Source organism: Neoroseomonas terrae, assembly GCF_018129025.1.
GTDB lineage: Bacteria > Pseudomonadota > Alphaproteobacteria > Acetobacterales > Acetobacteraceae > Neoroseomonas > Neoroseomonas terrae.
The window spans coordinates 1-55,995 of record NZ_JAAEDI010000030.1 but is presented as its reverse complement, the minus strand read 5'-3'; the positions used below and the strand labels follow the sequence as shown (position 1 = coordinate 55,995).

Here is a 55,995-nt window from a genome sequence, read left to right as displayed (position 1 = left end):
GGCGGCGCTCGCCGGTCGTCGCCAGCGCGCGCACGCGGCCGGCCTTGATCTGTTCGGAGAATTCCGACCAGCCGGAGATGCCGGCGGCGACCTGCCCGCCGAGGATCGCGGCCTGCGCGGGTCCGCCGCCGGGGAAGGCGACGAAGGAGGCTTCGCGCGGCTGGCGCCCGAGCTTCTGCAGCATCAGTCCGAGGATGATGTGGTCGGTCCCGCCGGCGCTGCCGCCGGCGACCGCGACGCTGCGGGGGTTGGCCTTCAGCGCGTCGGCGAGTTCCGTGATGGTCCGGTACGGGCTGTTGGCCGGCACGATGATGACGCCGGCTTCCTCCGTCATGCGCGCGACGGGCACGGTGTTCTGCAGAGACACCGGCGTCTTGTTGGTCAGCGCCGCGCCGACCATGACGGAGCCGCCGATCATCAGCGAATCCGCGCGGCCGCGCCGCTGGGAGAGGAAGCGCGGCAGCCCGACCATGCCGCCGGCGCCGCCGACATTCTCGAACTGGAAGGTGCCGACCAGGCTGGATGCGCGCGCGGCCTGCTCGATGGCGCGGCCGAGGCCGTCCCACCCGCCGCCCGGCCCGGCCGGTACGAAGACGTAGAGGCTCGCGAAGCGCTGCTGCGCGGCGGCGAGGCGCGGCAGGGTGCCGAGGGTGAGGGTGGCGGCGAGAAGGCTGCGGCGATGGGTCATGGCGTGCGGTCCGGTCGTTTCCCCTGGCGATGGCAGCATGCGACGGGCCCGCGCCCCGCGCAAACGGGAAGAATTCGGGCTTGCGCAACCTGGGTGAGGTCTGGGATATTGCGACGCATTCGCAAATAATCCCTTGCATGACCTGCCCCGTCACGCCGTCCCGTCTCCATCGTCGCCTCTTGCTGCCGACCGTCTCGACGGCCGGCGCTGCCACCCTCCCCATGGCGGTCAGCGATCTGAAAGGCCACCGCCTGCCCACCGCCCAGGGCATGGACCAGCGGACGGTTCGGCCGACGGAACCGACGGACAGCGACACCTTCGCGCCGCCGCGCCGTCGCTGACGAATTGCCGCCGCCCGGCGGCACCGGCTTCTTCGATCACACCGGCGGTGAACCGCCAGCGGTGCGCTGCCTCACGCCTTTCGCTTTCGTACCGCTTGCCGGGAACGGGGCCTCCGCACGATGATGGCGCAGGGGTTGAGAGGGATGACCATGACCGAGAGGCATGCGCCGCACGGCGCGCCGCCGGCCGAGGGCGAGGAAGCGCGGCCGGAGCCTGCGCGCAGGGCCCTGGGGCGGCGGCTGCTGGTGCTGCGGATCGCAGCGCTCGGTGTTGCCACCACGGCCGCCGGGCGGGCCGCGGAAGCGATCGAGCCGACGCTTGCGCAGTACCGCACCGGCCTCACGGACTCCGACCCGAACGACGGCGTGGGCTATGGCCGCGGGGGCTATCGCGGGCGCCCACGGACCGGCATCACCGATTCGGATCCCAATGACGGGGCCGGCTATGGCCGTGGCGGCTACCGCGGCGGTTCGCGCACCGGCCTGACCGACGGGGATCCGAACGATCCGCCGGGCAACGGCCGCGGCGGCTCTCGCGGGCGACCGCGCACGGGTCTGACCGATGGCGACCCCAACGATCCTCCCGGTGCTGGCCGTGGCGGCTATCGCGGCGGGTCTCGCACCGGGCTGACCGACAACGACCCGAATGACGCGCCAGGCAATGGCCGTGGTGGCTATCGCCAGGCGCCGCGGACGCAGGGCCGGCCCTATACCGGCATCAATGACGGCGATCCTACGGATCCGTCGGGCTACGGCAGCGGATGGCGCCAGCGAGGCGGCACGGGCATCACCGATTCCGACCCGAACGACGGCGCCGGGCAGGGCCGCGGCGGCGGCGGCGCCCCGCGCAAGTAAAGCCGGCCCGGATCGCAACCGGTCCGGCCAGCGACCAATCCCCCGTTTCTTTCCTGAAGGCGACCGGCCGCAAGCTGCCCGGCGCGGATGAGGATCACGATGAGCGTCACCGCGGCCGAGGCAGCCTGGTCACTGGCCTTCGGCACCCTGTCCCTGGAGGACGGCATGGCGATGCGCGAGGGTACGGCCTGGCGCCTGATGCCGGGCAACGACCCGGACCGCTTCGCCGAGTTACTGTCCGTCGCTGATCTCGATGCCTTCCTGCGCACCGATGCGGCACGCACGCCGCGCGTTTCCATGGCCGACGGCGCGCGCAAGGGCAGCGCCGCGCTGCCGGTCGACGACTACATCGAGGAAGGCGGCGACCGCGTCGACCTGCCGGCGCTGTTTGCCTGCCACGACGCCGGGGCGAGCCTCATCGTCTCCCAGTTCCACGACAGCCATCCGCCGCTCGCGCAGTTCTGCCGCGGCCTGGAGAAGGCCTTCCTGCACGGCGTGCAGGCCAACATCTACCTGACACCGCCCGGCGCGCAGGGCTTCCGCGTGCACTACGACACCCACGACGTGCTGGTCATGCAGGTGTCCGGCAGCAAGGCGTGGCGCGTGTGGGACAACATCCCCTTCGCCGCGCCGACGCGCCACACGCCCTGGGCGAACAACGCCGGGACGGAAGGCGAGCCCCATGCGCTGGCGATGGCGCCGGGCGACACGCTCTATCTCCCGCGCGGGGTGATGCATGAGGCGATGGTGCAGGATGGCGGCGAGCCATCGCTGCACATCACCATCGGGCTGATGGAGCCCGGCCTCGGCGAGATGCTGCGCAATCTGTTCGCCGAATTGGAAGCCGAGGAGCCCGCGCTGCGCGCCGCCATGCCGACTTGGCGCCTCGCCGAGCCCGGCGGCACGGCGATGGTGCAGGACCGCCTGGCCTCGGCGCTGGCGGCGCTGGCGCGGCCGGATATCGCCGACCGGCTGACCATGGCGGCGCTGGACCGCATCGCGCGCGACCGTATGTCTTTGCCCGGTCGCACCCTGCACACGCCGCCACCCGGGCCAGACGACCGGCTGCGGCTGTCGGAGACCATGCACCATACGTTGGTGCCATTCCCGAACGGCAAAGGCGCGGTGCTGCGCTGGTACGGCGGAATCGAGAAGGTGACGGCTGAAGAACTCGGCTGGCTGATGGCGCTGGAGGACGGCGCGACGGCGATGGAACTGGGCGGGGAGGCGCTGGAGTTCTGCCGGCGGCTCGCGGGGCTTGGGCTGCTGGAACGGGCATAGCCGGGCGGCGTGCCGATGGGGGAAGGGGTGATGACCTTGCTGCTTCCACCGTTGAAGATCGGAGGGGCGCTGCCCCTCCGAACCACCCCGCCAGGTGCTTGGAGCACCTGGACCGCAATCTGTTGGTGCCGGGCATAGCGGGGCGCGCTGCCCCCTTGAGGTGCCTCGTGCGCAGGGCGGGCGCCGGTTCCGTTTCCTGACCGTGCGGCGCACGGTGCCAGAAGGAGGTTTGCAAAGGCCCTTCGGCCTTTGCTGGGGAGGGGTCCGGGGAGGGGCAAAGCCCTTCCCCGTTCCGACTGTCGGCGAGAATGCCCAGCCGCCAGAACCCGCGCCCTCCCGCCCCGCGCGACGCTGCCTATAGTGGCCGATCATCCAGCAGGGGCAGCAACGCATGGCCGACCGCAACATCCTTGTTACCGGTGCCGCCAGTGGCATCGGCGCGGCGGCCTGCCGGGCCTTGGCCGCCCCTGGGGTGGCGATCGCGGTGCATACCCGTGGCAATCGGGAAGGCGCGGCCCGGACGGCGGAGGCGGTGCGTGCCCGCGGCGCCGTTGCCTATGAGGTCTTCTGCGACCTGGCCGAACCCGGCTCGCCAGAGCGTGCGGTGCAGGAGGCAGCGGAACTGCTCGGCGGGCTGGACGTGGTGGTGTCCAATGCCGGCTTCGCGGATCGCACGCCGGTCGCCGCGCTGACCGATGAGGGCTTCGCGCGAAGCCATGACGCCATCGCACTCGCCTTCCTGCGGCTAGCGCGGGAGGCCGGGCCGATCCTCAGGCAGGGCAGGGACCCGCGGCTCGTCGCCGTTTCCTCCTTCGTCGCGCATCTGTTCCGCAACGACGTGACGGCCTTCCCCGCCTCGGCGGCGGCGAAGGCCGCGGTGGAGGCACTGGTCCGCGCACTGGCGCTGGAATGGGCGCCGTCCGTCACGGTCAATGCCGTGGTGCCGGGGTACACGCGCAAGGACCCCGGCGCGCATGCGGCGATGACGCAGGCGCAGTGGGATGCGATCGCGGCGCGGATTCCAATGGGGCGTCTCGGCACGCCGGACGACGTGGCGGCGGCCATCGCCTTCCTGGCGTCACCGGGCGCAGCCTACGTCACGGGGCAGTTGCTGCATGTCAGCGGCGGGGTGGTGGTCTGACCCTCCGGACGGGCGGCGTCAGGGCAGCAGGCGGTGGATGGTCACGTCGCGCTGCGTGCGGTCCTCGAGTTCCCGGGTCGTCGCCACGGCGTGCCGGACCAGCGGCTGCAGGCCCTCGGCCGGCAGGTAGGCGCGGCCGGGGTCGGCCAGCAGCACATCCGCACCGTCCGCGGCCATGCGGCGCAGCCAGGGCAGGATATGCGCGGTCATGGGCGCCTCGTAGCAGACGTCGCCGGCGAGGATGACGTCCCACCGGCAGGCGGCGCCGACGATGTCGCCCGCCGGCGCGGCGACCGTCACGCCGTTCAGCGCGGCGTTGATCCGCACGGCGGCGAGCGCCAGCGGGTCGATCTCGGCGGCTTCGACCGCCGCCGCGCCGGCCATGGCCGCCGCCACTGCCGCGATGCCGCAGCCGGCTGCGAAATCCAGCACCCGCTTGCCGGCGACGCGCGCGGGTTCGTCGAGCAGCAGCCGGGCCGTCGCGACGCCGCCGGGCCAGGCGAAGGCCCAGAAGGGGGGCTCGATGTTGCGCTCCTTCAGCCAGTCCTCGGTCGCCTGCCAGATCGGCGTGATCTCGGTGGCGAGGTACAGCGCGATCTCCGGCACCATCGGCGCCCGCCCCACGGTGGTGTGGGCGCGCACGAAATCCTCCGGGCTCACAGCCGGCCGATCAGGAAGGCGAGCGCGATGGCGAGGCCGACCTCGCGATTGGCCTTGAACAGCATGAGGCACAGTGCGGGGTCGTGGATGTCGAGCCGCACGACCTGCCGTGCCAGAAGCGCCGCCGGCAGGAGCATGGCCGGAACGAACCACGCTGACAGGCCGCCAAGCCACCCTGCGAGCACGAGCAGCCCGAGCGTGACGCCATAGCAGGCGGCGAGGAAAGGCCGCGTCCGCTCCCCGAAGCGCAGGGCAGTGGAGCCGATGCCGAGCAGCGCATCGTCCTCGCGGTCCTGATGCGCGTAAATCGTGTCGTAGCCCAGGATCCAGAACAGCCCGGCCACCCAAAGCGCGACGGCCGCGGCATCCAGCCCACCGGTCGCCGCCGCATATCCCATCGGCGCGGCCCAGGAGAAGACGACGCCGAGAACCGCCTGTGGGAAGTCCGTGACGCGCTTGGCCAGAGGATAAAGCACCACCGGCACCAGCGACACGACGCCCAGCAGGATCGCCGCCGGCGGCAGCATGAGCAGGATGAGGAGGGACAGCGCCAGGATGCCGGCGAGGAAGGCCAGGGCCTGCTTCGGTCGCACGGCCCCGGATGCCAGCGGCCGCCCGGCCGTGCGTTCCACCTGGCGGTCGATGTCGCGGTCCCAGAGGTCGTTCACGACGCAGCCCGCGCCCCGCATTAGCACGGCGCCAGCGCCGAACAGCGCCGTCAGCCACAGCCCCCGCCCCCAGGACGGCGCCGCCATGGCGAAGGCCCACAGCCCGGGCAGGAACAGCAGCCAGGACCCGATCGGCCGGTCGAGCCGCATGAGCAGCGCGTAAGGCCGCCAGCCCTCGGGCAGGCGGGCCACCCAGCCACCGGCGCGGATGTCGGTGTATCCACTCACGCGGCGTATAGAGGCTGTGGAGACCCTGCATGTCCACCCCGCGACTCTTCCTCGATGCGCCCTTGTCCGAGGGCGCCGAACTTCCCGGCACGCCGGCCCAGGCGCATCACCTCGGCACCGTGCTGCGGCGCGGCCCAGGCGATGCGGTGGCGGTGTTCAACCCGCGCGACGGCGAGTTCGCAGCGCGCATCGCCGCGCTGAGGAAGGACCGCTGTGCCTTCGCCGTGGAAGGCCGCCTGCGTGACGCCGCGCCCGAACCCGACCTCCGCCTGCTGGTGGCCGCGATCAAGCGTGACGCGCTGGACTGGGTGGTCGAGAAGGCGACCGAGCTCGGCGTTTCCGTGATCCAGCCCGTGCTGACCCGGCGCAGCATCGTCGACCGGGTGAACACGGATCGACTCGCGGCGATCGCCCGCGGCGCGGCGGAACAATGCGAGCGCCTGTCGGTGCCGCGCGTCGCCGCCGCGCTGCCGCTTCACGCCGCGCTGGATGCCTGGGACGGGGGATCGCTGTTCGTCGCCGCCGAGCGCAGGGGTGCAATGCCGCTGCGGCATGCCGTAGCCGGAGCAAGGCTTCCTGTTGGCTGGCTGGTCGGGCCGGAGGGTGGCTTCGAGACGCGCGAACTTGACGATGTCGTAAGTCGTCCCTTTGTTACCGCGGCTGCCCTCGGCCCCCGCATCCTGCGGGCCGAGACGGCGGCGGTCGCGGGCCTAGCGGTGCTCCAGGCACTGGCGGGGGACTGGGACGGGATCTGAACGCGCCGCGTCCTGCGGCGACCGCGGAAGGGCTGCATGTCGAATCCTGGCGAGTCGGATCCCACGCCGATCACCTCCGCGCGTCAGCTTGCCGAATGGTTCGCGGCCGGCAGCAAGCCGCGCCACCAATGGCGCATCGGCACCGAGCACGAGAAGTTCGGCTTCCGCCTGACCGACCTGGCCCCGCCGCCGTATGAGCCCGATGGCATCCGCGCCATGCTGGAAGGGCTGACGCGGTTCGGCTGGGAGCCCATCCTCGACCGCGGCAACCCCATCGGTCTGAAGCGCGGCCAGGCATCCGTCTCGCTGGAACCGGGCGGGCAGTTCGAATTGTCCGGCGCGCCGCTGGCGACGATGCATGAGGCCGCCGCAGAACTCGCCGAGCATCTGGAGGAAGTGCGCGCGGTCGCCGCGCCGCTTGGCCTCGGCTTCGCGCCGCTCGGCTTCCACCCGATCGCAACGCGGGAGCAGATGCCGTGGATGCCCAAGGGCCGCTACGCGATCATGCGCGAGTACATGCCGCGGGTCGGCCATATGGGCCTCGACATGATGCTGCGGACCTGCACCGTGCAGGTGAATCTCGACTTCGGCGATGAGGCCGACATGGTCGAGAAGCTGCGCGTCTCGCTCGCGCTGCAGCCGCTTGCCACCGCGCTGTTCGCGAACTCCCCTTTCGCCGAGGGCAAGGTCAACGGCTACCGCACGCTGCGCGGCAAGGTCTGGACCGACACCGACCCGGACCGCACCGGCATCCCCTCCGTGGTGTTCGAGGACGGCTTCGGCTTCGACCGCTTCGCCGCCTGGGTGCTCGACGTGCCGATGTATTTCATCATGCGCGACGGGCAATGGATCGACGCCGCCGGCATGTCCTTCCGCGCCTTCCTCGAAGGGCGTGCGGAGAAGCTGAAGGACTACTCCGCGACGATGGGCGACTGGGCGGACCACGTCACCACCGTCTTCACCGATGTGCGGCTGAAGCGATTTCTCGAGATGCGCGGGGCCGATGCCGGCGCGCCATCCTTCCTGAACGCGCTGCCGGCCTTCTGGGTGGGGCTGATCTACGACGACGCCGCGCAGAAGGCAGCGCGCGCGCTGACGAAGGGCTGGTCGGTGGCCGAGATCCGCGCGCTGCGCGAAGCCGTGCCGAAGGACGGCCTGACCGCGACGATCGGCGGGCGCAGCCTGCTGGATGTGGCGCGCGACGTGCTGGCCATCGCGCGCGGCGGGCTGGTTGCGCGCGGGTTTGACGAGGCAGGTTTCCTCGATCCGCTGGATGCCGTCGTGGCGACCGGGCAGACCCAGGCGGATCGCTGGCTGGATCGCTGCGCGACGGCGTGGGGCGGTGACGTCGGCAAGGTGTTGGGCGAGGCGGCGGTCTGACGCGCTGACCTCGGCCGAGGTCGCTCCCAGGGAATTGGAGAGGGGCGCTGCCCCTCTCCAAACCTCACCCCGCCAAAGGCCGAAGGGCCTTTGGAAACCCTGACTTGGTGCCGGGCGGGGCGGGCCTTTGCCATGCCGGCGCGACCTCCGTGCCCATCATCAGGGAGCAATCCCTGGCGCTGCGCATGACGATGACCCCACCATTCCTGACAGGCCGTGTTGCCCGGCGCCAAGTGGAGGTTTGCAAAGGCCCTTCGGCCTTTGCTGGGGTGAGGTCCGGAGAGGGGCAAAGCCCCTCTCTGGTCGGTCACATCCGCGCATAAAGGGTGGCGCCGCCCTCCAGCCTCACCGTGCCCCCGCCGCATCCGGCCAGAACCGCACGCCTTCCCGCGCCAGGCCGCCGCCGACGCCGATCGCTGTCCCGTCCGCGCGCCAGCAGGCGGCGCCTTCCAAGGTGCCGTCCTCATGGAAGCCGACCGCGCACATCCCGCCGCCGACATGGGGCATGCGCGCGACGTCATGGCCGCGCGCCTTGAGATCGGTGCGCACCGCCTCGCCGAAGGCCGGCTCGACCTCCACGGCGTCGCCCTGGGTCCACAGGCGCGGCGCTTCCACGGCTTCCTGCAGCGACATGCCGTGATCGACCAGGTTCAGCATCCCCTGCATCACGGACCCGAAGATCCGCAGGCCCCCGGGCATGCCGAGCGCGTAGGCCGGCTTGCCCCCGCGCAGCACGATCATCGGCGACATCGAGGTGGTCACGCGCTTGCCCGGCGCGATGGACAGTGCGCGGCCCGGGCGCGGGTCGAAGGTCGCGAGGTAGTTGTTCGGGATCATGCCCGTGCCGTGCACGATGAAGCGGGCGCCGAAGGAGGAATTGATCGTCTGGGTGAAGCAGCAGATGCGCCCCTCGCCATCGGCCACGGTCAGGTGCGTGGTGTTCGGGCTTTCCGGTGCGACGCCCGGCCCCCAGGCCTGGGTGCGCGCCATGTCGATCAGCGCGTGGCGTTCGTCGGCATAGGCGCGTGACGTCAGCTTCTCGACTGGAACCTTGACGAAGGCCGGGTCGCCGGAGGCCGCGGCGCGGTCGGCGAAGGCGATCTTCAGGCATTCGGCGAGCAGATGCAGCGTGTCGGCCGTGCCGAAGCCCATCGCGCGCAGGTCGTAGCCCGACAGGATGCTCAGCATCTGCATCACATGCACGCCGGATGAGGCCGGTGGTGGCGGCAGCACGATCTCCACGTCGCGATAGGGGCCGCGCAGCGGCGCGCGCTCGATGGTGCGGTAGCCGCGGATATCGGCCGCGGTGACGATGCCGCCGGCGCGCGCGATGCCGTCGGCCGCCGCCTGCCCCAGCGCGCCGTCGAGTGCGGCGACGCCGTCCTTCGCGATGGTCTTCAACGTCTCGGCGTAGTCGGACTGCACGACGCGATGGCCGGCCTTGAGCGGCATGCCGTCCGGCACGTACAGCGCAGCGATGGCCGCATCCCTGATCATGTCCGGCGCCGCTTCCTTGGCGCATTCGGCGAGGTAGGGGGTGGCGCGGTAGCCGCGCTCGGCGTGGCGGATCGCCGGCGCCATGACATCGGCCAGCGGGAAGGACCCGAAGCGATCCAGCATCTCGCACCAGGCCTTGAGGTTGCCGGGCGTCGCGACCGACAGCCCGCCGACGACGTTGGCCCGATCCACCGCCTCCAGGAAGCGCGGATTGTCCGGCTGCGCCGGCGTGAACATGTCCGGCCGCGCGGTGGCGGCGCAGCAGGCCATGCCGTCGATGATGGTATGCGTCCCGTCGGCGAGGCGCAGATGCGCGGTGCCGCCGCCGAGCAGCCCGACCATCATCGGCTCCACCACCGTCAGCGCGAACAGCGACGCGATCGCCGCATCGACCGCGTTGCCGCCGGCCGCCAGCATCTCCGCCCCGGCGGCGGAGGCCAGCGGATGGTTCGTCACCACCATCCCCTTCGTACCGGTGGCGGGCCGTTTCTCAGTGGTGAAGCGTGTGCCCGCGCGCGCGGTCCAGTCCTGTGTCATGGCGGGGATCGTCTTCCTTCAGGGTGATGGCGTGCTGACGTTCAGGACGCGGCGCGGCTGGCAGAGATCCTCCCGCGCCCGTTCCTGCGCGCTGCCGTCGGACCAGCGGATGCGCAGGTCGTTCACGCAGGGCGCGCCGGATGGCGGGGTGATGTGCAGCGCATTGCCCGGAGGCAGCTCGACGCGACCGATCAGCGATGGTCCGAAGCGTGACTCCGCAGCAGGGGACAGCTCCACGCCGACGATGATGGCAGGCCCCAGATTCATCAGGGTGAAGGCGCGTGGCCGCTGGGATTGTTGCGCCATGGCCGGCGCCGCGAGCAGCGTCAGCGCGATGATGCCGTGGCGGCGCCCGTGCTTCCGTCGAAACGCAGTTCGGACGCAGCGCAAAGATCAACTCCCGGACGATCCTCGATCCTGCCGCCAACATAGACCGCGCGAAGATCGAAGACGCAACCCTGCCCCTGCGGCGCGCGGATGTGCACCGCATTGCCGGGGGTGAGCTGCGCGTTGCCGAGCCAGTCGTCGCGCCCCGGGCCGTTTCCCGCGCGGCCGACGAGGAGGCGCGAGATCGTCTCCCGCCCGACGTTCATCAGCCGCGCGGGCGGCGCCGGCGTGGCTGCGGGGTCGGGTATCGATGCAGGCGCAAACGGTGCGGGCGCGGGCGTCGATGGCAGGGCGATGCCTCCACCGACGCCGGCGAGCGAGGAGCCCGGTGCGAGTGTGCGCGGGGCCGCCGCGAGATGCGGCAGCGGGGCGCCGCCGTTCAGCCCGGCCAGGGAGCCCGAGGGCGCCATGCTGCGCGGCCGTGTCTCATCATCAGGCAGCGTGCGGGGTGGCGGCGTCGCCGGGACCAGCCGCGCCGCGAGCCGGGGCGGCAGTTCGGGCACCGCCGACGCGGGTGGAGGCATGTCGGCCATGTCGGTTGGCGGTGCGACGCCAGCCAAGGCGGCCGGCACCTCGGTCGCCGCACCGATCAGCCCACGGACCCGTGGATCCAGAAACCAGGCAGCGACGCCGAGCGCCACCAGCAGCGCGGCGGCGCCGAGGCCGAGCGCGATCGCCAGCGCGGTGCGCCGCTGCGGCGCCGCGGCGGGTGCCGCCATGATCGCCTGCGGCCTGGCAGGGGAGGGTGACAGCGGTCGCATTGCCGGCCGCGGCGCCATCGCGGAGACCGGCAGCGGTGCGGGCGGCCGCGCCGCCGCATGGGATGCGCGTGCCGCCGCGACCATGGCCGCAGCCTGAGCGCGCGGGATCTCGATCGTCTCATCCGCGGCCAGCGCCAGTCGCACGCCGGCGGCCAGCGCATCGGCGTGCTGTTCCACCGGCAGCGGATAGACGTTCAGCCAGTGCGATCCGGCCAGATGCAGCCGCAGCGCACCGCCCGGCTGGCAATCCTCCACGCGCACCGGCACGAGCGCGAGGGACTGGGAGACCGCCGTCACCACCTCGTTCCTGACGTGCACGGAATTGGCGGTGGTACGGGACAGCACGAGCACCATGGCATGGGCGCGGCCGATCGCCGTCAGGATCGCCTCGCCCCAATCCGCGCCGGCCGGCACGTCGCGCGGCGCCACCCAGCAGCGGATGCCGCGCGCCTCCAGCGCCGCGCAGATCGCCTCGGCGGCGCCACGGTCGGTCGAAGCATAGCTCAGGAAGACGTCATGCGGCATTTGGCGGCGTCCGGAACGACGCCTTCTGACACAGGCGGCGTCGCTGCGCCATGCGCGCTAGGTCACAGATTGCCCGCACCCCGGCGCGCCTTCTAGGATTGCACGAGCCGCGCGGCAGGAAATTGATGTCCGACTCCCTCGCGGAGGTCCTGGCCCTCGAGGCGGAGGGCCTCCTTCTCTCCGCCCATGACAGGGCGATGGCCGCCTTGGCCGAGGATCCCGACGATGCCGCGCTGCGCTACCGCGCCACGCTGACCATCGCGCGCGCCGGGGCCACGGGCCGCGCGCTAGACCTGTTCCACCAGCTTCGCCTGCATGCGGAATCGGACCCGGAGATCACGGCCCTCGGGGCGCGGCTGATCAAGGACCGCGCCTTCGAGCAGCCGACTGCCGCGCGCGGCCCGCTGCTGGCCGAGGCGGCGCAGCGCTACGAATCGCTGTGGCGGCGCGGGGGTGCCGGCTGGCACGGCGTCAACGCCGCCGCGCTGCACATGATGGGCGGGGACAACGCACGCTCCGTCACCATCGCCGAGACGGTGCTGCGCAACCATCGCGACTCCGGTGACTACTGGTCGGCCGCGACCGAGGCGGAGGCGCTGCTGCTCGCCGGCCGGGACCTCGCGGCGCGCCGCGCGCTCGATGAAGCCGAGGCGCGCGGCGGCAGCGACCTGTCCGCCCGCGCCACCACGCGCCGGCAATTGCGGCGGGAGGCGACGGCCCTCGGCATCTCCCCGGCCATCGTCGATGCGCTGCGCATCCCGTCGGTGCTGCACTACACCGGCCACATGCCGAAGCTCGGGCAGGACGACCCGGCGATCGAGGCGCTGATCGCGGCGTCCCTCGATGCGGCGATTGCCGCGCAGAATGTCGGCATGGCCTTCGGCGGGCTGGCGGCGGGGCTGGACATCCTGGCGGTGGAGGCGCTGCTGCGCGCCGGCGTCACGCCGACTGTCGTGCTGCCCTGCGATGCCGATACCTATGAGGCGGCGTCCGTGGCTCCGGCGGGCGCGCGCTGGGTGCCGCGATACCGTGCCGCCCTGTCGCGCGTGCGGATGATCCAGCTGGATGAGCGGCCCTTCCCGGATGATGACCTGCACCTCGCCATGGCGGCGCGGCGGGCGATGGGCCTCGCCCGGCTGCATGCCCGCCACCGGGACGGTACGGCCTTGCAGGTCGCGGCCTGGGACCGCGTGCCCTCGCGCGGGTCGGCCGGCACTGGGGCGGATGTCGCGGCCTGGACGGCATCCGGGGGGCAGTCGCTGTTCCTCGGCTGGCCCTGGCCGCGCAACGGCAGTGCGGATACGGCGCCGGAGCCGCGCCGCAGCGCCATGGCCGTGCTGTTCGGGGACCTGCCGCGCTTCAGCGCGCTGGACGATGAGGGCCTCGCCCGCTTCTACGAAGGACCGCTGGTGGCGATGGGAAAGGCGCTCGACCGCCACCCCGCGACCTATCGCAATGCCTGGGGCGATGCCGTCCAGATCACCTTCACCGATGTGACGGACGCGGCCGCCTGCGCCTTCGACATGCGCGCGGCGCTGGAGTTGCAGGAACCGCCGATCCACCCGCGCTTCGCGCTGGATTTCGGCCCGATGCTGCCGGTGCACGATGCGGTGCAGCGGGCCGACAAGTATTCGGGCCGGGCGATGACGCGCGCCGCCCGCATCGAGCCCGTCACCCCGCCCGGCCGCATCTTCGCCACCGAGGCCTTCGCCTGCGAGGTTGCGCTGCTGCCGCGTGGGGCCGGGCTCGCCTGCGACTATGCCGGCCGCATCCCGACGGCCAAGGGCTTCGGATCACTGCCGCTCTACGCGCTCCGGCGCGCGGGCTTCGAGGAGGACATGGCATGAGCGACGCTCGCCTCGCCGAGGAACTCGGCCGCATGACGCTGTTCAGCAACCTGCCGCCGGCGGCACATGCGAAGCTCGCCGAGGGCGCGCGTCGTGTTTCGCCCGCCGATGGCGCACCACTATTCGCCCAGGGCGATGCGCCGGATGCGGTCTATGCGGTGCTCGACGGGCGGGGCCGCGTGCGGGTCGGCGCGCCCGACAGCGCGGCGAAGCGCCTGATGGTCGAGGTGTTCCGCACCGGCGACATCTTCGGTGAGATCGGTGTGCTCGACGGTTCCCCCCGCAGCGCCGACGCGCTGGTGCAGGGGGAGGTGAAGCTCGCCCGCATCCCTGCCGCCGTCTTCCTCGAGACCGCGGAGACGGAACCTGCGCTCGGCCTCGCCCTGGCGCGGATGCTCTCGGGCCGGCTGCGCCGCACCTTCGGGCTGCTGCAGGACGCGACCTTCGCGCCGCTGGAGGTCCGGCTGGCGCGCCAGGTGGTCTATCTGCTGAAGACCGACAGCGTGAAGACGGATCGCGGCGTGCGGCTCGCCGCGCGGTTCCGCCAGGGCGACCTCGCGGACCTGCTGGGGGCGACGACGCGCAGCATCATCTCGATCCTGAACGCCTGGCGAAGCTCGAACCTCGTCGCCTACGACACCGAGAAGGCGTTTCTGTTCGTCCTCGATGAACCGGGGCTTGTCGCCGTCGCGGCAGGGCCGCGGGACGGAACGTGAAGGGTTTCGGCGCGAGCGCCGGCGCGGCGTGGCAGGATCACAGGCGATGAAGCGCGTGATCTCCTTCCTGCCCGCCGTGATCCTGCTGATGGCGGCCGGCCCCGCCGAGTTGCCGACCGACAAGCCGCCGCCGCTGGAGCCGAACCGGCAGGTGCTGCAGGTGCCGCTGCCCACCGAGAAGCCGCCGCCGGCCGTGCTGACCGCCGCCGAGATCCCGGGCCCTGTCTGCGCCCCCATCCACCGCGAGCTGATCGACGACGCGCTGGCCGAGGCGCGGACGCGCCTTGCCGAGGCGATCCGGATGGTGCGCGAGGACCCCGACAACGCGCACATCACCCGCTGGTTCGGCAATGCGCCGCGCAAGACCATCCGCATCACGCTGGACCTGACGCTCGCGCGGCTTGAGGCGTTCGAGGCGCTCGACCTGCGCTGCAACGACCCCGCCGGCTGCCCGGGCGGCCGCTTCGCCTATGCGCGGGAGCGGGACCTCGTGTTGGGCCTTTGCGCACCCTATTTCCGCGCCCGCATGGACGGGATGGATGCGCGCTGGGGCATCCTGATCCACGAGGCGTCGCACATCGCGGCCAATACGCGCGACCATGTCTACCGGCCCACCGGCGCGCTGCGCCTGGCCAAAGAGAACCCCGGCCAGGCCGCCGAGAACGCGGACAACTACGAGTATTTCGTCGAATCGCTGCCGCGCTGAGGGCGCGCGGCTTCCTGATCGACGCGCTACGTCCGCCAATGGAGAGCGGAGGGGCTCTGCCCCTCCGGACCACCCCGCCAGGGGGTTGGACCCCCTGGACCGCAATCTGTTGATGCCGGGCACAGTGGACTCGTTGTCCCTCCAAGTCGCTTCGTGCGCGAGAGCGGGTTCCGGCATCGTTCTTGCCCGTGTCGCCGGCGCCAAGAGGAGGTCTGCAAAGGCCTTTCGGCCTTTGCTGGGGAGGCTTGGAGGGGCAAAGCCCCTCCAACGGCGACAACGAAAGTATCGGGGCACCAGGCGAGCTCTTGCGTCCTCAAGGCCGCATCGCGGTCCGCTGGTGGTGCGGCGTCCGCCGGCCTCAGGCGGGCCTCGCCTTCAGCACGAACAGCGCGGCGAGTGCGGCGAGGCCGAGCGCCGCTGTCAGCAGCAACGATCCCGCGCCATAGGCGTCCACCAGCAGGCCGAAGAAATACGGCGCGAAGGCCTGGGTGGCGCGCGCGGGTGCGGTGATCAGCCCCTGCCGCCGTCCGTAGCCGACCGGCCCGAACAGGGCGAGCGGCAGGGTGCCGCGGGTGATCGTCAGCATGCCGTTGCCGGCGCCGTGGATCAGCACGAAGACCGCGGCGACAGGCGCGCCGCCCGCCAGCAGCACCGCCACCGCCAGCGGATGCGCCAGTACCGCGATGCGGGCCGAGACCATCGGGTTGATGTTGCGCAGCAAGCCGAACTCCAGGATCCGCGCGCCGACCTGCGCCGGGCCGAGCAACGCACCGGCTGCCACCGCCGCCGCCGCCGTCGCGCCCGCCGCCTGCAGCAGCCCTGGCAGATGCGCGCCGAGCGCGGAGGCGCTGAAGCCCGCCGCCGCCAGCACGAAGGCGAGCAGCGCCATGTCCGCGAAGCGCGGTTCCGGCCCGCCGGCGGCCTCGGCAGCGGCGGCGGCCTTCGCGGGCGGCGGCACGGGCGGCAACAGCAGCCGGTTCAGCGGCAGGCCGACCAGGACCTGCAACGCCGCCCAGCCGAAGCAGGTGCCGCGCCAGCCCCATTCCGCCTCCATCAGAGCCGAGGCCGGCCACCCGACCGTGCTGGCGAAGCCGGCGATCAGCGTGATGCCGGTGATGCTGTTGCGTGCCTCCTTCCCATACAGTCCGGCCAGGGTCGCGAAGGCGGCGTCATACAGGCCCATCGCCATCGCGACGCCCATCACCGCCCAGGCCAGGCCGAACACCAGAGGGCCGGGCGCGAGGCCCATCATCACCAACCCGGCCGCGAAGACGAGATTCGATACGGCGAGCACGTCCCGCCCGCCACGCTGGTCGATCGCCCGCCCGGCCGCCGGGCCGAGCACCGCCGTCAGCAGCAGCGCCAGCGAGAAGATGCCGAAGATCGTGGCCCGCGACAGGTCGAACTCGGCCGCGATAGGCGTCGCGAGGATGGCCGGCAGATAGTAGGAAGACGCCCAGGACAGGGTCTGCGTCGTCCCGAGCACGGCGACGGTCAGGGCGCGGTTGGCGGCAATGGACATCGGCGCCCATCCTCGGGCGAGGATCGACGCACGCCAAGGCGGATAAGCCTCTCGCCTGTGGTGGGTCGGCCCGGGCGAGGGGCCCCGCCCCCTTCAGCGCCTGTGGTGCAAACCCGCGCCGTCCAGCGGCCGACGCAATGCCCCGCCGTCCGCCTTCAGAGATCCGTCAAGCCGCCCAGCACGCTGCCGACGACCTCGAGCGACACCGTTGCGACCGTCACCGTGCCTTCCACCGCCGCGCTCGCGGCGCCGATGGCGGCCTGGCCAGCGCTGGACGCGACGATCTCGACGGCCGTGATGCCCAGGTCGAGCACCGTCCCGGTGGCGTCGAGGACGTCGCCGACCGTGCCGCCTTGCTGCCGTTCGGCCTCGCGGCGGAGTTCTTCCTCGGGCGCATCCGGGATCTGGGTCATATCCTCACCCTGGCTGACGTCGCCGGACGGCGGCGACGAAGTGCTTCACCCCACCGCCGTGCCGCCCACCGTCAGGCCAGTCATCTTCAGCGTCGGCTGCCCCACCCCGACCGGCACGCCCTGGCCCTGCTTGCCGCAGGTGCCGATGCCGGGGTCGAGCGCCATGTCATTCGCGACCATCGCGACCTTGGTCAGCGCATCCGGCCCGTTGCCGATCAGCGTGGCCCCCTTCACCGGCGCGCCGAGCTTCCCGTCCTCGATGAGGTAAGCCTCCGACGCGCTGAACACGAACTTGCCCGAGGTGATATCCACCTGCCCGCCGCCGAAATTCACCGCGTAGAGTCCGCGCTTCACCGAGGCGATCACCTCGCCCGGCTCGTGGCTGCCGCCCAGCATCACGGTGTTGGTCATGCGCGGCATCGGGATGTGGGCGAAGGATTGCCGGCGGCCGTTGCCGGTCGGCGCGACGCCCATCAGCCGCGCATTCTGCCGGTCCTGCAGGAAGCCGGTCAGGATGCCGTCCTCGATCAGCACGGTGCGATTGGTCGGCGTGCCCTCGTCATCCACGGTCAGGGAGCCGCGGCGGTCGGGGATCGTGCCGTCATCGATCACTGTCACGCCGGGCGAGGCGATGCGCTGCCCTAGCAACCCGGCGAAGGCCGAGGTCTTCTTGCGGTTGAAGTCGCCTTCGAGCCCGTGGCCGATCGCCTCATGCAGCAGGATGCCGGGCCAGCCGGGTCCGAGCACCACCTCCATCTCACCCGCCGGCGCCGGCACGCTGTCGAGGTTCACCAGCGCCTGGCGCAGCGCCTCCTCCACCCCGGCCTTCCAGCCCTCCTCCGTCAGCACGCGCGCATACTCGAAACGCCCGCCGGTGCCGAAGGACCCCGTCTCGCGCCGCCCATCCTGTTCCACGACGACCGAGATGCTAACGCGCACCAGCGGCCGCAGATCGGCCACGCGCTGGCCATCGGGGCGGATGATCTGCACCGCCTGCCATTCCCCGGTGATCGATGCCATCACCTGCTTCACCCGCGGGTCGCGGGCGCGGGCGAAGGCGTCGATTTCCTGCAGCAGCGCGGTCTTCGCCGCGAAATCCATCTGCGTGAGCGGGTTCGCATCGGAATAGAGCCGCGCGTTGGTTGCTCGCGGCCCGGCCTCGATCACGCCCGACCGGCCCTGCCGCACCGCCTTCACTGTCTCCGCCGCGCGTGCCAGCGCCTCATCCGACAACTCGCCCGCATGGGCATAGCCGGCCGCCTCGCCGCTGACGGCACGCAGGCCGAAGCCGCGCGTCGCATCATAGGAGGCCGAGCGGATGCGCCCGTCATCGATCGAGATCGCCTCGCTCTCCCGATACTCCAGGAACAGCTCGCCATCCTCGCAGCCTTCGGTCGCGTCGCGCAGGCGGGCCTCGGCGGCGTCGCGGTCGAGCAGGTCGAAGAACAGGGCGTCGGTGGTGGCAAGGGCGGTCATGTCGCCTCCTCATGCCGGTGGCCGAACTTATGGCCAACGGTCGCTTCGGTGTGCCTCACGCGCCGGCGCCCGCATCCGCGTGCGTGGCGTCCGCGCCATGCGCTGCCGGCCCGATGCGCGGCGATGAGCCGAACTTCAAAGGACGGCGCTGCTGCTATCGGGCGCGGCCTCGTCAGAGATGGTGATGCCGCGCGGCAGGCGAAGGGTCGCGGTGGTCCCGCTGTCCGGCCGGCTGTCGAGCGTCAGGCTCGCCCCCATCGCCTCGGCGAGCAGCCGGGCGAGGTGCAGCCCGAGCCCCGACCCCGGATAGCGGCGGGCATGCGATGACTCGAGCTGGGTGAAGGGTTCGAAAGCGCGGGGGATATCCTCGGTCGCGATGCCGATCCCGCTATCGACGACGCGGAACACCAACCCGGCGTCCTCCGCCCGCGCAGCCTCCAGCCGCACCTGGCCACCGACGGGCGTGAACTTCACCGCATTCCCGGCCAGGACCTGGAGGATGCGGCGCAGCCGCCGCTCGTCGCACAGCGCGCGTGGCAGGCCGGCTTCGGCGCCGAGCTCCACGGTCAGCCCACCGATCGCCGCGGCCTCACGAATCGTGCCGGCAATGCCGGCGAGCAGCGCCGCGGGTTCGACCGGCATCGGCTTCGCATCGGATTCCGCCCGGCCGGCGCGCGCCACGTCCAGGATGTCGTCGATCAGCGACAGCAGGTGCCGCCCGGCCTGGTGCATGGCCCCGGCGTATTCGGCGATGCTGTCCGGCGCCGGGTCGGCGAGCAGCGCCTCTGCATAGCCGATCACGGCGGAGAGCGGCGTGCGCAGCTCGTGGCTCATGGTGGCGAGGAAGCGGGACTTCGCTTCGCTCGCCGCCTCGGCGGCGGCGCGGGCGCGTTCCAACTCGTCCCGCACGTGGCGGTCGTCGGTCACGTCCGTATAGCTTCGGATGTAGCCGCCATCCGGCGTGCGGTCGGTCATCACCTCGATGATCCGCCCGTTCGGGCGGCGGCGCACGTAGCGCTCGGGGGCGGCGAGGGGCCGGCCCCACTGGTGCGGCTCGGCGCGCAGGTCCTCCTGCGGCATCCGGAACTCGCCGAGCTCGGTCTGCCGACGCCGCATCTCGGTGAGGGTGGTGCCAGGCGCCATCAGTTCCGGCGGGAGGCCGCACATCGATGCCGCGAGCCCGTTCGAGGCGATCAGCCGGCTCTCGGCGTCGAACAGCGCGATGCCATGGCGCATGTTCTCGAGCATGACGTGCAGGATCGCGGCGCGCTGCCGTGCCTCGGCTTCTGCCCGCGCGCGCGCGGTGATGTCGAAATGGGTGACGATGAAGCCGCCGTCCGGCGTGGGGTCGGAGGAAATCTCGAGCACCCGCCCGTTCGCGACCTCCCGCACGGTGCGGTAGGGCTTGCTGCGGTCGAGCGACAGCCCCGCCGCGAGCAGCGCGCTCGCGCCCGGCTCGGGCCCGAAGGCACTGGCGGCATGCAGGTCGCGCAAAACATCGTCCAGCAGCCGTCCGGGCTGCATGGAGTCGGGTGGATGGCCGCCGAGCGTGCCGGAAAGCTCGTTCGCCACCACCACGCGCCGATCGGGGCCGTAGATGACCAAGCCATGACGCATCGAGGCCATGGCCGCCTCCAGCACCCCCGCGCGGTGCCGCGCCTCGTCCTCCGCCTGGACCAGGGCGGTGATGTCCGAATGGGTGATGACGAAGCCGCCATCGGGCGTGGGGTCCGAGGCGACGTCGAGCACCCGCCCCTCGGGCGTCGTGCGCTGGTAGACATGGGCCTTGCTGCGGTCGAGCGAGAGGGCCATCCGCACGGCGTCCGTCGCCATCGGCTCGGGACCGTACCTGCCCTGGCGGTGCAGCTGCTCGATCACGTCCTCGACGGTGCGGCCGACCAGTACCTCATCCGGTGCGTGGCCCACGAGGGTGCGGGCAAGCTGGTTGGCCGCGAGGATCCGCTGATCCGGCCCGCAGATGACGATGCCGTGCCGGATGGCGCCCATCGCCGTCTCCAGCAGTTCGGCCCGCCGCCGTGCCTCCTCCTCGGCCCGCCACAGCGCGGTGATGTCTGTGACGACCGAGATGTGTCCGCCGTCCGGCAGCGGCGCCGTGCGGATGGCGAGCGCGGTGCCATCCGGGCGCTGGCGTTGCCGCTGCTGAGGGCGGGAGAGGTCGCGCCCCATCTCGCGCCGGTAGATGGCCTCGGCCTCCCCGGATCCGTATTCGCCGGCCGTCGCCCGGCGGGTGATCACGTCGTGCAGCGTGTCGCCCACCTGCAGCGGCGCGCCATCCATCAGGCGCTGATAGGCATCGTTGAACAGCGCCACGCGGCGTTCCGCGGTCCAGACGCAAATGCCGTGCGGCAGCGCCTCCAGCACGCCGTTCAGCAGGGCGGCGCGGCGCCTCGCCTCATCCTCCGCCCGGCGAAGGTCGGTCACGTCGTCGCTCTCGACCAGGAAGCCGCCATTCACCTCCGGCGTGCTGTGGAAGCGCACGACGGTGCCGTCCCGCTTCTCGCGCTGGCCGCGCCGCGCGCGGGAAGGGTCGCCGTCGAGCAGCGCCCGGACATAGTCGCGGTCGGCGTTGGCGGTGAATTCGCCGGCCTGTGCCAACGCCGTGACGATCTCGTTCAGCGTGGGGTGGCCGGCCAGCATCTCCGGCGTCGCGCCGGAATGTCGGAGATAGGCCGGGTTGTGCAGCACCAGCCGCCCGGCTGTGTCGAACAGCGCGATCCCCCCGCGCTGGCTGCTCAGCACATGTTCGAGCAGCGCTGCGCGGCTGCGCGCGGTGGCCTCCGCCCGATGCAGGGCGGTGATGTCGACCGAGCACAGCACGAAGCCGCCGCCAGGCAGGGGCAGGCTCGCGACCTCCGACAGCCGGGCGCCGTCGGCGCTGCGCAGGTGCCGCAGATGCGGTACGCTCCGGTCCGCTGCGAGGGCTTCCTCGGCCAGCGCCGCCGGGTCCCCCGCGCCGAGCATGCCGCGAAAGGCGAGCAGCCGCAGCATGTCGCGCAGCGGCGTGCCGGGCGGGAAGCGGTCGGGCTGAGCGCCGGCTTCGCTCCAAAACGCCGCGTTGGCGACCACCAGTCGGCTGGCCTCATCGATCACCATGACCGCATGAGGCAGCGCCTCCAGGGCCCGTAACGCGGCGTCGTCGCGGGTCACCCGCCGACGGCCGCCGGGGGAGACAGGCCGGCCGTGCCGGGAGCGGGACGGCGCAGCGCATGAAGGGCCAGCAGCGCGCCCGTCAGCACCAGCACCGCCACGCCCTGATGCAAGGTGCCGAGCCATGGCGGCACGACCAACAGCAGCGTCACGATGCCGACGGCATATTGCAGCGCGATGGCGATCGCGAAGCCTGTCACGGCGCCGCGCACCCGGCCGCGGGGCAGGTGGCGGACCGCGACCACCGCCGCCCAGATCGCGACCGCCAGCGTCACCGTGGCGAGCAGGCGATGATTGAACTGCACCGCCGCGATGTTGGCGGTGAAATTCGCCCAGGCCGGTTCCAGCATCCAGTAGCCGCGTGGCACGAGGCGGCCTTCCATCAGGGGGAAGGTGTTGTAGTCGAGCCCCGCGCGGATGCCCGCGACGAAACCGCCCGCCAGCATCGCCAGCACGGCGAGGCCGGCGGCGGCGTGCACCAGCGGGCGCAGCGCGCGCGGCACGGCCACGGAGTCCGGCTGAGGGCGAAGCAGCGTCATCGCCGTCCAGAGCAGCACGCCGAACAGCAGGAACGCCAGCCCCAGGTGGATCACAAGGCGATACGGGGAGACGGCCGTCCGATCGGCCTCGAAGCCCGAGGCGACCATGAACCAGCCGACCGCGCCCTGCAGCCCGCCGAGGACAAGGAGCAGCAGCAGCCGCCCGCGATACCCTGCCGGCACCTTCCCGCGCAGCCAGAACCAGGCCAGGCCCGCTACGTAGGCGATGCCGATCAGCCGGCCCCAGAAGCGGTGGATCCATTCCAGCCAGAAGATTTCCTTGAATCCCTCCAGCCCGAAGCCCTGGTTGACCAGCTGGTACTGGGGGATGGTGCGGTACAGCTCGTAAAGGCGGGTCCATTCGGCGTCCGACATCGGCGGCAGCATGCCGGTGATGGGCGCCCATTCCATGATGGACAGGCCGGACCCGGTCAGCCGGGTTGCGCCGCCGATCACCACCATCACCCAGACCAGCCCCGCCACAAACAGCAGCCATCGGGCGACGGCACGGCGGTCGCGGGCGGAAGTGTCGGCCGGGTCTCGTGAATCGAAAGGCATGGGGGCGATATAGGCCAGTGGCGGCGCGCCTGCACGGGGCCTGCTTGCGGGGGCGGTGCGGTGCTGCTACCGCCGCGCCATGGTTCCCGAGCACCGCGCCGCATCCGGGCCCGCGCCGACGGGACCGGACGCTGCCGCGCCACCCGTCCTGTCCGTCGTGATCCCCGTCCGCAACGAGGCGCCGAACATCGCCCCGCTGGTGGCCGAGATCGAGGCTGCGCTCGCCGCGGTGCCGCATGAGATCGTCTACGTCGACGACGGATCGACCGATGGCACGCCAGCGGCGCTGCGCGAGGCGCGGGCCGGCGGTGCGCCGCTGCGCGCCATCCGCCACGGCGCGTCCTGCGGGCAGTCGGCGGCTGTCATCACCGGGGTGAAGGCGGCGCGCGGCCGCTGGATCGCGACCCTGGACGGGGATGGGCAGAACGACCCTGCCGACATCCCCCGCCTGCTCGCCCGCGCCGAAGCGGAGGCAGCCGCCGGCCGCCGCACCATGGTCGCGGGGCATCGCGTGAACCGGCGCGACAGCGGGGTGAAGCGGTATTCCAGCCGTATCGCCAACGCGGTGCGGTCCCGCCTGCTGCGGGACAGGACGCCGGATACCGGCTGCGGGCTGAAGGTGTTTCCGCGCGACCTTTTCCTCGACCTCCCGCATTTCGACCACATGCACCGCTTCCTGCCGGCGCTGACGCTGCGCCAGGGCGGCGCCGTGGTGAGCGAGCCGGTGAACCATCGGCCCCGGGTGCGCGGCGTGTCGAACTACGGAACGCTGGACCGGCTGCTGGTCAGCCTGTTCGACCTGGTCGGCATGGCCTGGCTGCAGCGTCGCGGCAGGCGGCCGGTCATCGAGGCCGACGACGCGCCATGACCACGCAGGCGGCGTCGGGGCGGCGTCGCGCGGCGCTGCTGAAGCTGTCGATCCTCGCCGCCGGGCTGGTCCTGGCCGGGCTGCTGCTGCGCGAGGTCGGCCTCGCCCCAGGCACCGGGTGGGTGGATCGCTGGGTGCTGGGGCAGGGGCTGCTCGGTGACCTCGTCTTCGTGGCGGTGGGGGCGGCCGCGACGGCGGCCGGGGCGCCGCGGCAGGGGGTCGCGTTTCTCGGGGGCTACGCGCTCGGCGTGGTCGAAGGCACGGCGCTGGCCCTGGCAGCGCAGGTGCTGGGCTGCGCCGTCTCCTACCTATGGGCGCGGGCGATCGGGCGGGGCTGGGCGGAACGGCGGCTGGCCGGGCGTTTCGGCCATCGGCTACGGCCGCTGCGGGACGTGCTGGCCGGCAGCCCGTTCAACGCGACGCTCGCCCTGCGCCTGCTGCCGGTGGGCAACAACCTGGCGCTGAACCTGCTGGCCGGCATGGCAGGCGTCAGCCTGCTGCCCTTCCTGGCCGGATCGGCCATCGGCTACCTGCCGCAGACCATCGTCTTCGCCCTGCTGGGCAAGGGCATCCGGGTGGACGGAGCCTGGCAACTCGGTCTCGGCATCGGGCTGTTCGCGGTGTCCGCCGTCATCGGCCTGATGTTGCTGCGCCGCCACCAGGCGGGCCGGGCGCTGGACGAGGACGGCTGAGACGCCACATTACCAGGGACGGCGCGGTCGCCGTCCGGAGGGACGACACGGCATGGATACGGATGTCGCCATCATCGGGGCCGGGCCGGCTGGGCTGGCCATGGCGTGCGCGCTCGCGGGCAGCGGGCTGCGCGTCACCCTGCTGGAACGCGCGCCCGAGGCCGCGATCGCCGACCCCGCCTTCGACGGACGGGAGATCGCGCTGACCCACCGCTCGCAGGCCATCCTGCGCGATCTCGGCGCCTGGGACCGCATCCCGGCGGCCGAGACCGCACCGCTGCGGGAGGCCAAGGTGCTGAACGGCGCGAATCCCCTGGCCCTGCGTTTCGCGCCCGGGCGCGACGGCGAGCCATTGGGCAGGCTGGTGCCCAACCACCTGATCCGCCGCGCGCTCTTCGAGACGGCTGCCGGTACCGACGCCGTACTGATGGCCGGTCGCGCCGTCGCCGGCCTGTCGCTCGGCGCCGAGGGGGCGCAGGTGACGCTCGACGGCGGGGAGGTCGTATCGGCGCGCCTCGTCGTCGCCGCAGATTCCCGCTTTTCCGAGGCGCGGCGGCGGGCCGGAATCGGTGCGCGGATGCTCGATTTCGGCCGCACCATGATCGTCGCGCGCGTCGCGCATGACGCGCCGCATGGCGGCGTCGCGACCGAGTGGTTCGGCCACGGCCAGACCATCGCCATGCTGCCGCTGAACGGTGCGATGTCCTCCGTCGTGCTCACCCTGCCGCCGGCGGAGGCCCAGGCCGCCATGGCTCTCTCCCCGGAGGATTTCGCCGCCGAGGTGACGCGGCGCTACCAATCGCGGCTCGGCCCGATGCGGCCGGCCGGGACCCGGCATGCCTACCCGCTGGTGGCCACCTACGCCCATCGCTTCATCGCGCGGCGCTTCGCACTGCTCGGCGACGCCGCCGTTGGCATGCACCCCGTCACGGCGCATGGCTTCAACTTCGGGCTGTCGGGCGCCGAACGCCTCGCGGCCGACATTCGCCACGCCAGCGACCCGGGTACGGCGCTGAATGGCTATGCGGTGGCGCACCGCCGGGCGACGCTGCCGCTGTTCCTCGCGACGAATGCCGTCGCCCGTCTGTATTCCGACGACCGCGCGCCGGCGCGGCTGGCACGGGCGGCGCTGGTCGGGGCGGGGGCTGCGCTCGCCCCGGTGCGCAAGATGATCGTGGCCGGGCTGATGGATGCGCCGTCGGGGCGGCCGTTGAGGGCGATGCCGGGGCGGTGACGGTCGTCCGCGGGCGGATTCGGAAAGGGGCTTTGCCCCTCTCCGGACCTCACCCCAGCAAAGGCCGAAGGGCCTTTGCAAACCTCGACCTGGTGCGGTGCGCCGCTGGCAGAACAGGTGCTGCAACGTGCCCTTGCGCACGAAGCGCGCCGCGCCCGGCGCCAACATGTTGCGGTCCAGGGGGTCCAACCCCCTGGCGGGGAGGATCGGAGGGGCAGCGCCCCTCCGATCACCGCCGGGACTACAGCGCCCCGATCACCACCTTCGCTGCCCGCGCCGCATCCGCCTCGGTCATGTAGGGGTGCATCGGCAGGGACAGCACCTGGTCGCACAGCGCTTCGCTGACCGGCAGGGGCGCCGGCCCGCCGGCGACGCTGCCGGCATGATGCGTTGCGTAGGCCGGCTGATGGTGCAGCGGCTTCGGGTAGTAGATGCCGCTGCCGATCTGTTCGGCCGTCAGGGCCGCCTGGACCCGCGTCCGCACGGCCGCATCCGGAAGGCGGATGGTGTAGAGGCCGTAGGCGTTCTCCGCCCCCGACGGCGCCTTCTGCACGCCGACGCGGCCGGAGAGTGCGGCGTCATAGGCTGCGCCGAGGCGCTTCCGCTGCGCCAGCTCGTCCTCGAGCAGCGACATCTTCGCCAGCAGGATGGTGGCCTGGATCGTGTCGAGACGGCCGTTCATGCCGGTGCGTTCCACGGCGTAGCGTGTCTTCCCCTCGCCGTGCGTCCGCAGCGAGCGATACAGCTCCGCCCGATCGGCATCATTGGTGAGAAGCGCGCCGCCATCGCCATAAGCGCCGAGCGTTTTGGTCGGATAGAAGGACAGGGCGGTGGCATGCGCCCAGCAGCCGAGCCGCCGGTTGCCGAGCGAGGCGCCGAACGCCTGTGCGGCGTCGTCCAGGGCGAACATGCCGTCCCGGGCGCAGATCGCCTCGATGCTGGTCCAGTTCGCCGGCAGTCCGAACAGGTCGACGCCGACGATCGCGCGCGGCGTCAGCCGGCCCTCGCGCTTCACCGCGGCGATGCGGGCTTCGAGGTCGTCGATGTCGATGTTGAAGGTCGATGCCTCGACGTCGACGAAGATCGGCGTCGCACCGAGGACCAGCGGCACCTCGGCCGTCGCGGTGTAGGTGAAGGCCGGCAGGAACACCGCGTCGCCGGGTCCGACGCCCTCGGCCATCATGGCGATCTGCAGCGCGTCGGTCCCGGAGGACACGCCGACCGCATGGGCGCAGCCGGCGAAGGCGGCGAGCTTTTCCTCCAGCTCGGCGACCTCCGGCCCATTGATGAAGCGGCCGGAATCGAGAACGGCGGCGATGCGGCGATCCAGCTCAGGCCGGATCAGCGCCTGCTGGGCCTTCACGTCGAACAGCGCGATGGGAGCGGTCATGATTCCTCGAAAAGCCTCACGCGAAACCTGGCAGGGTCTCAGAAATCGTTTGGAAGTGCGCTTGAAGGCGCATTTCCGTGTCCGGCAACCAGCCCGCACCCCCACCCGGCCACCCAATCCAGCCGCTGACGTGGGTGGTCGGGTGGGGGTGCGGGCCAGTGCCGGACTTTGCAGGCGATCTCTTAGACCGGGGTGCCGCGTCGGGCGAAATCAACGTTGGTGTCCTTGTGCAACGCAGCGCCGCCTGCGCCGTAGTAGGGTGAGGGTGAAGCGCCTATATCTCAATTGAGAATGATTCGCATCGAGACGCGGGAGTGACCATGCCAGACGCGATCCCCACCATGCCGCCCGCCCTGGCGGCGCTCCTTTCCCGCAGTTCCGTCCCGCCACGGCTGATGCGCGACCCGGCACCCGACCAGGCGGCGCTGGACCTCGCGGTCGCGGCCGCGTTGCGGGCGCCGGACCATGGTGGCCTGCGACCGGCCCGCTTCATCTTCGTCTCCGGCACGGCGAGGCAGGCGCTGGGGGAGATGATGGCCGCATCGCTGGCCCGGCGGGAACCCCAGACTCCGCCCGAGCGGCTCGACATCGAGCGTGCCAAGCCGCTGCGCGCTCCACTTGTCGTCGCCGTCGGCGCGGCGATCCGCCACGACCGCCCCGGCGTGCCGCCGTGGGAGCAGGAAGCCTCGGTCGCGGCCTCGACGATGAACTTCCTGAATGCGCTCGACGCGCTCGGCTTCGGGACCGTCTGGCTGTCCTCCGGCGCGCTTCGCGATCCTGCGGTGAAGCAGGCGCTGGGCTTTGCCGAGACGGATACGCTGCTCGGCTGGGTTTATGTCGGGACACCGGCGCCGGAACGCCCGACGCCACGGACCGTGGATGTGCAGGGCGTCGCGCGGCACTGGGTGCCCGGCGCATGACGAAGGATCCGGCGCGCTGCATCCCGATTCTCGCCTCGCTCGACATCGCCGAGACGCTCACCTTCTATCGCGATCAGTTGGGCTTTGCCGGGGAGGCATGGGGCGACTACGCGCTCGTGCGGCGCGACGAGATGGAACTGCATTTCTGGTTGGCGAAGGACCGCATCCATCCGGAGCACACGGCCTGCTACATCCGCGGCGGCCAGGTGCCGGCGCTGTTCGAGGAGTTCTCGGCGCGCAACGTGCCGGGCCTCACGGCCTTCGAGGTGAAGCCTTGGAACATGCTGGAATTCGCCATCCTGGACCCGCACGGCAACCTGCTGCGCTTCGGCTGCGCGCCGCAGGAGGTCGGCAACGGCGCGTGACGCGGCTGCCGCATTCGTCACGAGACCGTCATCCGCCTTTCGCCAGGAACGGCTAGAGCAGCCCCGCCCGGGCGGACCCGCCCGCGGCATAGGAGGGTGCGGGGGATTGCCGTGCGCGAGGGCGCGTGGAATCCGCTCCGTCCCCGGATGCACGACGACGACGGAGCCGCGCATGAACGACGAGTTGAAGGACCCCGCTGAACGGTCCTGGGTGGACATCGAACTCGAGGACGATTTCGACGAGGAGTTCGAGAACGAGATCGACGACGGGCGCATCCCGCCCGAGCTGCGTGCGCTGCTGGCCCGGCGGAAGAAGAGCACGCTCGACCGCAACCTGTATTTCCGCGAGCTGATGCGCCTGCAGGCCGAGCTGGTGAAGCTGCAGGACTGGGTCCAGCACAAGGGCCTGAAGGTCGTCGTGCTGTTCGAGGGCCGCGATTCGGCCGGCAAGGGCGGCGTGATCAAGCGCATCACCCAGCGCGTGAACCCGCGCTATGCCCGCGTCGTTGCGCTGCCGGCGCCGAACGACCGCGAGAAGACGCAGTGGTACTTCCAGCGCTACGTGCCGCACCTGCCGGCGGCGGGCGAAATAGTCCTGTTCGACCGGTCCTGGTACAACCGCGCCGGCGTCGAGCGCGTGATGGGCTTCGCCAACGAGGACCAGGTCGAATCATTCTTCCGCGACGTGCCGGAATTCGAGCGCATGCTCGTGCGGTCCGGCATCATCCTCGTGAAGTACTGGTTCTCGATCACTGATGAGGAGCAGCAGTTCCGCTTCCTCATGCGCATCCACGACCCGATCAAGCAGTGGAAGCTCTCGCCGATGGACCTGCAGTCCCGCGTGCGGTGGGAACAATACACCAAGGCGAAGGAAGCGATGTTCGAACGCACGAACATCCCGGAAGCGCCGTGGACCATCGTCGAAGGCAACGACAAGAAGCGCGCGCGGCTGAACTGCATCGCGCACCTGCTGACGATGGTGCCCTACGGTGAAGCGCCGCACGAGCCGGTGCTGCTGCCGGAGCGCGTGTTCAACCCGAACTACGAACGCGCCGTGCTGCCGCCGGAGCTGTATGTGCCGGAGCGGTACTGAAGGGCCCTGCCTTCCGGTGCGGCGGCGGACAACCGGAACGGCGCTTTGCCCTGCGCCGAACCTCTGCCGAGCAAAGGCCGACGGGCCTTCGTGATTAGCCGGCTATTTCGCCATCGGAGATCGGAGGGGCGCTGCCCCTCCGAACCACCCCGCCAGGGGGTTGGACCCCCTGGACCGCAATCTGTTGGCGTTGGGCTTCGCGGGCTTGCTGCACCCTCCAAGCGCGCTTCGTGCGCAAGGGCGGGTGCCGGCACCCATCCCGCCAACGGCGCCCCGCACCAAGTTGAGGTTTGCAAAGGCCCTTCGGCCTTTGCTGGGGTGGCTTGGAGGGGCAACGCCCCTCCAACTCGACAGCGAAAGTATCGAGCTAATCAGAAAGGCTCTTCGGCCATGGTGCGCAAAGCCCCTTCAATGCCGCCAGCGCGCACATGAGCAGCGCGACGTAAGCTCCTGCTCAGCGCGTCGCCACTGTCCCTTCCGGCGCGTGCTCGAATTCCGGTACCAGCCGCCCGAGCTGCTGCAGCGCCACCCGAGGCGTCCCGCTGCGTGCCGCGGTCGAGATCTCGTCGATCGCGCGACCGACCAGCGCGGCATCCGCCGTGCGCGGCGTCGCGACCAGCAACCCCGGATACTCGGTCGGGCGCGGCGCTTCCTTGCCGTGGAACAGTTCCTCGAACAGCTTCTCGCCAGGGCGCAGGCCAGTGAAGCGGATCTCCACATCCTCGTCGGGTCGCAAGCCGGCGAGGCGGATCATGCGGCGGGCAAGGTCGACGATCTTCACGGGCTCGCCCATGTCGAGCACGAAGATGCCGCCATCGGCGAGTTCCGGCGGCATGTTCTCGGGGTCTGTCGTGCCGACGACGGACGCCTGCAGCACCAGCCCCACGGCCTCCCTCACGGTCATGAAGTACCGGCGCATGTCGGGATGCGTGACCGTCAGCGGGCCGCCGCGTTCAAGCTGCCGGCGGAACAGCGGCACGACGGAGCCGGTGGACCCCAGCACATTGCCGAAGCGCACGGTGATGCAGCGCATGCCATCGCGGCCAAGCCGCGCTTCGTCGCCGCGCGCGGCGCGGGCTTCACGGTCGAAGGCCTGGCAGTACATCTCGGCAAGGCGCTTCGATGCGCCCATCACGGATGTCGGGTTCACCGCCTTGTCGGTCGAGATGAACACCATCGCCGCGGTGCCGACGGCACGCGCCGCATCGGCGACGATGCGCGTACCGAGCGCATTCGTCAGCAACCCCTCCAACGGGTCGTTCTCGACCATCGGGACGTGCTTGAGGGCGGCGGCGTGGAACACCAGCTCGGGCCGGATCTCCTCGAACAGGCGGCGGATGCGCGGCTCGTCCCGCACATCGGCGAGCACGGCGCGGCGCACCACCTCCGGGTGCTTCTCGCGGAGCTCGAGATCGATTTCGTAGAGCACGTACTCGCCGTGGTCGAGCAGCGTCAGGCTGGCCGGGCCGAGAGCGGCCACCTGCCGCGCCAACTCCCCGCCGATGGTCCCACCCGCGCCGGTGACCAGCACGCGCCGCCCCTGTACCAGCCGCGCCATGCCCTCGCGGTCGAGCGGCACTTGCGGACGGTCCAGCAGATCCTCGATCGACACCGGGCGCAGTTCCACCCGACGCCCTTCCCCGCCGCCCGCGGGCGCGAGCGTGGTGGGCGCCGGGGCGCGGCGCACCGGCACGCCGTGGCGGTCCGCCGCGTCCAGCAGGGATTCCAGAGCCGGGCCGGACAGGCCCGAGGCCAGCACGATCGCCGCCGGCAACCGCCCCTCGGCGCGCAGCGTGTCGAGCACGGCGTCGATCTCCTCGACCGTGCCGAGGATGGCATGGCCCTGCATCCGTCGCCCCGCCTGCCGGGCGCGCAGGGAAAGGATGCCGATGACGCGATAGGGCGCCCGCCGGTCGCGCGACAGGGCGCGCAGGAACAGGTCTGTCCCTTCGGCCGCGCCGACGAGCAGGACGTTCTGCGCATCGGGGGACGCATCGCTCGCATGCCGCGCCGCCTGCAGCAGGCTGGCGACGCGCCCGCCGGCCAGCAGCAGGCCGAGCGCGGCGGCATGGATCAGCGGGAAGGCGTCGTTGGGTGGCCGCCAGGCGCTCAGCAGGTACAATCCCAGGCTGAACATGATGGCCGAGCCGAGCGCCGCGCCGCCCACCGCCATCAGGTCGCGCGGCCCGACGAAGCGCCAATATTGCTGCGCCAGCCGCAGCGGTGCACCGGCGACGGCGAGCGCCAGCACCGCGCCGGGCAGGGCACCAGCCCACCAGCCCGCTGGTGGCCATATCCCCGGCGCGGCCGCCCAGATCGCGGCCGGCAGGGCGGCCAGCGCGAGCACGCTGTCGAGCGTGAGGTTCAGCAGGATGCGAAGCGACGGGCCGCGGGCCATGCCGGGGCTATACGGCGGCCCCGGCGGAACGGCCAGCCTTCTGACGAGTCACGCCGCAGGACCCCAGGGAGCGGTACAGCGCCACCAGCCGCGCGGCCTCGGCCTCCCAGGCGAAATCCTCTCGCGCCGCGCGCCAGCCCGCACCGCCGAGGGCCGCGCGGCGGCCCGGATCGGTCAGGGAGGCGACGGCCGCCGCCACCGCTGCCGCATCGCCGCTGTCCACCAGAACCCCGCAGCCGGAGGCCTGTACCACCGCCGCCACCTCCTCGGCGAAGGCGGGCGCGATCACCGGCACCCCGGCGGCCATGGCGTCGAACAACTTGTGCGGCAGGGCTAGGCGGTGATTCTCCTCGCCGGGCTGGAACAGCACGAGCGCCACGTCGCAGTCCCGCAGCCGCCGCAGCGCCTCCGCCTGCGGCAGCCAGCCCGTGACGGTGACGCGGGCGGCGACGCCCAGCGCCGCCGCCCGCGCCTGGAACGCGGCCTCGCTGCCATCCGTGAAGCGGCCGATGAGCATCAGCCGCGTCGCCGCATCACCGCGCGCCAGCGCGTCCAGCATGACAGGCCAGCCGCGCGACCGCGTGATCGCGCCGAGATGCCCGAGCGCCAGCGGACCGGCCCGTTGCTCGCGCGGCGGCGCGACCGGCGCGGGGGCGTAGTTCCGCACCTTCACGATCCGGGCGCCGCCACCGAAGGCATCGTCGAGCCCGTCCTTCGCCACCACCACCGCATCGGCGGCGGCGCCCATGGCGCGGCAGGCGGCTTCGATCGCCCGCCGCATCACCGTGCGCAGCGGCGCCGGCAGCCGGGCGTCGAGCCGCGACGGGTAATGCTCATGCACATCTAGGACGACCCGTGCGCCGCAGCGCCGGGCCGCGATCAGCGCCGCCAGCCATGCATCCGGCTCGGAGGCATGGATCACGGCTGGCCGCAGCTTCGCCGCATCGCCAGCCAACCCCCACAGGCCGCGCAGGCGCCGCCGCCGGTGGGGGATGATGCTGACGCCGTCGATCGATCCTTCGACGTCGCCCGGACAGAGATGCAGAACGCGCCAGCCGGCTGCCGCCAACGCCGCCCCTTCCTTGCGCACCACCCGCGTATCGCCAGCAGGATGCGCCGCGGAGAGCATCAGCACGGTGCTCAAGCAGACAGCACCTCGGCCAGATGCGCCCGCATCCGGACCCCGGCATGGCCGTCCCACAGCGGGATCGGCCGTGCTCGGCCCGGAGGTTCCAGCACGGCCCGTGGAAGTTCCTCCGGTGTGACGAGACGGTTGCCGCCTGCCGCGACGGTTACCGGGCGCTCGGTGGACCGGCGCAGCGTCAGGCAGGGCAGGCCGATCGCCGCCGCTTCCTCCTGGACGCCGCCGCTATCGGTCGCGATCAGCTTCGCCCCTGCCATCAGGGCCAGGAAATCGAGGTAGCGCAGCGGTGGCAGGAGGGTGACGCCGAGCGGTGGCGTGCAGTGGAAATCCCGCATCCGCGCCGCGGTGCGCGGGTGCACGGGCCAGGCCAGCGGCAAATGCCGCGCCGCTGCCGCCAGCCCCGCCAGCATCGCGCCGAGCGCGCGCCGCTCATCCACATTGGCCGGCCGGTGCAGCGTGACGACGCCGTATCCGCCCGCCTTCAGGCCGTTCGGCAGCGGCCGATCGCGCGCCTCCGGCAGATGGCGCAGCAGCGTGTCCACCATGGCGTTGCCGACGGGCCGCACGCGGTCGGCCCCGAAGCCGTCAGCCACCAGGCGCATGGCCGCATCCCGGTCCGGCGCCCAGAGCAGGTCGCTGATCGCATCCAGCGCGCGGCGGTTGACCTCCTCTGGCATGTCGCGGTCGTCGCAGCGCAGCCCTGCCTCCAGATGCGCTACCGGGACGCCAAGCTTGCGCGCCGCCAGCCCCGCCGCCAGCGCGCCGTCCACATCCCCCGCCACTACTACCAGCGCGGGGCGTCGCTGCCGCCACACCGCCTCGGCGGCGATCATGGTCCGGCCGGTGAGCTCGGCGTGGGTGCCGCCGGTGATGCCCAGAGAGATCGTCGGCGCCGGCAGGCGCAGATCCTCGAGCAGGTCGCCGAACATCGCCGCGTCGTGATGCTGGCCGGTGTGCATCAGCAGCGGCCGACAGATCGGTGCGCCCTCCGCCAAGGCGTGCCACAGCGCGGCGAGCTTCGGCAGGTTCGGGCGCGCGGCCGCGACGAGGTGGACCTCCGGCAGGCTCACGGCAGCGCCGCGCCACCCAGCCGTGCCGGCACGCCCGCCGGGCTGCGCGCCGCCGCCTCGACTACGGCGCAGAATCGCGTGGCGAGCAGTCGCCGGTCCCAGCGCGCCTCGGCCTGGCGGCGCGCCGCCTCGCCCATCGCCGCGCGCAGGGCGGCGTTCGTGGCGAGACGACGCAGCGCCGCGGCCAGGGCCGCCGGATCCCCGGGCTGCACGGCAATGCCGGAAGGGCCGCTCTCGACGATGCGGGCCGTGCGGCCCGGCTGGTTCGTCACCACCGGCCGTCCGGCGGCGAGCCCGTCCATCAGCTTGTTGGGAGAGGTCCATTCGGCGAAGGCCGGCACGTTCGCGAGCAGATGCAACGCGATCTGGCTGCCCGCGTGCAGTGCGCCGATGGCTGCCCGCGGCATGGGATCCAGGAAGGTGACGTTGTCCAGACCCTCCTGCCGTGCACGGGCGACGAGCGCGGGCTTCTCCGATCCGTCGCCGACCAGCACGAGGCGCAGCCGCGCCTCGCCCTGGGCCCGCAGGATGGCGGCGGCGTCGAGCAGCACCCCGAGCCCGTTCGCCCGGCCATGCGCCCCGGCATAGAGCGCGACGCATTCCTGCGACCCGGCCTGTTCCGGCCGCCAGGGCGCGATATGCGGCCCGAACAGGTCCAGGTCGCAACCATTCGGGAGGACATGGACGCGCTCGGGTTCGGCGCCGCGGGCCACGGCAGTCGCGGCCATGCCGTCGGACAGCGCCACCACGGCCGCCGCACGCCCGCAGGCCGCCGTGGCCAGGCGATCCATCGCCCCGAGCAGCGGACCCGGAACCCCGCCCATGGCGCGCGGCAGTTCCGGCCACGGGTCCCGGATCTCGAAGACGAAGGGCGTGTCGCGCAGCGCCCGCGCCGCCAGCGCCGGCAACGCCACCGTCAGCGGGGTGGAGGAGGCGACGATCAGATCGAAGCGCCGCGTCAGCGCCAGCCGCGTAGCCGCGGCGGCATAGCGCAGGAAGGCTGCGGCCCGGGCGGGCAGTCCCATTGCATTGCTGCAGGCGATGTCGAACTCCACGACGCGGATGCTGCCGGCGCGCCCTTCGCGCCGGCCGCGGCGGAAGGGGCCATCCAGCCCGCTTTCCGCGCCGTCGTAGCGACCGCAGGCGAGGGTGGCCGCATGGCCGCGCGCGGCCAGCGCCTGGGCCAGCCCGTGGCTACGCGTCGCCGTGCTGCCCGCCGGGGAGGAGTAGTGCTGGTGCAGGTAAAGGATGTGGAGCGTCACGCCAGGCAGGCCCCTCGGATGACGGCGATGACGCGGTCCTGCTCGGCTTCCGCCAAGCCGTTGCCGGAGGGGAGGCAGAGGCCCTGCGCGAACAGCGCCGCCGCAACGGCGCCGCCGGCGCGTGGCGCATCGCGGAACGCCGGCTGGTCCGGCAGCGGCTTCCACACCGGACGGCTTTCGATGCCTGCGGCGTCGAGACGCTGCCGCAGCGCCTCCCGGTCCATGCCGAAGCGGTCGGGCCGCACCAGCATTGCGGTCAGCCAGCGCGTCGCCGTGCCCCACGGCGCCTCCGGCATGAAGCTGATCCCCGGCAGGTCGGACAACGCATCGCGGTATCGGTCGAACAGGGCCCGGCGCGCTGCCACGCGCGGCGCCAGCGCGGCGAGCTGCACCGTTCCGACCGCCGCCAGCAGCGAGGACAGGGCATAGGAATGGCCGGTCACCGAGTGCTGATAGTGCGGCGCCGGGTCCTTGGCATGGTGCGCCAGGTGACGCGCCCGCGCGACCAGCACCGGATCGTCGGCGGCGAATGCCCCGCCGCCGCCCGCCGTGACGATCTTGTTGCCATTGAAGGAGAGGGCCGCGACCCGCGCACCGCGCCCGGCGTGCCGCCCGCGCATGCTCGCGCCCAGCCCTTCCGCACTGTCGCTGACGACCGGCACCCCCCAGCGGTCGCAGGCGGCGAGGATGCCGTCGAGATCGGCGGCCTGGCCGTAGATGTCCACGGCGACGACCGCCCGCGGCAGCCGGCCGCGGCGTGCCGCGGCCGCCAGTTCGGCGCGCAGCAGGTCGGGGTCGAGCGTCCAGGACGCAGGATCGACATCGAGGAAGCGCGGCACCGCGCCCATTTGCACCGCCGGCGCGACGGTCGCGACGAAGGTGAAGCCGGGCGCCCAGACCTCGTCGCCGGGGGCAATGTCCAGCACCCGGAAGGCGAGGTGCAGCGCCGCCGTGCCCGAGGCCGTGGCCAGCACATGGGGAAAGCCGGTGGCGGCTGCGACCGCGGCCTCGAACTCCGCGATGGCGGGACCGGCCGGGGCGACCCAGCCGCTGTCCAGCACCGCCAGCAGCGCCGCGGCCTCACCTCCCGTCAGATGCGGCGGGGAAAGGTGGATGCGCGCCGGGGGCACCTCGGCGGCGAGACCTTCGAGGGCGCAGGTGGCAGCGCGGAGGGGGGCGAGGAACGTCACAAAGGGACGATATTTCGATAGATGGAAATCAACCAGGGGTTATGCTCGATTTTTCTCGAAGGTCGGCATGGTTGCGTGGCCGGGGGCGGCAGCACCGCGGCCGGTGGCAGCGAGCACGGCGCAGCGCAGCAGCAGCCGGAGGTCGCGTGACAGTCGCGGCGGCGCCTCGGCATAGCGGGCATCGAGTTCCAGCCGCGCCTCCCACGGGACGGCGTTGCGTCCCGCCGCCTGGGCCAGCCCCGCAAGGCCCGGCAGCACCGAGACCCGCGATGCCTGCCGGGCCGAGAAGCGCGGCAGGTAGTCGAGGGGCAGAGGCCGGGGGCCGACCAGGCTCATCTCCCCGCGCAGGACATTGACGAGCTGCGGCCATTCGTCGATCGCGATCGCCCGGAGTCCGCGGCCCAGCCGCGTCATCCGCGCGGCGTCGTCGCCGGCGCCTTCCCGCATCGTGCGGAACTTCAGCAGGATAAAGGGCGCGCCGTGGCGCCCGGCGCGGACCTGGCGAAACAGCACCGGACGGCCGAGCGCCAGCCGCACCGCCAGCGCGACCGCCGCCATAGCCGGTGCCAGCGCCGCGATCAGCAGCGCCGCGGCGAGGAGGTCAAACCCCCGCTTGCCGAAGCGCCGGTACATGCCGTGGTTCCGCCGTGACGCCCAACCCGAGGGCGAGCCCGAGCGCCAGCCAGGCCATCCGATTGCCGAGATCGGTCGAGACCATCACCGACAGCGCGACCGGTAGGGTCAGTGCGGCGATGCGTGCCGCCCGTTCGGCCTCGACCCGTGCGCCGAGCAGCACCGCCGCCGCGCCGCCGCCCCCGAAGGCCGCGAGCCACAGGACGAAGCCCGGCAGCCCCCCTTCCGCCAGGGCTTCCAGCAGGTGATTGTGCGGATAGAGCGCCCGGCGTTCGCCGTGCCCCGCGGCGATGGTGAAGCCGCCGGTGCCGAGCCCCCAGGGAAGCGCCGCCCCGCCCTGTTCGGTCGCCGCGCGCCACAGTGGCAGCCGGCCAGAGGCTTCGGCGACCTCCCCCTGCGAGAGGCGCTCCAGCGTGCGCAGCCCGGCCGCCAGCGGCGGATCCGACTGCACCACCAGCAGCACGGCGGCGGCTGCGGCCAGTACCAGGCCCGGCCAGAGCAGCGCGACGCCGCGCCGGCCCGCGCGCCACAGCACGATGGCCGGCGCTGCCGCCAACGCCAGGGCGAGTGCCGCGAGCGCCGCCCGTCCCCCAGGCAGCAGCGCCGAGGCCGACAGCAGCCCGGCCAGCGTGAGCCAGCCGATCCGCGCCGCCCAGCGCCGCGCCTCCGCCGCCCGGACCGCCGCGAGGGCGGCGGCCGAGGCAATGGCCAGCCCGGCGATCTGGTACTGGACGCGGAGCAGCTCCGGGCTCGATCCTGGTTGGCCGCCGAGAACGATGCTCTCGGTTGCGAGACCCCATGCGATGGTCGCGGCGACGAAGGTGCCGATCGCCAGCGCCGCGCCGGCACAGCGCGATAGCGCGCGGGGATGCCCCGCCACCGCCATCCCCGCCAGCAGCATGGCAGGTCCCAGCAGCACTGCATCGGGCAGCTTGGCGGCGAGGATGCCGCGCGAGGGGCTCCACGCGCCAGCCAGCACCATCCACAGCCACAGCGCGCCGCAGGCGGCGAGCGGTGGGCCGATCGTTGCATCCAGCCGCCAATGATGCCCGGCGACCAGCAGCGGCAGCGTCGCCAGCAGGCCGAGCGCGGCCATGGCCGTCAGATCGACGGGCATCGCGGCGCCTGGCGGCGTCGACTTCAGCGCCCCCGCGAAGTGCAGCGCGGCGGCGAGGATGCCGGTGAGCCCCGCGAGCCCCCGCATGCCGGTCAGCATTCGCCGATGCCACGCGGCGGGGGGATCGGCGGCGGCGGCCGGTCGGGCAGGCCAGCCGGCATCATCGCCGGCTCCTGCCGCTGGCGTGCGGGCGGGGGTGCCGCCGCAGCAACGACTGCCCGCACCGGGTTGAAGCGCATCAGCAGCAGCGCCGCCGCCGCCAGCAGCACCGCGACCGGCACCGCCACGGCCAGCAGGGCCATCAGCAGGGGCCGGTTGGGCAGGGATGGACGCGCCTCGACCATCGGCGCCGAGACCACCCGCGCCGCGACGGATTCATCGGCGGCCACAACGAGTCCGGCGCGCTGCTGCTGGGCCAGCAGCTCGTACAGGCTGTTGCGCAGGAAGACGTCGTTTTCCCGTGCGATGCGCCGTTCCAGCGCGGCGACGCGGCGGCCGGCCTGTTCCGCCAGATCCGCGCGTACCTTGGCTTCGGCGAAGCCGTGCAGCCGTCGCAGCATGTCGAGCGCGAGCGCCGGATCCTGCTGCGCGATCTCGATCGTCCAGGTCACCGAGGCCAGCGATTGCGTCACGGCAAGGTTGCGCGTCAGCCAGTCCAGCACGTCATCCGCATCGGCCGGGCGATCGGCGCCGAGCAGGGCGCGCAACGCCCCGCCGAGCCCTGCCATCCGCCGCCGCGTCAGCGCCTCGGCAATGCTCGTGTCGCGCGTCAGCATCGTCGCCGCCTCGGGTGAGCGCAGGGCGCCGAGATAGACGGCGAAATTCCCGCTCGGCCGGGTGTCGAGCAGCCCCGCCGGCGCGAAGGGCGAGGGCGACAGCAGGGTCGAGACGGCGAAGGACGTCGTCTCCGCCGGCGCCACCACCGACTGCGCCACATGCGCGCGTGGGGTCAGCAGGATCAGCGTGGCGCCGCCGATCCAGAGCACGGCCATGATGGAGAGCAGCTGCCAGCGCCGGCACCACAGGCCTGACAGGAGCAACGACAGCGGCATCACCAGGCCTCGACCAGCGTCGTCAGAAGCGAGACGGGCGCCGCCGCCGCGAGTTCCAGCACCGGCGCCGGCTCCACCCTGCCATAGGCCGGGCTGTGCCAGCCTTGCGCGAGGCGAAGGCGGTGGGGCGCGTCGGCGGTCAGCCGCAAACGTGCCCGAGGCCCCGCCGCCCCCTCGTCCGTCAGGCGCCATTCGCCCGGCGCCAGCCGCCAGCGCAGCACCAGTGCCGAGAAGGCGCCGGCCGCGCGATCCGCGACAACGACCCGGCCGCCCGACAGATCCACGCAACGGTCATGCCGCCGGCCGGCGGCGTCGCGCAGGGCAGCGCCGCCGGGCACGGCGCGGCAGCGGGGCCAGCGCGCGAACAGGAAGCGGCCGACGCGCGGCATCTGCTCCTCCCCATCGAACTGGATCGTGTTGTGCCCGGCCGTGCCGGCGAGCGCCGCCGTCCACCAGTCGCGGCCCGGCGGCGGGTTATACGCGCCGGTTCCGCCATCGATCAGCAGCGGCGCGCCATCCAGCGCGAGGTCGAGATGCAGCAGGTCGTTCTGCGCCGGGCGGAAGCGAAGCGGTGCGCCGGTGCGGAGGAGGAGGCGGAAGCGGTCGGTCGATGCGCCGTACCAGCCCTCGGTGCGCCAGGTGCGGGCTGGAGGGGGGGCGTCCGGTGGGGGCGAATAGGGGGCGACCGGAGAGGGGCTTTGCCCCTCTCCGGACCTCACCCCACCAAAGGCCGAAGGGCCTTTGGAAACCTCGATATGGTGCCGGGCCCTGTGGTTCGTTCGAGGTGATGGAACCGTCGTCGTGCGCGGGACACGGGCTTGTCTTGCGGCGATGGGCGGGAACGGGATGCTGAGCGCCAGCGGCGATGGGGCCCCGCCTGGTATCGGAGCCGGTTCAACGGCCCCCGGCGTGCCTTGCGTCACCAATCCCGTCAGCCGGACCCGGAGCCAAGACGAGGTTTCCAAAGGCCCTTCGGCCTTTGGTGGGGTGGTCTGGAGGCGCAAAGCCCCTCCAGCAGAGCCGTCCGCCGCAAACAGAGCCACCGCCCGCCCGACGCTGCCGCGCGCATCGGCCGTCCCGTGCAGTGAGAGGTCGGCGAAGACCGAATCATCCACCGCCCCGCAGCGCGGCAGGACCCCGGTCGTCGGCTCCATCACGCGCCGTAGCCACAGCGTCGCTGCCTTCGCACGATCGGCGAACGGCGCCGCGAAGGGGGGTGCGCCGTGGTGAAGGCGGAACCACTCCGCGACGGCGAGCGTATCGAGCAACAGCCGGTGGTAGCCGGGTGAGGGTTGGGCGAAGGCGCCGTCCGGTGCGACCAGCCGCGCCACAGCGCGCGCCAGGCCGCGCGCACCGCACCGCGCGAGCGTCGGGTCACCGAGCACGAGGCCGATGACGAAGAGCCCGGCCGGCTCGCTGACGGCGTGGTTGTTGTCCTGCGCGGCGGCATAGGCGCGGGTCGCGGCGATGCGCCGGGCGTGCGCCGACAGCAGCACGCGCATGGCCGATGAGGGTGTGCGGTCGGCGTCGAGCAGCGCGAGGGCCAGGCATAGATGCATGGCGCGCAGCGCCGCTTCCTGGCCGCAGGCCCAGGCGGGGCCGCGGAACGGAGGGTTCGCTGCGACCCATTCGTGCAGCAGGGTTTCGGCGCGGACGAGATGGCCGTGTGCCGGGGCGATCCGAGCCGCCAGAGCGAGCAGTGGTACCGCAAGCAACCGGTTCGCTTCCCAGACGGGGCGGATGTCGCCGGGGGAGAACAGGTCCATGCCCAGGGACGGGGCATTGGCCGGAAAGGGTCCGTGCCAGTTCGCCGGGATGGCGGCGTGCGCGGCGGCCGCGAGCGCTGCGGCGTCGCCCTCCATCGCTCCGTCGGGCGCTGCCGCAGGCAGCAGCGGTCCGGCGCGCAGCGCTGCATCGCCGAGCCGGAGCGACGCGATCCCGCTGCGCAGCGCCAGCCGGTGCCATGCAAACAGCAGGCAGGCGCGGGGGCCGAGCCGACGGGCGGCATCCGCGCGCAGCAGCAGCGGCCGCCCCGACCCTCGGCGGGGCGCGGTTGATACAGCCTCGTCAGGAATGGCGCTCTTGCTCAGGGCGAGGCTATCCGGTGGTTAACAATCACCAATAAGTTGTATAATAAATTCTCAAATTGTCGCTAGGCGTTCTGATCCCGTGCCACCGCGCCCGATGCCCGGCTTGCGTTCGATACCCGTCAGCCCCTCGACTGGCCGGGTATGGGAGCTTTGGTTTCGTGGAGGGCCGCCCGGCCACCCGGCGCGGCATGACCGCCGCCGATGACCTGGCCATGGGCGAGGCTCCGCGGGCCTAGGCTTGTCCGCCGGTTCCTGCCGGTGGTGGCGGCAGGGCTGGTGGGCCTGTCGGCCGCGGCCTCGGGCCAGACCGGCCCGGCCGGGTCTGCGTTGCTGGCCCCGCCGTCCCTGCCGCCAGTCATGCCGGGCGGGGCGTCGCTGCCCGGGCTGCCCCCGGGCACTCAGCAGGATGTGCTGCAGCGGCTGCTGGATGGCGGAGCGACGCGCGGCCCGCCGTCGGGCCTGCCGCGCGCCGCACCGGTCTTTCCCGCGCCGGGTTATGCCGCGCAGGCGCTGCCGGCGCCGTCCGTGCCCGAGGAGCCGCTTTCCGCAGCCGAAGCCTTCTTCGCTGCGCGGCTCGACGGGGCGCCCCTGCGGCAGTTCGGCTACGAGACCTTCCGGGGTGGCGGCGGTGCGCCCGCGCAGGGCTTCGGCGCCTTGCCGGAGGACTACGTCCTCGGTCCGGATGACGAGCTGATCGTCGCCTTCCGAGGCCGGGCGCGGCAGACGCTCACGCTTCGGGTCGGGCGCGACGGCAACCTGCTGCTGCCCGACCTCGCGCCCATTCCGGCTGCCGGGCGCAGCCTGAAGGATTTGCGGGCGCATCTGGAGGGGCTCGCGACGCGCGACCTTGGCGGGTCGGAGGTGTTCGTCTCGATCGGTCAGGTCCGGCAGATGAGCATCTTCGTCGCGGGAGAGGTGCTGCGGCCGGGCTTCCAGCCGCCCAACGCGCTGTCCACGCTGCTGGATGCGCTGTCGGCTGCGGGCGGGGTGCGCAAGACCGGATCGCTGCGCGCCATCCGCATCGAGGGGCCGCGCGGGCGGCGCGTGGTGGACCTTTACGCCGTCATCGCCGATGCGCCGGGCGAAGCGAATCTTGGGTTGCGTGAAGGCGACCGCATCATCGTTCCGCCCGTCGGCGGCACCGTGGCGGTGGCCGGCGACGTCGCGCGACCGGGCATCTACGAATTGCCGGCGCGGATGGCGGCGGCGCCGCTCGGCGACCTGCTGGCGCTGGCAGGCGGCACGATCCGCCAGGGTGGCAACCGTCTGTTGGTGCAGCAGGGCGACGGCGCCGGCCGGCGCTCCTTCGCCGAACTGGCGCCCACATCCGCAGTCCGCCGCGGCGATGCGGTGCTGGTGCAGCCCGGCGCCGATGTCGTCGCCAATGCGGTGCGCCTGGCGGGCCATGTCGCCATCCCGGTCACGCGCGCGGCGACGGGCGGGCGGCAGAGCCAGACGCTGCGCGGACTGATCTCCGATCGGCGGCTGCTGCGCAACGATCCCTATGTGCGGCTCGGCGTCATCTGGCGGGCGGATGCGCGCACGGGCCAGCGGGGCTTCCTGGCCTTCGACCTCGGCCGCGTGCTGGAAGGCCGCGCCAACATGCCCCTGCGCGAGGGCGACGAGGTGATCGTCTTCGCGCGGTCCGACATCGTTTTTCTGACCTCGCCGGCGGTCCAGCGAGCCTTGCGGGGGGAGGCGCCGGCGGCCGTGCCGAACGCACCGCCGGCCGTGGATTGCCCGGCGCTGACGGCGCTGGCGCTCGCCTCGCGCGCCTCCCCGCAGCGCTACGCCCATGTGAAGGGCGCGGGGTTTCCCGAGATCGGCAACGCGGCCTGTCCGCAGGTCTACCTCGACTACCCCGACCTGCCGGCCTTCCTGCTGGACCAGTCGGTCGTGCTGACCGGGGAAGTGCGCGCGCCGGGCCTGTTTCCCATCACCGACGATACGGGGCTCGACACGGTGATCGCGGCCGCCGCCGGCCTGTCGGACGCTGCCGATCTGCGCGTGGTGGAATTCGCGCGCGAACCGCCCGACACCGGCGGCGCCATCCCGCTGGCGCGCACGCGGCTCGACCTCGGCAGCCGCAATTTCGCGGCGATCCGCCTTTCCCCGCGCGACACCATCCGCATCCCGCGCGGCTTCGGGGATCGTGACACCGGCCCGGTCATCCTGGTCGGTGAGTTCCTGCGCCCCGGCACCTACGACATCCGACGTGGCGAGCGCCTGTCGGAGGTCATCGCCCGGGCCGGCGGGCTGACGCCGCATGCCTATCCGTATGGGGCCGTCTTCACCCGGATCTCGGTGCGTGAGCGTCAGCAGGAAGGCTTCGCCCGCACCGCGCGCGAGCTGGAGACCAGCCTGATCCAGGTCGCCTCCGGCCAGGCCGTCGCGGGCTCGCGCGCCTCCGGCGTCGATCTCGGCGCCGCCATCAGCGCGGGGCGCGAACTGGCCAACTCGCTGCGCGAGGCCCGGGCCGCCGGGCGCATGGTGGTGGAGGCAAATCCCGTCATCCTCGCCGCCCGTCCCGAACTCGACGTGCTGCTGGAACCCGGCGACATCATCGCCGTGCCGAAGCGGCCGAACGAGGTCACGGTCGTGGGTTCCGTGCTCAATGCCGGGTCGCTGCAGTTCCGCTCCGGTTGGCGCGCCGCCGACTACGTCCGCGCTTCCGGCGGCACGCAGCGCTTCGCCGATCCGTCCCGCGCCTTCATCGTGCTGCCCAACGGGCAGTCGACCAGCGCGGGCCTCGGCGCCTGGCAGCAGGGCGGGCCGCCGGTGCCGCCCGGCAGCCTGGTGGTCGTGCCGCAGGACCCCAGCCCGTATGAGACCTGGGGCTTCGTGCGGGACCTGACGCAGGTGCTGGGGCAGGTGTCCGTGTCCGCGGCCGCGCTGGCCGTGATTGCGCGCGAGGCCGGGCAATAGGTGGTGTTGCGGCGCTGTTGGCGGTGGAGACGGGCGCCGCCCCTCTCCAAACCTCACCCCGCCAAAGGCCGAAAGGCCTTTGGAAACCTTGGATTGGTGCCACGCGCGGCAGTTGGACCAAGGGAGAGCGTGCGTTGGGCCCGACGCCCGGTGTCGGTCCAGGGCGCCGGGCCCGACACGATACCTGAACACTCGGAGCACGGCGCGGCGCGCGGCCGGATAGACGACGGTCGCTGCGCCCGAGGCCCCGAATCGATTCAGGATACCGGGCGCAACGCGACCTCCGCCATGAAGCACCGCAAGCCGTGCCCGGCATCAGACGGAGGTTTCCAAAGGCCTTTCGGCCTTTGGTGGGGTGGGGTCCGGGGAGGGGCAAAGCCCCTCTCCGTCTTCATCATCGCCGTCCTCCTCGCCTTTCCCGCAGGGGCGCAGGTCCCGGGAATGCCGGTGGAGAGAACCGGCTCCGACTGGGGCGGTGTCGGCCTCATCGAGATGCGCAATGCGCGCTTCCGTCCCGATGGCACGCTGGAGGCCGGCTTCGCGCTGCGGCACCAGCGCAATTTCTGGTTCCTGAACTTCCAGGCCCTGCCCTGGCTGGAGACGACCTTCCGGCTCAGTGAACGACTGAACGGCACGACGGGGGAAGGGATGGTCTCGGACCGGTCCTTCGACATCAAGATCCGGCTGTGGGAGGAAAATGACTGGCGGCCGGCACTGGCCCTTGGCATCCAGGACATCGCCGGCACGGGGATCTATGGCGGGGAATACCTCGTCGCGTCCAAGCGGTTCTGGGATTTCGACTTCAGCGCCGGCATCGGCTGGGGGCGGCTCGGGACGTATGCCGATACCGGCAATCCGTTGACCGATCTGTGGGGCGGCTTCGCCGAGCGGCAGCGCAATGTGGGCCAGGGTGGCACGCCGCGCTGGGGGACGTATTTCCACGGGCAGGACATCGCCTTCTTTGGCGGGATCGAATGGTCGGTGCCGCCGATCGACACACCCTGGGGCGTGCTGGACGGGCTGCGGGCCAAGATCGAGTTCAGCGGCGACCGGCTGCGCGACGAGCGCGGCGGCTATCCGGGCAACGCCACAGGGCTGCGCGGCCTGTCGGCATCGCGCGTGAATGCCGGCGTGCAATGGACGAATGAGTGGCTGGATGTCGGCGTGCAATACGTGAACGGCACGGACATCCTGCTGCGCGCGTCGGTGCGGATGAATCCGGACGATCCGCCGCGCATCCCCTTGCCGGGCCCGCCGCCGATGACTGCGCGGCCCGAGGATGCCTCGCCCGAGGCGCGGCTCATTGCCCCCCGGTTGTTCGAGGCGCTGCGCGCGACGGGGCTCAGCCCCCGCGCCGTCGCGATCGAGGGGGAGGAGGCGCGCATCGCCGTCGGCGACGGCCCGTACCGCACGCTGGCGCAGGTGGCGGGGCGCGTGATGCGGGCGGCGCAGCCGCTGCTGCCGCGGCAGGTGGAGCGCGTGGTCGTCGCCTGGTCGCTGGCGGGCGTGGAGATCGCGCGCATCATGGTGCTCCGCTCGGCGATGGAGGCGGCGGCGCGCGGCCAGGGCAGCGCCGAGGAAATCTTCGCGACCGCGACGCTGATGGCCCCCGGCGACGGCTTCGAGGACGCGGTGCGCGCACCGGGCCCGTTCTTCGATTGGCGGGTCGATCCGGGCCTGCGGCTGCTCCTCGGTGATCCGTCCCGCGCCGTGCTGTGGCAGGCGGCAGTGTCGGCGGGGGCGCGGATGGAACTCGGCGCCGGCTTCTCGATCGGCGGGGGCGTGGCGCAGGTGGTGGCGCAGAACCTGTCCAACGCCGCGCCATCGGATTCGCTGCTGCCGCATGTACGTTCGGACTACGCGCTCTATGCGGAGGAGGGGCGGGACCTCGCAGTCACCTCGCTCTATGCAGAGCGCATCTGGTCGCTGGCGCCGGACGTCTTCGCCCGCGCGACGGCGGGGTATCTGGAGCCGATGTTCGCCGGCGTCTCGGGCGAGATCCTGTGGCGGCCGCACGACCAGCCCTATGCCGTCGGCCTCGACGTCAATTACGTGGCGCAGCGGGACTACGACCAGCGCTTCGGGGTGCAGGACTATCGGGTGACGACCGGGCAGGTGTCGCTCTACCTCGACCTGCCATGGTGGAACCTGACGACGACACTGCGCGGCGGGCGGTACCTGGCGGGCGACTGGGGCGGCACCGTCGAGATCGCGCGGCGCTTCGATTCCGGCATCGAGGTCGGCGCCTTCGCGACGCTGACCGATGTGTCGTATGCGCAGTTCGGCGAGGGCTCCTTCGACAAGGGCATCTTCATCCGTGTGCCGCTGGACCTGTTCGGGCTGCGGACGCGGTCGTCGATGGGGGCGGTGATCCGCCCGGTGCAGCGCGACGGCGGGCAGCGGCTCGCGGTGGAGAACCCGCTATGGGAGGTGACGCGGCAAGGCCGCGAGGAGGCGCTGCAACGGGGGGTGGCGTGGTTCACGCGGTGAGGCGGCATTGGACCGACACCGCCTTCGCCATGACCTTCACGCTTCCAGAAGGGCACAGCCCCCCGCTGCCGCTGGACGCCCCGCCGCGACCGGGGCATAGCCCCTGCCACCCATGCTGATCGACGCCATCCTCCAGCATCTTGCTTTCGCGCTGTGTCTGGCCCTGCTTTCAGCAGGGACGGTGCGGCTCATGATTGCCTATCCGATCCTCGACCATCCGAATGCGCGGTCCTCCCATACGCGGCCGACGCCGCGCGGCGGTGGGGTGGGCGTGGTGCTGGCCTTCGTCGTCGGGATGGCGGCCCTGTACTTCGGGGCTGCCTATGCCCGGCTGCCGCCGCCGCAATTCCTGGGCGTCATCGGGGCCGCGGTGGCGATCGCGGCGGTGTCGCTGTGGGATGATGCCGCGGATCTACGCTTTTCCCTGAAGCTCGCGGCGCAGGCGGTGGCGGCGATGGTCGCGGTGGCGTCCGGGCTGGTGATCGATCGCCTCGCGCTGCCCTGGGTCGGGCAGGTGTCGATCGGCTGGGTGGGCCTGCCGCTGACGCTGTTCTGGATCGTCGGCTGCACCAATGCGCTGAACTTCATGGACGGGCTGGACGGGCTGGTCGGCGGGTCGGTGTTCCTCGCCGCGGTCATCCTGTGCGTCGTGGCGGGGGAGGAGGGGGGCTGGTTCGTCTACGCCGCATCCCTACTGCTGGCGGCGGGGCTCGCGGGCTTCCTGCCGTTCAACCTACATCCCGCGCGCATCTTCATGGGCGATGTCGGCAGCCAGTTCCTCGGCTTCATGATGGCGGTGCTCGCGGTGGCGGCGGCGCGCTTCGATGCGGCCGCCGTGTCCTTCCTGATCGTGCCGCTGCTGCTGTTCGGGCTGCTGTTCGATGCCGCCTTCACCCTCGTGCGTCGTGCCCTGATGGGGGAACGCCTGGCCGCGGGCCACCGGACACATCTGTACCAGATGGCGCAGCGGTCGGGCCTCGGCGTGCGGACGGTCGCCGGCGTGCATTGGGGCTTCGTGCTGTTCCATGGCGTGCTGGTCACGCTGTTCCTGCAGATGACGCCGTCCTCGAAGCCCCTGATCGTGCTGCCGGCACTGGCCGCCCAGATCGTCTGGGCGGTGTACGTCGCGCGGCGCGTGCGCCGCGCTGGGCTCACCTGGGCAGCGGGATGATCTCGGTGGGGGTGGCGGGGGCGGTCACGACCTCGACCACCAGGGGCGGCAGGTCGTCCCCCACCCATTGTTCCGAGCGGAACACGGCGTAGCTGCGGGCATCGACCCAGAAGCGGCTGGTGAAGCTGGCGCCGCCACGGCAGGTCTCCGTCACCAGCAGCGTCTCCTCGGCCGGGGCCGGCCCGACGGTCATGCGGCAATCGAGCCGGACACCGAAGCGCATGCGCGTGGGGTCGGTGGCGGAGCGCATCAGATCCACCACCCGCGTGGCGCGCCACTGCCCTTCGCCGAGCTCCGGCAAGCGGGCGAGCAGGTCCGTCCCGTCGAAGCGCGTCGCGGCGAGCGTCTGCCGCAGGCCGGCGGTGGCCACGACACGCGCGCCGTCGGTCGCGACGGCGACGCCGCCCGGGGTGCGCCATAGGCGGCGGTCGCCTTCCTCCTGCAGCAGCGTCGCGATGCCGCGGCGGGAGCCCAGATGCAGCCGCAGGGCCGGTTCGCCATCGGCAGGCTCGGACGGCGTATTCTCCCATTCGCCCACAGGCTCGCCGGTGCCGAACAGGGCCTCCGTGACGGCGGTCGGCACCAATGCGGACGGCACGATGCCGTCATCCGGGGACGACCCGCAGGCGCCGGTCAGCAGCAGGGCCAGCACGGCGAAGCGTCGCATGATGGAAGAATATCATGCGGCACAAATTAACCTATGGGCGAAATTGGGCCGGCCTGGGCCGTTGCAACGCCACCAGCCCTATGGCCAGCCCTAGCCCGATCCAATGCGGATAGGGCAGCAGGTCGGCGGCGAAGTGCTCGATCAGCGCGGGGAAGATCATCAGCAGGCCCGCCACCGTAAGGCCTGCGCGTTCCCACCCCGCCAGCACGCGGCGGCCGTAGCCCTGCGCCGCCGCTGCCAATGCCGCGAGGCCGGCAGCCGCCAGCACGAACTGCCAGACGACGTCGATCCAAGTCATCGTGGGCGTGAAGTTGAGCAGCAGCCCGACGCCCGCAGGGTCGGTGACGAAGACGAAGGGCAGCAGGAAGGCCGGCAGCGTGTACTTCCACGCCTGCAGCGTGGTGCGGTAAGGCCCGGCCCCCGTGATGGCGGCGGCCGCGAAGGGGGACAGCGCCGTGGGCGGAGATACCTCGGACAACACGGCGTAGTAGAAGACGAACATATGCGCGGCGTAATCCGGCACGCCGAGCTTCATGAGCGCCGGCGCCGCGACCACCGCGCAGATGATGTAGGAGGCGGTGACTGGCACGGCGAGCCCAACCACCCAGACGATCAGCGCCGTGTAGAGCGCCGTGACGACGATCGACCCGCCTGCCGCCTGGATGGCGATGTCGCTGAACTTCAGCCCGAGCCCCGTCAGCGTGATGATGCCGACGATGATGCCCGCACTGGCGCAGACGGCGGCGATGCCGACCGCTTGGATGGCGCCCGCGGCCAGGGTCTCGACCAGCCGCCGGGGCCACAGCGCCTGCTCGGGGCGGATGAACGACAGCGCGACCGCGACCATCATCGCGTAGAGCACCGACATGGTGGCCGAGTAGCCCCACACCATGAAGATGACGATCGCGATCAACGAGGAGAAGTGGAAGCCGTGGCGCCGCAGCAGGACGCGAATGGGCTCCACCGTCATGCCGTCCACGGTGTCGATGCCCCCGCGCTCGGCGGCGATGCGCCGCTGGTCGAGTTCCACCATGAACAGCAGCGAGGCGTAGTACAGAATGGTCGGGATCACCGCCATCTTCAGCACGTCGAGATAGCCGATCTTCAGGTATTCGGCGATCAGGAAGGCCGCGGCGCCGAGAACGGGCGGGGAGATGATCGCCCCCAGGCCGCCGGCCGCCAGCAGCCCGCCGGCATCGTCGCCGCGATAGCCGACCCGCTTCATCATCGGCCAGGCGACGGTGCCGAGCGTGACCGTCGTCGCCACGCCCGAGCCCGACGGCCCGCCGAGCAGGAAGGACGACAGCACGACGGTGCGCCCGGCGCTTGCCGCCTTGCCGCCCGTGGCCGCGAAGGAGAAGTCGACGAAGAACTTGCCCGCCCCGGTTGCCTGCAGGATGGCGCCGTAGATGGTGAACAGGATGATCAGCGTCGCCGAGACATCGACCGCCGTGCCGAATATGCCTTCGAGCGTGATGGTCAAATGCGGGATCAGCCGTTCGGAATCATAGCCCTGGTGCTGCCAGGGCGGCGGCAGGAGGTGGCCGTAGAAGCCGTAGAGCAGGAAGCAGATCGCGACGACCGGCATCACCGGCCCCGTCGTGCGGCGCGCCGCTTCCAGCACCAGCGCGATCAGCATCCAGCCGACGACGATGTCCATCGGCTCGGGGAAGATGTAGCGGTCCTGGAGGTCGTCGCCGCCGGTGATGAGATACCAGATGCAATAGACGGCCGCGGCGGCGAGCGCGATGTCCCACGGCATCAGCCGGTTGCGGAAACGCCGCAGCACCGGGAACAGCACGAAGCCCAGAACCAGCGCGAAGCCGACATGGACGAAGCGCAGCGTCGTCGTCGGCACGATGTCCCACGCCGCCCAGAGGTGGAACAGCGACATCGCCAGCGCGATCGACGTCGCGCCATAGCCGAGCCAGCCGGAGAAACGGTTCTGCGCACCTTCCTCCTCCTCGATCAGCGCCTCGACCCGCGCGGCGGTGGCGTCGTCGAGCGCGTCTGTCGCGGCCTCGGGCGGGAGGTTGTGCGTGGTGGTCACGGGCTGTTCTTTCCGATTACCTGGAGAGGGGCGTTGGCGTTGCCCCTCTCCAAACCTCACCCCTCCAAAGGCCGAAGGGCCTTTGGAAACCAATGTCTGGCGCCGGGCGCAAAGGCCGAACCAACGACGAAACCCGCCCTTGTGCACCGAGGCCGCTGACGGGGTTCCGGGTTCCCGTCATGCCCGGCGCCAAGTGACGGCTTCCAAAGGCCCTTCGGCCTTTGGCGGGGTGGCCTCGAGGGCCAGGGCCCCTCCAATCGCGCTAACCGAGCGTCGCGCCCTTCGCCTTCCAGAACGCTTCCGCCGCCGGGTGCCACGGCACGCCCGCCGCCGCCGACTTCTGCCCTTCCAGCGTGAAGTCGCGCGCCGCCGAATGCACCCGCGCCCAATCCTCGCGGTTGTTCCAGGTGATATCGAGGATCTTTGTCACGAGATCCGCCGGCATGTCTTCCCGCACCGCCATGATGTTGCCGACCGACATCTGCCGGTTCGGCGTGGTCTGGCCGGGGTAGGTGCCGGCAGGAATGGTCTCGGCGAAGTAGACAGGGCCGTACTTCTCGACGATGCGTGGGATGTACTCGTCATGGTCGATCATCACGAGCTGCACGCCGGGCGTCGCGCCAAGGTCGGTGATCGCGCTGGTCGGCACGCCGGAGACGAAGAAATAGGCGTCAAGCTTCCCGTCCTTGATCGCGTTGGTGCTCTCGGCCGGGGAAAGCCGCTCGCGCGCGCGGAAATCCTTGTCGCGGTCGAGGCCCGCGCCCTCGATCAGGCGGAACGCCATGACCTCGGTCGCCGAGCCCGGCGCGCCGGTGGACACGCGCTTGCCCTTGAGGTCCTGCATGCTGCGTATGCCGGTGGAGGCGACCGTCACGACCTGCATGCGGTTGGTGTAGAGCACGGCCATGGTGCGCGCCGGCACCGGGCGGCCGCGGAAGCGGTCATTGCCGCGCAGCGCATCCACCGCCGCGTCCACCTGGGTGATGGCGATGCCGACGCGGTTGGCGCCGAGCAACTGCATGTTGGCGACCGACCCGCCGGTGACCTCGACCGTGGCGCTCATGCCCGGGATGCCGCGGGACAGGTAGTTCGCCAGTGCACCGCCGAGAGGGTAGTAGACGCCGCCCGTGGTGCCCGTGGCGATGGCAAGCTGCTGCTGTGCCTGCGCCCGCGCCAAGCCCGGCAGTGCCAGCGCGCCGGCGGCGCCTGCAATGATGTGACGGCGGGATATCCCGGACATGTTCACTCCTCCACTTTCTTGGACCGATCGGACCTGATAGTCGCAATCGGCAACTCCTTTAAGCCCCGGCCGTTGACTTGGCGCAAGGTGGCGCCGGCTTTGGCGTAGTATACTGCTGACATTGCCTTCCCGAGGAGCACGCCATGTCTGGCCTGACCGCCCGCGATCTGATGACCCCTGACGTCGTGACCGTGCCGCCGGACACGCCCGTGATGGCCATGGCGCGCCTGCTGGCCGATCGCGGCATCTCGGCGGTGCCGGTGGTCGATGCGGCAGGTGCGGTGCTCGGCATCGTCACCGAAGCCGACCTGATCAGCCGCCTGGCGGGTGAGGAGGACAAGCCGGCCTCGTGGTTCGCCTCCCTGTTCGCCGATCCGGCGCGGCAGGCCGAACGCTTCGCCCGCACCCACGGCGTGACGGCAGCGGACCTGATGACAGAGAAGGTCGTGTCCGTGACGCCGGATGCCACCGCAGCGCACGTCGCGCATTTGATGGAGGAGCAGAAGGTCCGCCGCGTCGTGGTGGTGGACGGCGGCAAGCTGACGGGCATCGTCAGCCGCGCCGACCTCCTGCGCGCATTGGTGGCACCGGTGCATGTCGATGCGGAACTGTCCGACGAGCGCATCCGACGCGCTCTGCTGGCGGCGATGAAGAGCCAGCCCTGGACCGACACCTTCTACACGATGGTCGAGGTGCATGACGGCGTGGCGACGTTCCACGGCTTCCGACGGTCCGATTCGGTGCAGAAGGCCCTGCGCGTGCTGGCGGAGAACACGCCCGGCGTGAAGGGCGTGAAGGACGAGACGCAGCCCATGCCGGTGTACATCTACGGGGGCGTGTGAGGACACGAGGGCCGGCCCTTTCCCGGTCGCGCATGAACGCTGCGGCCAACTATGGTCCGGCCCGACACGGCCGCAGCGCAGAGGGCGCGGTGGACGCTGCAACTCCAGGAAAGCCCGCCGCATGGCCCGCCTGCGCATCCGCCACATCACGCGCTACGACTACCGCAACCCGGTCGGGCTGACGCCGCACCGGCTCATGATCCGGCCGCGCGACAGCCACGACCTGCGGCTGCATGAAGCGACGCTCAGCGTTTCCCCCACGCCGCGCGTCACCCGCTGGGCGCACGACGTCTTCGGCAACTCCGTCTGCCTGATCGACTGGGAGCCGGAGGCGCGGACCGACCATCTCGAGATCATCTCCGAACTCGACCTGACGCATTATCCCGCGGGGCCGGAACAGCCGCGCGCGACCGTCGACCCGACCGTCGAGACCTTCCCCTTCTCCTACGCTGCCGATGAGGCGCCGGACCTCGCCCGGCTGCGTGAACGCCACCTGCCCGACCCGCAGCGGCGGATCGACGCCTGGGCCCGGCGCTTCCTGGCGCAGGGCGGGGCGACGCGGACGCTGCCGATGCTCGAGGCGATGACGCGGGCGATCCGGGACGAGTTCATCTATGAGGCGCGCGATGCCGAGGGCACCAACAGCCCGGTCGAGACGCTGGAATCCGGCAAGGGCGCGTGCCGCGACTTCACGCTGCTGATGATGGAGGCGGCCCGCAGCCTTGGTCTCGCGGCGCGTTTCGTCAGCGGCTACCTATATGACGCGGCGGGTTCCGGCGTGGTGGGCGGCGGGGCCACGCATGCGTGGTGCGCGATCTACGTCCCTGGCGCAGGCTGGGTGGAATACGATCCGACCAACGGGCTGGTGGCCGGCGAGAACCTGATCCGCGTCGGCGCCACGCGCACGCCGGAACAGGCGGTGCCGGTCGGTGGCGGGTATTTCGGCAAGCCCGAGGACTTCGCCCGGCTGCACGTGGATGTCGCCGTGATGGTGGGCACCACGGACGATGCCCTGCCGCCCTTCGAGCCACCCGAGGCACCGCCGGCCGTCGAGCCGTCGCCCGCCCCACCGCCGCCCGACACCGCCGGCCCTGCTGATTGACCGTTGGATCGACGTTCGCTTGCCCTATTGGCGCGGCGATAAGTCTCGTGAGTAGCGATCGGGGAGGGGCGTCGCCCCTCCCCGAACCCCGCCCCGGCAAAGGCCGAAGGGCCTTTGCGAACCTCGACTTGGTATCGGGCGGCGCGGCCAGCACGAATCTGCCCCTGTGCCCGAATATGCGCGGGGGTGTGGCCTTCCTGTTGCTTCCCCGGCCAACAGACTGCGGTCCAGGATGACCCGCTTCCTGGGGGATGGTTCGGAGGAGCAGGGGCCCATTTGCGCGAAGGTCAGATCGGAGAGGGGCTCTGCCCCTCTCCGAGCCTCACCCCGCCAGGCCATGGATGGCCTGGACCGCCATCATTTGGCGCCGGGCGCGAAGGCCATTCCCCTGCCGTCAAATCGCTTCAGTGCGCAGAGCCATATGACGATCATCGTCCGGCCCTATGCGCGCAGCGCCAGGTCGAGGTTTGCAAAGGTCCTTCGGCCTTTGCCGGGGTAGGGTTCGGGAAGTGGCAGAGCCCCTTCCTGATCCGACCGCTCCCGCCAGTCTTCGCGCATATGGGGCAGCGCCGCTCCGATCTCCGGCGGCGGAAGAACCTGGGTCCTGGTGTCACGCAGGTCAGGTGGCCTGCGGCACCGCCACACCGACCAGTGAATCCCGCGTGACCAGCGCGGCGAGCCGCGCCTCGTCCCAGCCTTCCGTACCCGCCGGGCGCATCGGCAGCACCATCCAGCGATAATCGGCGGTGCTGTCGACGACGCGGACTTCGACGCTGTCGGGCAGGTTCAGGCCCCATTCGGCCAGCACCTGCCGCGGTTCCCGCACGGCGCGGGACCGATAGGCGAAGGATTTGTACCAGTTGGGCGGATAGCCCAGCACCGCGCGTGGGTAGCAGGAGCACAGGGTGCAGACGACGAGGTGATGCCGGCCCGGCGTGTTCTCCAACACGCCCAGCGGTGGGGCGCCCGCCATCGACGCGCCCATCTGCTCGGCCGCGGCCTTGCCATCGGACAGCAGCAGGGCGCGATAGGCCGGATCGGTCCAGGCCCTGGCGACCATGCGCGCGCCAGTCTCGGGGCTCGCCTTGTCGGTGATCGCCTGGCGCGCGGCGATCTCGGCTTCGGTGACGATGCCCTTCGCCTCCAGCGCCGCGATCAGGCGGTCGAGGAGGGCGATGCTGTCGGGGCGCGGGGGGGCTGCCATGGTCAGGCTTCCTCCAGCCAGTGTTCGAAGACTTCCACCATCAGGGTGTCGGCCGGCTTGCCTTCCTGCCAGATCGGTTCCTGCGCGAAGAGCACGTGGTAGAGCGTGCGCTTCGGTGCGGGCCGGGCAAAGGCCAGGTCCTCGGGGTTCGCGAAGGCGCCGAGCGGGCGTACGACGGTGCCGGTGCGGCCGCGAATATAGTGCGGGGTCCGGATGTGGCAGGGGCCGCGCCGTTCGGGCCAGTCATCCTTGACGCGCACCGTGGCGCCCGGCGCGAAGCGCGGCGTCATTCCACCGCGTCCTTCTCGACCACGCCCTTCTCGACCATCAGCGCGGCGACCGAGCGCAGCCAGCGCTCATAGTAGCCGAGGGCGAAATACTCGCTCTCCGGAATGCTTTCGATGCCACGGCGGAGTTCATCCACCGTCATCAGGCCCTTCTGCGCCAGGATCTGACGCAGCGCGTCGACCTTCTTGCCGAAGGCGTCGGGCGGAACCTCATCGTGCTCGACCGGCGTGCAGTGGAAGCGCGCCGCGCCGCCGAGGTCGTGGATCGCAGGGATGGGCGTGTCGTCGGGCATGACAGGAGGCTAGGCCCGGCGGCACCGGGTCGTCTACTTCACTTCCTCATCCGGCATGACGCCCCAGACATCCGCGCGGCGGATGTAGCCGCGGTGGTCGCCGGTCTGTGCCTCGCACCAGACGCTGCGCGCCTCGCATTGGCGCAGGCGGACGACGACGCCGGGCCGCAGGCGGGCGACGAGCGGGGCGGTGTCCTCCGGCTGGCGGCGCAGGGCGGCCTCGGTGCCCGGCGCAGCGCGCACGATGGCGCTGCGCCGGCCCATCAGGGTGGACTGGTGGACCCATCCTTCCGTTCCTTCCGGGTCGCGGATGCGGCGCCACAGCTCGAACTCGCGGGTGATCTCGACGGGCAGCTCGCGCCGCTGATAGGTCCATTCGATGGGGAAGCGCGTGCCGGGGCCGGCGCGCAGGTTCACTTCATCCGACCGCAGCGCAGCGAAACGGGGCAGCGGCAGGTTGGTGACCCCGCCGACTGAGGCCTGTGGTTCCGGCGCCACCGGCGCGGGTGCCGGTTCCGCCGGGCGGGGGACCGCGGCGGCGCCAGCGGCGGCCCCCG

At 71.8% G+C, this 55,995-nt stretch carries 48 protein-coding genes (1 of these 48 only partly in view); 20 read left to right on the top strand and 28 right to left on the bottom strand.

Features of this window, described 5'->3' with window-relative positions; all coding sequences use genetic code 11:
* Positions 1-688, bottom strand: the 5' portion of a protein-coding gene (locus GXW78_RS23195; protein ID WP_211871282.1) for a Bug family tripartite tricarboxylate transporter substrate binding protein. The gene continues 272 nt to the left of window position 1, outside the view; only the first 688 of its 960 coding nucleotides appear in the window; its start codon is at positions 686-688; the stop codon falls past the left edge of the window.
* 137 nt (positions 689-825) lie between these two features.
* Here GXW78_RS23195 and GXW78_RS23190 point away from each other — a divergent pair, with 137 nt between their 5' ends.
* From GXW78_RS23190 to GXW78_RS23175, 4 genes are all read left to right on the top strand, one after another.
* The gene (locus tag GXW78_RS23190) at positions 826-1,029 is read left to right on the top strand and encodes a hypothetical protein (RefSeq protein WP_211871281.1); all 204 of its coding nucleotides are present in this window, start codon (positions 826-828) and stop codon (positions 1,027-1,029) included.
* A gap of 150 nt (positions 1,030-1,179) precedes the next feature.
* On the top strand, positions 1,180-1,884 hold the full coding sequence (locus GXW78_RS23185; protein WP_211871280.1) for a hypothetical protein: 705 nt from the start codon (positions 1,180-1,182) through the stop codon (positions 1,882-1,884).
* Positions 1,885-1,983: 99 nt separating this feature from the next.
* Positions 1,984-3,165: a JmjC domain-containing protein gene (locus tag GXW78_RS23180; RefSeq protein WP_211871279.1), complete on the top strand. Its 1,182-nt coding sequence runs from the start codon at positions 1,984-1,986 to the stop codon at positions 3,163-3,165.
* 391 nt (positions 3,166-3,556) lie between these two features.
* Positions 3,557-4,306 carry an SDR family NAD(P)-dependent oxidoreductase gene (locus tag GXW78_RS23175; protein WP_211871278.1) on the top strand — a complete coding sequence of 250 codons (750 nt, stop codon included), beginning with the start codon at positions 3,557-3,559 and terminating at the stop codon, positions 4,304-4,306.
* An 18-nt stretch (positions 4,307-4,324) separates the two neighbouring features.
* Here GXW78_RS23175 and GXW78_RS23170 read toward each other — a convergent pair whose 3' ends face one another.
* Both GXW78_RS23170 and ubiA read right to left on the bottom strand, forming a co-directional pair.
* Complete coding sequence (locus GXW78_RS23170) at positions 4,325-4,915, bottom strand: class I SAM-dependent methyltransferase (protein WP_211871304.1); 591 nt, start codon at positions 4,913-4,915, stop codon at positions 4,325-4,327.
* Between the two features lie 47 nt (positions 4,916-4,962).
* The gene (ubiA, locus tag GXW78_RS23165; RefSeq protein ID WP_211871277.1) at positions 4,963-5,862 is read right to left on the bottom strand and encodes a 4-hydroxybenzoate octaprenyltransferase; all 900 of its coding nucleotides are present in this window, start codon (positions 5,860-5,862) and stop codon (positions 4,963-4,965) included.
* A gap of 29 nt (positions 5,863-5,891) precedes the next feature.
* Between ubiA and GXW78_RS23160 the strand changes: the two genes are divergently transcribed.
* Positions 5,892-6,617 carry a 16S rRNA (uracil(1498)-N(3))-methyltransferase gene (locus GXW78_RS23160; RefSeq protein ID WP_211871276.1) on the top strand — a complete coding sequence of 242 codons (726 nt, stop codon included), beginning with the start codon at positions 5,892-5,894 and terminating at the stop codon, positions 6,615-6,617.
* Positions 6,618-6,653: 36 nt separating this feature from the next.
* Positions 6,654-7,997, top strand: a complete 1,344-nt coding sequence (locus tag GXW78_RS23155) for a glutamate--cysteine ligase (RefSeq protein ID WP_211871275.1) — start codon at positions 6,654-6,656, stop codon at positions 7,995-7,997.
* Between the two features lie 345 nt (positions 7,998-8,342).
* On the opposite strand, the gene ggt is transcribed toward GXW78_RS23155, so the two are convergent.
* The 3 genes from ggt to GXW78_RS23140 are packed head-to-tail and all read right to left on the bottom strand — an operon-like array spanning position 8,343 to position 11,704.
* Entirely contained in the window at positions 8,343-10,031 is a 1,689-nt protein-coding gene (gene ggt, locus GXW78_RS23150; RefSeq protein WP_246522562.1) for a gamma-glutamyltransferase, read from the bottom strand.
* An 18-nt stretch (positions 10,032-10,049) separates the two neighbouring features.
* Positions 10,050-10,337 carry a hypothetical protein gene (locus tag GXW78_RS23145; RefSeq protein WP_211871274.1) on the bottom strand — a complete coding sequence of 96 codons (288 nt, stop codon included), beginning with the start codon at positions 10,335-10,337 and terminating at the stop codon, positions 10,050-10,052.
* Positions 10,338-10,357: 20 nt separating this feature from the next.
* On the bottom strand, positions 10,358-11,704 hold the full coding sequence (locus GXW78_RS23140) for a toll/interleukin-1 receptor domain-containing protein (protein ID WP_211871273.1): 1,347 nt from the start codon (positions 11,702-11,704) through the stop codon (positions 10,358-10,360).
* 125 nt (positions 11,705-11,829) lie between these two features.
* Between GXW78_RS23140 and GXW78_RS23135 the strand changes: the two genes are divergently transcribed.
* Genes GXW78_RS23135 through GXW78_RS23125 form a run of 3 tightly spaced genes read left to right on the top strand, consistent with a single transcriptional unit; the run spans position 11,830 to position 14,973 of the window.
* Positions 11,830-13,551, top strand: coding sequence for a tetratricopeptide repeat-containing protein (locus GXW78_RS23135; protein WP_211871272.1), 1,722 nt, complete (start codon positions 11,830-11,832; stop codon positions 13,549-13,551).
* Positions 13,548-14,267 (top strand): Crp/Fnr family transcriptional regulator, encoded by a 720-nt coding sequence (locus GXW78_RS23130; protein WP_211871271.1) that lies wholly within the window; start codon positions 13,548-13,550, stop codon positions 14,265-14,267. The genes GXW78_RS23135 and GXW78_RS23130 overlap by 4 nt, the downstream gene beginning before the upstream one ends.
* Positions 14,268-14,313: 46 nt before the next feature.
* Entirely contained in the window at positions 14,314-14,973 is a 660-nt protein-coding gene (locus tag GXW78_RS23125; RefSeq protein ID WP_211871270.1) for a M35 family metallo-endopeptidase, read from the top strand.
* Between the two features lie 358 nt (positions 14,974-15,331).
* On the opposite strand, the gene GXW78_RS23120 is transcribed toward GXW78_RS23125, so the two are convergent.
* The 5 genes from GXW78_RS23120 to GXW78_RS23100 all read right to left on the bottom strand — a co-directional run bounded on the left by GXW78_RS23120 (position 15,332) and on the right by GXW78_RS23100 (position 22,649).
* Entirely contained in the window at positions 15,332-16,495 is a 1,164-nt protein-coding gene (locus tag GXW78_RS23120) for an MFS transporter (protein WP_211871269.1), read from the bottom strand.
* Between the two features lie 155 nt (positions 16,496-16,650).
* Positions 16,651-16,908, bottom strand: coding sequence for a hypothetical protein (locus GXW78_RS23115; protein ID WP_211871268.1), 258 nt, complete (start codon positions 16,906-16,908; stop codon positions 16,651-16,653).
* A 45-nt stretch (positions 16,909-16,953) separates the two neighbouring features.
* Positions 16,954-18,384: a metalloprotease TldD gene (tldD, locus tag GXW78_RS23110; RefSeq protein ID WP_211871267.1), complete on the bottom strand. Its 1,431-nt coding sequence runs from the start codon at positions 18,382-18,384 to the stop codon at positions 16,954-16,956.
* A 135-nt stretch (positions 18,385-18,519) separates the two neighbouring features.
* Entirely contained in the window at positions 18,520-21,552 is a 3,033-nt protein-coding gene (locus GXW78_RS23105) for a PAS-domain containing protein (RefSeq protein WP_338147827.1), read from the bottom strand.
* Positions 21,549-22,649 (bottom strand): COX15/CtaA family protein, encoded by a 1,101-nt coding sequence (locus GXW78_RS23100; RefSeq protein ID WP_211871265.1) that lies wholly within the window; start codon positions 22,647-22,649, stop codon positions 21,549-21,551. The genes GXW78_RS23105 and GXW78_RS23100 overlap by 4 nt, the downstream gene beginning before the upstream one ends.
* Before the next feature lie 79 nt (positions 22,650-22,728).
* On the opposite strand from GXW78_RS23100, the gene GXW78_RS23095 reads away from it, so the two are divergent.
* The 3 genes from GXW78_RS23095 to ubiM are packed head-to-tail and all read left to right on the top strand — an operon-like array spanning position 22,729 to position 25,443.
* A complete protein-coding gene (locus GXW78_RS23095; protein WP_211871264.1) occupies positions 22,729-23,517 on the top strand; it encodes a glycosyltransferase family 2 protein in 789 nt (262 codons plus the stop codon).
* On the top strand, positions 23,514-24,209 hold the full coding sequence (locus GXW78_RS23090; protein ID WP_211871263.1) for a TVP38/TMEM64 family protein: 696 nt from the start codon (positions 23,514-23,516) through the stop codon (positions 24,207-24,209). Before GXW78_RS23095 ends, GXW78_RS23090 begins: the two co-directional genes overlap by 4 nt.
* A gap of 52 nt (positions 24,210-24,261) precedes the next feature.
* On the top strand, positions 24,262-25,443 hold the full coding sequence (gene ubiM / locus GXW78_RS23085; RefSeq protein WP_211871262.1) for a 5-demethoxyubiquinol-8 5-hydroxylase UbiM: 1,182 nt from the start codon (positions 24,262-24,264) through the stop codon (positions 25,441-25,443).
* 241 nt (positions 25,444-25,684) lie between these two features.
* Here the strand turns inward: ubiM and GXW78_RS23080 are convergent, their stop codons facing one another.
* Positions 25,685-26,833: a DegT/DnrJ/EryC1/StrS family aminotransferase gene (locus GXW78_RS23080; protein ID WP_211871261.1), complete on the bottom strand. Its 1,149-nt coding sequence runs from the start codon at positions 26,831-26,833 to the stop codon at positions 25,685-25,687.
* A 320-nt stretch (positions 26,834-27,153) separates the two neighbouring features.
* On the opposite strand from GXW78_RS23080, the gene GXW78_RS23075 reads away from it, so the two are divergent.
* The 3 genes from GXW78_RS23075 (at position 27,154) to ppk2 (ending at position 29,211) form a co-directional block, all read left to right on the top strand.
* On the top strand, positions 27,154-27,753 hold the full coding sequence (locus GXW78_RS23075; RefSeq protein ID WP_211871260.1) for a nitroreductase family protein: 600 nt from the start codon (positions 27,154-27,156) through the stop codon (positions 27,751-27,753).
* Positions 27,750-28,118, top strand: a complete 369-nt coding sequence (locus GXW78_RS23070; protein ID WP_211871259.1) for a bleomycin resistance protein — start codon at positions 27,750-27,752, stop codon at positions 28,116-28,118. Before GXW78_RS23075 ends, GXW78_RS23070 begins: the two co-directional genes overlap by 4 nt.
* A gap of 172 nt (positions 28,119-28,290) precedes the next feature.
* Entirely contained in the window at positions 28,291-29,211 is a 921-nt protein-coding gene (ppk2, locus tag GXW78_RS23065) for a polyphosphate kinase 2 (protein WP_211871258.1), read from the top strand.
* A 454-nt stretch (positions 29,212-29,665) separates the two neighbouring features.
* On the opposite strand, the gene GXW78_RS23060 is transcribed toward ppk2, so the two are convergent.
* Genes GXW78_RS23060 through GXW78_RS23020 form a run of 9 tightly spaced genes read right to left on the bottom strand, consistent with a single transcriptional unit; the run spans position 29,666 to position 40,939 of the window.
* On the bottom strand, positions 29,666-31,609 hold the full coding sequence (locus GXW78_RS23060) for a polysaccharide biosynthesis protein (RefSeq protein ID WP_211871257.1): 1,944 nt from the start codon (positions 31,607-31,609) through the stop codon (positions 29,666-29,668).
* A gap of 7 nt (positions 31,610-31,616) precedes the next feature.
* Positions 31,617-32,744 (bottom strand): glycosyltransferase, encoded by a 1,128-nt coding sequence (locus GXW78_RS23055; protein ID WP_338147829.1) that lies wholly within the window; start codon positions 32,742-32,744, stop codon positions 31,617-31,619.
* 5 nt (positions 32,745-32,749) lie between these two features.
* Positions 32,750-33,823, bottom strand: coding sequence for a non-hydrolyzing UDP-N-acetylglucosamine 2-epimerase (wecB, locus tag GXW78_RS23050; protein ID WP_338147826.1), 1,074 nt, complete (start codon positions 33,821-33,823; stop codon positions 32,750-32,752).
* A complete protein-coding gene (locus GXW78_RS23045; RefSeq protein ID WP_211871255.1) occupies positions 33,820-35,085 on the bottom strand; it encodes a glycosyltransferase family 4 protein in 1,266 nt (421 codons plus the stop codon). Before GXW78_RS23045 ends, wecB begins: the two co-directional genes overlap by 4 nt.
* Entirely contained in the window at positions 35,082-36,275 is a 1,194-nt protein-coding gene (locus tag GXW78_RS23040; RefSeq protein WP_211871254.1) for a DegT/DnrJ/EryC1/StrS family aminotransferase, read from the bottom strand. Before GXW78_RS23040 ends, GXW78_RS23045 begins: the two co-directional genes overlap by 4 nt.
* A 39-nt stretch (positions 36,276-36,314) precedes the next feature.
* Positions 36,315-36,908: a sugar transferase gene (locus tag GXW78_RS23035; RefSeq protein ID WP_211871253.1), complete on the bottom strand. Its 594-nt coding sequence runs from the start codon at positions 36,906-36,908 to the stop codon at positions 36,315-36,317.
* Positions 36,877-38,124 carry an O-antigen ligase family protein gene (locus GXW78_RS23030; protein ID WP_211871252.1) on the bottom strand — a complete coding sequence of 416 codons (1,248 nt, stop codon included), beginning with the start codon at positions 38,122-38,124 and terminating at the stop codon, positions 36,877-36,879. Before GXW78_RS23030 ends, GXW78_RS23035 begins: the two co-directional genes overlap by 32 nt.
* Positions 38,118-39,077, bottom strand: a complete 960-nt coding sequence (locus GXW78_RS23025) for a hypothetical protein (RefSeq protein ID WP_211871251.1) — start codon at positions 39,075-39,077, stop codon at positions 38,118-38,120. The genes GXW78_RS23030 and GXW78_RS23025 overlap by 7 nt, the downstream gene beginning before the upstream one ends.
* Positions 39,077-40,939, bottom strand: a complete 1,863-nt coding sequence (locus GXW78_RS23020; protein WP_211871250.1) for a heparinase II/III domain-containing protein — start codon at positions 40,937-40,939, stop codon at positions 39,077-39,079. The genes GXW78_RS23025 and GXW78_RS23020 overlap by 1 nt, the downstream gene beginning before the upstream one ends.
* A 429-nt stretch (positions 40,940-41,368) precedes the next feature.
* On the opposite strand from GXW78_RS23020, the gene GXW78_RS23015 reads away from it, so the two are divergent.
* From GXW78_RS23015 to GXW78_RS23005, 3 genes are all read left to right on the top strand, one after another.
* Positions 41,369-44,092 carry an SLBB domain-containing protein gene (locus GXW78_RS23015; protein ID WP_211871249.1) on the top strand — a complete coding sequence of 908 codons (2,724 nt, stop codon included), beginning with the start codon at positions 41,369-41,371 and terminating at the stop codon, positions 44,090-44,092.
* A 441-nt stretch (positions 44,093-44,533) separates the two neighbouring features.
* On the top strand, positions 44,534-46,582 hold the full coding sequence (locus GXW78_RS23010; protein WP_246522561.1) for a YjbH domain-containing protein: 2,049 nt from the start codon (positions 44,534-44,536) through the stop codon (positions 46,580-46,582).
* Positions 46,583-46,694: 112 nt separating this feature from the next.
* A complete protein-coding gene (locus GXW78_RS23005; protein ID WP_211871247.1) occupies positions 46,695-47,753 on the top strand; it encodes a glycosyltransferase family 4 protein in 1,059 nt (352 codons plus the stop codon).
* Here the strand turns inward: GXW78_RS23005 and GXW78_RS23000 are convergent.
* The 3 genes from GXW78_RS23000 to GXW78_RS22990 form a co-directional block, all read right to left on the bottom strand.
* Positions 47,734-48,420 carry a YjbF family lipoprotein gene (locus tag GXW78_RS23000; RefSeq protein ID WP_211871246.1) on the bottom strand — a complete coding sequence of 229 codons (687 nt, stop codon included), beginning with the start codon at positions 48,418-48,420 and terminating at the stop codon, positions 47,734-47,736. The two genes, GXW78_RS23005 and GXW78_RS23000, sit on opposite strands and share 20 nt — an antisense overlap.
* 31 nt (positions 48,421-48,451) lie before the next feature.
* On the bottom strand, positions 48,452-50,470 hold the full coding sequence (locus tag GXW78_RS22995; RefSeq protein ID WP_211871245.1) for a TRAP transporter permease: 2,019 nt from the start codon (positions 50,468-50,470) through the stop codon (positions 48,452-48,454).
* 262 nt (positions 50,471-50,732) lie between these two features.
* The gene (locus GXW78_RS22990) at positions 50,733-51,710 is read right to left on the bottom strand and encodes a TAXI family TRAP transporter solute-binding subunit (RefSeq protein WP_211871244.1); all 978 of its coding nucleotides are present in this window, start codon (positions 51,708-51,710) and stop codon (positions 50,733-50,735) included.
* Between the two features lie 143 nt (positions 51,711-51,853).
* Between GXW78_RS22990 and GXW78_RS22985 the strand changes: the two genes are divergently transcribed.
* On the top strand, positions 51,854-52,552 hold the full coding sequence (locus GXW78_RS22985) for a CBS domain-containing protein (RefSeq protein ID WP_246522560.1): 699 nt from the start codon (positions 51,854-51,856) through the stop codon (positions 52,550-52,552).
* A gap of 121 nt (positions 52,553-52,673) precedes the next feature.
* Positions 52,674-53,654 (top strand): transglutaminase family protein, encoded by a 981-nt coding sequence (locus GXW78_RS22980; RefSeq protein ID WP_211871243.1) that lies wholly within the window; start codon positions 52,674-52,676, stop codon positions 53,652-53,654.
* A 619-nt stretch (positions 53,655-54,273) separates the two neighbouring features.
* Here the strand turns inward: GXW78_RS22980 and GXW78_RS22975 are convergent.
* The 4 genes from GXW78_RS22975 to GXW78_RS22960 all read right to left on the bottom strand — a co-directional run.
* Positions 54,274-54,858 (bottom strand): nitrile hydratase subunit alpha, encoded by a 585-nt coding sequence (locus tag GXW78_RS22975; protein WP_211871242.1) that lies wholly within the window; start codon positions 54,856-54,858, stop codon positions 54,274-54,276.
* Between the two features lie 2 nt (positions 54,859-54,860).
* Positions 54,861-55,148: an SH3-like domain-containing protein gene (locus GXW78_RS28530; RefSeq protein ID WP_211871241.1), complete on the bottom strand. Its 288-nt coding sequence runs from the start codon at positions 55,146-55,148 to the stop codon at positions 54,861-54,863.
* Positions 55,145-55,438, bottom strand: coding sequence for an SH3-like domain-containing protein (locus GXW78_RS28525; protein WP_211871240.1), 294 nt, complete (start codon positions 55,436-55,438; stop codon positions 55,145-55,147). The genes GXW78_RS28530 and GXW78_RS28525 overlap by 4 nt, the downstream gene beginning before the upstream one ends.
* Positions 55,439-55,471: 33 nt before the next feature.
* A partial coding sequence (locus GXW78_RS22960) for an SH3 domain-containing protein (protein ID WP_338147824.1) occupies positions 55,472-55,995 on the bottom strand: 524 nt, incomplete at its 5' end.

What these genes read in the sequence shown, in the direction of transcription:
- ggt (WP_246522562.1), bottom strand. Translation starts at nt 10,031, where the DNA reads ATGACACAGGACTGGACCGCGCGCGCGGGCACACGCTTCACCACTGAG.
- GXW78_RS23185 (WP_211871280.1), top strand. Translation starts at nt 1,180, where the DNA reads ATGACCGAGAGGCATGCGCCGCACGGCGCGCCGCCGGCCGAGGGCGAG.
- GXW78_RS23175 (WP_211871278.1), top strand. Translation starts at nt 3,557, where the DNA reads ATGGCCGACCGCAACATCCTTGTTACCGGTGCCGCCAGTGGCATCGGC.
- GXW78_RS22990 (WP_211871244.1), bottom strand. Translation starts at nt 51,710, where the DNA reads ATGTCCGGGATATCCCGCCGTCACATCATTGCAGGCGCCGCCGGCGCG.
- GXW78_RS23140 (WP_211871273.1), bottom strand. Translation starts at nt 11,704, where the DNA reads ATGCCGCATGACGTCTTCCTGAGCTATGCTTCGACCGACCGTGGCGCC.
- GXW78_RS22985 (WP_246522560.1), top strand. Translation starts at nt 51,854, where the DNA reads ATGTCTGGCCTGACCGCCCGCGATCTGATGACCCCTGACGTCGTGACC.
- GXW78_RS23005 (WP_211871247.1), top strand. Translation starts at nt 46,695, where the DNA reads ATGCTGATCGACGCCATCCTCCAGCATCTTGCTTTCGCGCTGTGTCTG.
- GXW78_RS23135 (WP_211871272.1), top strand. Translation starts at nt 11,830, where the DNA reads ATGTCCGACTCCCTCGCGGAGGTCCTGGCCCTCGAGGCGGAGGGCCTC.
- GXW78_RS22980 (WP_211871243.1), top strand. Translation starts at nt 52,674, where the DNA reads ATGGCCCGCCTGCGCATCCGCCACATCACGCGCTACGACTACCGCAAC.
- GXW78_RS23180 (WP_211871279.1), top strand. Translation starts at nt 1,984, where the DNA reads ATGAGCGTCACCGCGGCCGAGGCAGCCTGGTCACTGGCCTTCGGCACC.
- GXW78_RS23090 (WP_211871263.1), top strand. Translation starts at nt 23,514, where the DNA reads ATGACCACGCAGGCGGCGTCGGGGCGGCGTCGCGCGGCGCTGCTGAAG.
- GXW78_RS23030 (WP_211871252.1), bottom strand. Translation starts at nt 38,124, where the DNA reads ATGCTGACCGGCATGCGGGGGCTCGCGGGGCTCACCGGCATCCTCGCC.
- GXW78_RS23035 (WP_211871253.1), bottom strand. Translation starts at nt 36,908, where the DNA reads ATGTACCGGCGCTTCGGCAAGCGGGGGTTTGACCTCCTCGCCGCGGCG.
- GXW78_RS23025 (WP_211871251.1), bottom strand. Translation starts at nt 39,077, where the DNA reads ATGCCGCTGTCGTTGCTCCTGTCAGGCCTGTGGTGCCGGCGCTGGCAG.
- GXW78_RS23080 (WP_211871261.1), bottom strand. Translation starts at nt 26,833, where the DNA reads ATGACCGCTCCCATCGCGCTGTTCGACGTGAAGGCCCAGCAGGCGCTG.
- GXW78_RS23145 (WP_211871274.1), bottom strand. Translation starts at nt 10,337, where the DNA reads ATGGCGCAACAATCCCAGCGGCCACGCGCCTTCACCCTGATGAATCTG.
- ppk2 (WP_211871258.1), top strand. Translation starts at nt 28,291, where the DNA reads ATGAACGACGAGTTGAAGGACCCCGCTGAACGGTCCTGGGTGGACATC.
- tldD (WP_211871267.1), bottom strand. Translation starts at nt 18,384, where the DNA reads ATGACCGCCCTTGCCACCACCGACGCCCTGTTCTTCGACCTGCTCGAC.
- GXW78_RS23125 (WP_211871270.1), top strand. Translation starts at nt 14,314, where the DNA reads ATGAAGCGCGTGATCTCCTTCCTGCCCGCCGTGATCCTGCTGATGGCG.
- GXW78_RS23060 (WP_211871257.1), bottom strand. Translation starts at nt 31,609, where the DNA reads ATGGCCCGCGGCCCGTCGCTTCGCATCCTGCTGAACCTCACGCTCGAC.
- GXW78_RS28530 (WP_211871241.1), bottom strand. Translation starts at nt 55,148, where the DNA reads ATGACGCCGCGCTTCGCGCCGGGCGCCACGGTGCGCGTCAAGGATGAC.
- GXW78_RS23160 (WP_211871276.1), top strand. Translation starts at nt 5,892, where the DNA reads ATGTCCACCCCGCGACTCTTCCTCGATGCGCCCTTGTCCGAGGGCGCC.
- GXW78_RS23010 (WP_246522561.1), top strand. Translation starts at nt 44,534, where the DNA reads ATGCCGGTGGAGAGAACCGGCTCCGACTGGGGCGGTGTCGGCCTCATC.
- GXW78_RS22975 (WP_211871242.1), bottom strand. Translation starts at nt 54,858, where the DNA reads ATGGCAGCCCCCCCGCGCCCCGACAGCATCGCCCTCCTCGACCGCCTG.
- GXW78_RS23020 (WP_211871250.1), bottom strand. Translation starts at nt 40,939, where the DNA reads ATGGAGGGCGACGCCGCAGCGCTCGCGGCCGCCGCGCACGCCGCCATC.
- GXW78_RS23070 (WP_211871259.1), top strand. Translation starts at nt 27,750, where the DNA reads ATGACGAAGGATCCGGCGCGCTGCATCCCGATTCTCGCCTCGCTCGAC.
- GXW78_RS23190 (WP_211871281.1), top strand. Translation starts at nt 826, where the DNA reads ATGACCTGCCCCGTCACGCCGTCCCGTCTCCATCGTCGCCTCTTGCTG.
- GXW78_RS23000 (WP_211871246.1), bottom strand. Translation starts at nt 48,420, where the DNA reads ATGCGACGCTTCGCCGTGCTGGCCCTGCTGCTGACCGGCGCCTGCGGG.
- ubiM (WP_211871262.1), top strand. Translation starts at nt 24,262, where the DNA reads ATGGATACGGATGTCGCCATCATCGGGGCCGGGCCGGCTGGGCTGGCC.
- GXW78_RS23120 (WP_211871269.1), bottom strand. Translation starts at nt 16,495, where the DNA reads ATGTCCATTGCCGCCAACCGCGCCCTGACCGTCGCCGTGCTCGGGACG.
- GXW78_RS23075 (WP_211871260.1), top strand. Translation starts at nt 27,154, where the DNA reads ATGCCAGACGCGATCCCCACCATGCCGCCCGCCCTGGCGGCGCTCCTT.
- GXW78_RS23170 (WP_211871304.1), bottom strand. Translation starts at nt 4,915, where the DNA reads ATGGTGCCGGAGATCGCGCTGTACCTCGCCACCGAGATCACGCCGATC.
- GXW78_RS23100 (WP_211871265.1), bottom strand. Translation starts at nt 22,649, where the DNA reads ATGCCTTTCGATTCACGAGACCCGGCCGACACTTCCGCCCGCGACCGC.
- GXW78_RS23015 (WP_211871249.1), top strand. Translation starts at nt 41,369, where the DNA reads ATGACCTGGCCATGGGCGAGGCTCCGCGGGCCTAGGCTTGTCCGCCGG.
- GXW78_RS23130 (WP_211871271.1), top strand. Translation starts at nt 13,548, where the DNA reads ATGAGCGACGCTCGCCTCGCCGAGGAACTCGGCCGCATGACGCTGTTC.
- GXW78_RS23155 (WP_211871275.1), top strand. Translation starts at nt 6,654, where the DNA reads ATGTCGAATCCTGGCGAGTCGGATCCCACGCCGATCACCTCCGCGCGT.
- GXW78_RS23095 (WP_211871264.1), top strand. Translation starts at nt 22,729, where the DNA reads ATGGTTCCCGAGCACCGCGCCGCATCCGGGCCCGCGCCGACGGGACCG.
- GXW78_RS23115 (WP_211871268.1), bottom strand. Translation starts at nt 16,908, where the DNA reads ATGACCCAGATCCCGGATGCGCCCGAGGAAGAACTCCGCCGCGAGGCC.
- GXW78_RS28525 (WP_211871240.1), bottom strand. Translation starts at nt 55,438, where the DNA reads ATGCCCGACGACACGCCCATCCCTGCGATCCACGACCTCGGCGGCGCG.